This is a genomic window from Rhizobium sp. P1_B8 (assembly GCF_056406515.1).
On record NZ_JBFTZZ010000012.1, the window covers coordinates 55880 to 110051 of the forward strand.

Sequence of the window (54172 nt, forward strand, 5' to 3'; positions counted from 1 at the left end):
TTCACGATCGTGCGGTAGATGCCAAACCGTCCACTTGCATAAAATGCATGGCAGGTCTGCCCCAAACGGTTTCGTCTTCCCCCATCTTTTCGCCATAGTGGCGCCGAAATTCCGTAAGCGGGGAGGAAGAGGCTTATGACTGTGCTGTTCGACGAACAAGGCGAGATCATCCGCGAACTGGGTGTCGCCGCCGATATCGACCCAGAGCGGGAGATCGAACGGCGAACCGGTTTCCTCAAGGATTATCTCATCGCTTCGGGCATGCGCGGCTACGTCCTCGGCATCAGCGGTGGCGTTGATTCGCTGACGGCAGCGTTGCTGGCCCAGAAGGCGGTGCGCGAGCTGCGGGACAGCGGCCACGCGGCCGAATTCATCGCCCTGCGCCTTCCCTATGGTGTCCAGGCGGATGAGGCGGATGCGGTGAGGGCGCTGGAAACGATCGGCGCCGACCGCTCGATGGTGGTCAACATCAAGGCGCCGGCGGATGCGATGCTTGCCGCCGCGCTCAACGGCGGCCTTGCCTTTGCCGATGCGGGCCGGCAGGATTTCATCCTCGGCAATATCAAGGCCCGCCAACGGATGATCGCCCAGTTTGCGCTCGCCGGCGCGGTGAGCGGCCTTGTCATCGGCACCGATCATGCGGCCGAGGCGGTCATGGGCTTCTTCACCAAGTTCGGCGATGGTGCGGCCGATATCCTGCCGCTCGCCGGCCTCAACAAGCGCCGGGTCCGCCTGCTGGCAAAGCGGCTCGGCGCCCCGGACGAGCTGGTCTTCAAGGTGCCGACCGCCGATCTCGAGGACCAGCGCCCGTTGCGCCCCGACGAGGAGGCCTATGGCGTCAGCTATGACGAGATCGACGATTTTCTCGAAGGCAAGCCGGTCGGCGAGATCGCCCGCCGCCGCATCCTCGCCGCCTATCGGGCGACCGGCCACAAGCGTGCTTTGCCGGTCGCCGTGAGCTCGCTCTGACGGTCGTCCGAGCCCGGAATGCGGGCGACCTGGCGTTTACGGCCTGAGCGGCGAGCCGGTCCGTCCTGATGAGGCGAGATAGGCGTGCGGCGCGAAATAGACGCCGTCTGCATCGAAGGCCTCGAGGTCTTCGGCCCGCAGCGCCTCGCGTACCTTCGGTCGTGCCGCCACCCGGGCCATGAAGCCGTGCAGATCAGGCCATTGCTTGAGATCGATGTCGGTCCAGGGCGACCAGTTCAGGCAGACGAAGAGATAGGCATCCGCCACCGTAAACGCATCGCCGGTAAGATAGGGTCCGGCAAGACGGCCGTTCAGCCAGGTGAGCCGCTTCGAGATCAGCGCGCGGACCTCCCCATGAACGCTGGAATAAATCGGGTTGAAGAGCAACGCCATCGGCTTGTGCAGCTCGGCGGTGATGAAGTTGAGATAGGATTGCACCTCGTTGCGGCGGATGTCGCCGACTTCAGGCAACATAGCTGCCCCTTCCGGCACGCTGTCGGCGAGGAACTGCACGATCGCCGGCCCCTCGGTCAGCACCTTGCCATCGTCGAGCATCAGCGCCGGCACATAGCCGTTGCCGTTGATGGCGAGGTAATCCTCGCCGTCGCTCGTCCTGTGGGTCTGCCGGTCGACCTGGATAAGCTCGATATCGAGCCCCAGCTCCCGGCAGATGATGTGCGGTGAAAGCGAACAGGCGGCTGCGTGCATATAGAGTTTCATTGCGGTTTCCTCTCCTTGGGGAGGCGGTCGATGCCGCCCGCCGATAGCGTTTGAACATTTGTACTGTTTCGCATAAAATAATCTTCGTCAAGAATTTACTGCGAAACGGTACAAAATATGAAGGACGAAAAGAAGCGCGGCCGCCCAAGGGCCTTCGACGCCAAGGCGGCGCTCGGCAAGGCGCGGGATGTCTTCTGGGACAGGGGGTTTGCCGCCGCCTCGCTCGACAATCTGAGCGCTGCGACCAACCTCAACCGCCCGAGCCTCTACGGCGCCTTCGGCGACAAGGAGGATCTCTATCTCGATACGTTGGAGGGGTATCGGCAGGACGGCATGGACGTGCTGACTGAGGCGCTCGACCCGTCACTGCCGTTGCGCGACAATATCGCCCGCGTCTATGCCGGTGCGCTGGCGATCTATCTGCACGGTGAAACCGCTGCCCGCGGCTGTCTGCTGATCGGCACGGCGTCGGCCGAGGCGATCCAGCATGAGCGGGTCCGCGAGGTGCTCGGCCGCAGCCTCAATGATTTCGACGACGAGATCGAAAAGCGCATGCGCCTTGCCGTGGAAAGGGGCGAGCTTCCCCAAAGCGCCGATCCGCAGATGCTTGCAAGGCTCGCCTCCGCCGTCATGCATTCGCTCGCCGTCCGCGCCCGCGCCGGCGACAGCCGCGAGACGCTGGAAGCGATCGCCCGGTCGGGCGTCGAGCTGATCTGCGGGAGCGCCCCCTAGAACAGGATGATTTTAGGCCCGGTCGGCCTAAAATCTGAATCCTGTTCTAAATTATATAGTTAGAGCATGATGTCGTCCGAAAACCGCTCACACTTTTCGGCATCATGCTCTAGCTCGATGTCTGCCGATCCCTCGGCCGTACCATCCAGGAATAGGCAGCGCCGGCAAGAAGCAGTACTGACGTGCCGAGGAACACCGCCCGCATGCCGATATGCCCGCCGACAAAGCCGCCAAGGATGGGGCCGGCCACCTGGCCGACATATTGCGACGAGATGGAAAGCCCGAGAATGCTGCCGGCCGCACTGTCCGGCACGCTGTGGCGGATAACAGCGGCGATGCAGGGCAGCAGCCCGCCGAGTGCTGCGCCCATCAGGAAACGCAGGATGATCAGCTGCCAGGAGCTGGTGACGAAGGCCTGCGGGATCAGCAACAGCCCGGCGACGGCGAGCGCGCCTGAAATCACCGGCCAATGGCCGATCCTGTCGGCGAGCTTGCCGAGCCATGAGGCCGAGAGAATGCTGCCGAGGGCGGCGGCCGACATGACGACGCCCGATATCATCGTCACCTGGGCCTCGACGGGCACGAGCTGCGCGACATAGACGGTGATGATCGGCTCGATCGACATATTGGCGAACATCAAGAGCATGCCGGTCGCCAGCATGGCGATGACGGGCCGCTTGTCGGCAATGGATTTCCAGCCGCCGTTGGCCTTGGCCGCCTGCTTGCGAGCCGGCGATTTCTCTTCCTTGATCAGCAAGGCCGTGGCGAGAAAGGCGAGGAAGATCATGCCGCCGGCGGCGAGAAACGTGCCGCGGATGCCGATGATCGGCGGCAGCGCCCCGCCGACCAGCGGCCCGACGAGATTGCCGGCCATGATGCCGGAGGAGAGCACGCCGAGCGCCCAGGCCGAACGGTCCTTCGGCGTCTGCGTCGCCACCAGCACCATCGAGCCGGAGGCGTAACCGCCGGCAAGCCCGACGAAGAGGCGCAGCGCCACCAACTGCCAGACATTGCCGGCCATGCCCATCAGCGAGATCGCCAGCGTCATGCCGAGGCTGGCGCGCACCAGCATCAGCTTGCGCCCGTAAATATCGCCGAGCCGGCCCCAGAGCGGCGCGACGAGAGCCGCGGCGAAGAAGGTGGCGCCATAGGCGATACCCGACCACTGCACGATGTCAGCATGATCGCTGACGCCGAGTTCCTCGACATAGAGCGGCAGGAAGGGAAGCAGCAGCGTCATCGCCACGATCGTGGTGAAGGAGCCGATCAGCGAGATGGTGAGATTGCGCTTCCAGTGGATCGAGCCGGGCCTGGCGCTGGCGGCGTCCAATTGCGTATCGGTCATTCTCTCGGTCCCGGCATTGATCGCGCGGCGAGTTCCGCACGCATGGTGAAACAATGTGCCCTTTGCCGCGGCGAGGAGATCGGCGCGGGTGAAACTGTCCTGAGATCGAGTTTTTCGAGGTCGAACGCATAGGCCGTAGCGGTGCATGCGCTCGCCGTTCCAGGGCGGGCACGCGCTGATATAACCGCGCTATGGGCCATCCTTCAAGATGGCGCTTCCGCATTGGTGGCCTGTCTTTGGAAATGAGAGCCGCAATCTGGACCCTCTCTGACAAAACTGCTACAACATAACCGATTGCATGATGCAATCAGGCAATTCAAGGACATTGCCATGAGCGACATGCGCACATCCCGAGAGCAGACTGTCCGTCATCTCTACGCCGCCTATCTCGACGACCGCAAGGATATCGTCGGCGCGATGTTGACGGAGGATTTCACCTTCTCCAGTCCGCGTGACGACCACATCGACCGGGCGACCTATTTCGAGCGCTGCTGGCCGAAGGAGCCGGTCTTCCGCGGCTTTGACATCGAATTCCTGGCGATCGACGGCGACGAGGCGGTCATCCGCTACCGTGCCGAAAAACGGGATGGCGGCAGCTTCCGCAATATTGAGAGCCTTCGCTTCCGCGGCGACAAGATCGCCTCCGTGGATGTCTATTTCGGCCGCAGTTTGTAAGCTCGGCCGAGACGGGGACGCGCCACTGCTTTACAGGAGCCGCATTGCCGACGTGCCGATGATGATCATCGAGACCGCCACCATCAGCGGCCGCACCGGCAGCCGTTTGACGAGGATCGCGCCGAAGGGGGCAGCGATGACGCCGCCGATGATCAGGCCGATCGCCGAATTGAGCTCCGACCAGCCGAGCGTCAGCATGAAGGTCAGGGAAATCGTCAGCGTCACCGCGAATTCGGTGAAATTGGTCGAGCCGATCACCCGTTTCAGATCATGGCCGCGGCTGACCAGCGAACTGGTGACGATCGGCCCCCATCCGCCGCCGCCGATCGCATCGAGCACGCCGCCGCAAAGCCCGACCGGTGGCACCATCCAGTCGCGGACATCCCGTTTCGGCGGCGGCCGAAAGGCTTTGTAGAGGATCACCAGCCCGATCGCGATCAGATAGGCCGACACGAAGGGCGCGATCACCTTGCCGTCGATATTGGCCAGCAGATAGGCGCCGATCGCGCCGCCGATCATGCCGGCCGGTGCGAGCCGCGCCACGAGGCGCCAATCGACGTTGCGATGATAGGCGTGCGAGATGCCCGAGGCGGCGGTGGTGAACATTTCCGCCACATGCGTCATGGCGCTGGCATTGGCCGCCGGCACCCCGAAGGCGAGAAGGCTGGTCGTCGACAGCACGCCGAAGGCCATGCCGAGTGCGCCGTCGACGATCTGCGCGCAGAAACCCACGACGATGAAGAAAAAGAAATCCGATGTCATGCAGTCCCCTCAGACAAACGGTAGCATCAGAATAAGCGACGCGGGGAAAAAGTTTCCGGTCTCAGGCGGCAAGTCCGTGCTGCTTCAGCCTGACGATCTTGAAGAAGCCGTTCGGAAAGACCGGCAGAATATCGGCAGGCGCGAAATCACCGCGGCGCTCGGCCCAGGCGACGATGCGGTGAACGCGGAAGGCGGAGGACCAGCCGATGTGACGCACCAGCGGCGCCACCGCCGTCTCGATCGCGCCCTGCAGACCGGCGCCGTCGCCAAGCTTGCTGGCAAGGATGATCTCGCCGCCCGGCCTGAGCACTCTCGCGCATTCGTCAAGCGCCCGTTCGGGCTCGGGGATGAGCGTGATGACGAAGGGCAGGCAGACCGCATCGAAAGACCGGTCGGCAAAGGTAAGCGCATGGGCATCCATCACATCAAGCGCCCGCACATGCTGCAGCTTCTCGCGTTTCGCCTTTTCACGCGCCCGCGCGATCATGTGTTCGGAAATGTCGATGCCGGTTACCCGGCAGTGGCGCGGGTAATGCCCGAGCGTCAGGCCGGTGCCGACGCCGATTTCCAGAATATCGGTGCCGGCTGCGGCCGCGAGTGCAGCAAGCTTGCGGTGGCCATCGCGCAGGATGCCGCGATAGACGCGGTCATAGACCGGCGCCCAACGCTGATAGATTTTTTGCTGATCTTCCGCCCTGCTGCGAAGCTCTGACATGCCGGCACCTCCCTACAGCGCCGCACGTCTTTCCGGACGCGCAAAGGGCGCTGTAACACTTTGAATTGCTGCATAATTTTGCCCCTAAATCAATTCTGCTTTAGGGAATTATGCAGTCGCAAGCCCAGGAAAAGTGGAAAGCGGTTCCCCAGGAATTGCATCAAATAAAAAGATTTGAGCGGTTCTGTGCTTCTCTCAAAAGCTGAACCGCTCTAAAGCCCAGCCTCTCAACTCCTAAGGGTAGGTTCCGGTTCCCGGCGAAATGTGACGCAAGGCACAGATCCACACCGGGGGGCACTTTGGGGTAGCCTCGCTACAGTCTATTTTGCCGGCATCAGCCCAAGCTGTTTGGCGTCCAGTTCGCTGCCGATCTCGACGGTTTTCTTTTGCTTGTCGTAGACGCAGATCTGGGCGATCAGCCCCTTGGCGCCCTTCGGCTTGCCTGTCACCAGGGCAAGCCCGTAATGCGAGCTGCCGAACGGATCGACCGTGGTGCTGGGCTTCTCGATCGTGACCGCTGCCTTCTTGCATTTGGCCTCGACGTCGGCGGCGAGCTGCTTCCAGGCCTCATCGGAGGAGGCATGCGCCGTACCTGCCAGGCAAAGCAGTACGGCGGCAGTGAGAGGCTGGATTATATTCCTGTTCATATCGGGTCTCCGTTGATCGCCATAACAGGCAAAGCGGTTTTCGGGGCGGGCATTCCCATTGATTTGCCCAAGCGATTTCTAGGCGCGACTCCAACCCTGTAACTGAGGCAAATTTTCCTCCGGCTGGTCGTTTTTTGATAATTCGCCGGTTGCCTCTCCCCCTTTCCGCTCCTATGTTCCGCCTCACCTGCCGAGACGCAATCAATTGCCAAGAGGAGATCTGACATGGCTTTCGAATTGCCTGAACTTCCCTATGATTACGAAGCGCTTGCTCCCTTCATGTCGAAGGAAACGCTGGAGTTCCACCACGACAAGCATCATAAGGCCTATGTCGACAACGGCAACAAGCTCGCCGCCGAAGCCGGTCTTTCGGACCTCTCGCTCGAAGACGTCGTCAAGAAGTCCTTCGGCACCAATGCCGGCCTCTTCAACAACGCGGCCCAGCACTACAACCACATCCATTTCTGGAAGTGGATGAAGAAGGGCGGCGGCGGCAACAAGCTGCCGGGCAAACTCGAAGCGGCCTTTACCTCCGATCTCGGCGGCTATGACAAGTTCAAGGCCGATTTCGCCAATGCCGGCGCCACCCAGTTCGGCTCCGGCTGGGCCTGGGTTTCCGTCAAGAACGGCAAGCTCGAAATCTCCAAGACCCCGAACGGCGAAAACCCGCTGGTTCACGGCGCCACCCCGATCCTCGGCGTCGACGTCTGGGAACACTCCTATTACATCGACTATCGCAACGCCCGCCCGAAATATCTCGAAGCCTTCGTCGATAGCCTGATCAACTGGGACTACGTCCTGGAACGCTACGAAGAAGCCACGAAGTAAGCGGTACCAGACCAGCCGCCATGGCGGCGATGTCGTCCGCCTCTTCGAATTTGACACCCGGCGCCTCAAACGCCGGGTGTTTCGTTTTCACACGAAGCCGTCACATCCCTGTCACCAGCCGCTCCTAATCACGCCCCATGTCTTCCTCTGCGTCTCCCTTGTTCCGCTTCGGCATCATCGCCGACCCGCAATATGCGGCGATCGCGCCGCATGTGGTGATGGATCGCTATTACGCCAACAGTCTCGCCAAGGTCGCCGCGGCGATCGAGGTGTTCAACGACTGGGAATTGAGCTTCGTCATGACGCTCGGCGATGTCATCGACCGCAGCTTTTCAAGCTTCGACGATATCCTGCCGGTCTATGAGAAGCTCAGGCACGAGGCGCTCTTCCTGCTCGGCAACCACGATTTCTCGGTCTCTGCAGGACACTTGTCCGAAGTCGCCGCGCGCCTCGGCATGCCATCGCCCTATTATAGCTTCTTGCGCCACGGCTGGCACTTTATCGTGCTTGACGGCAATGAGGTCAGCATCTTCGCGCCGCCCGAAGGCCATCATCATCGTGCGCTGGCAGCTCGGATGCTGGCAGAGCTGCAGGCCAAGGGTGCCAGGAATGCCCATCGCTGGAATGCCGCGCTGAGCGACGAACAATTCGCCTGGCTTGGCGATGAAATCGCAAAAGCGGCCGAGGCCGGCGAAAAGGTGATCGTCATGAATCACTATCCCATTCATCTGCCCAGTGAGCACGGCATGTGGGACAGCGAGCGCATCGTCGAGCTGCTTGCCTCCAGCAGCAATGTCGTTGCCTATCTCAACGGCCACGACCACGTCGGCAATTACGGCATGGCCGGCGCCTGTCACTTCGTCAATTTCAAGGGCGTGGTCGACACCGAGACGGAAAACGCTTTCGCGATCGTCGAGGTTTATACAGACCGCATCGAAATCCGCGGCTTCGGCCGCGAGGTAAGCCGCACGCTGGCTTACTAGTTGCGAAACAGCGCGAACCCGAGCGTGTCGATGATCGGCCGAACGGCTGATATCAGGCAGGCACAGCCTTCTCCGTCCAGCCGCTGGTCCAAAGCTCCCGCAGCCGGTCGCCGTCGCCCTTGAAGAAATCCTCGCTCGTTGCGCAGCGCTCCACCCGGTCGCTGCGGAAATTGCGGATCGCCTGGCGCAGCTCGCACCAGGCGACGATATTGGCGGTCTGCGAATAGTAGATCAGCGCGACGGGCCGGATCGTCCGCTCGCTGGCGCGGCCGAGTTCGTCACGGTAGCCGAGCATCAGCTTGCGTTCGTCACGGATCGCGCGGCGCACGATCGCCAGGTCGAAGCCCGCCGGCTTGCGCGATCGAGCCCCAGGCATAGAGCGCCTTGTTGTCCATTGCCTGGCGCAGCGGCGGCGGCACGGCGCCTGATATCTTCCGGTTGACCCGGCGCGCGGCCTGCTTCAGCTCCTCGTCCGCCGTCCGTTCGAGCAGCGCCAGCGACAGCACGATCGCCTCCATCTCCTCGATCGAGAACATTAGCGGCGGCAGGTCGAAGCCCGGCCGCATGATGTAGCCGATGCCGCGCCCGCCTTCGATCGGCACCCGCATCGCCTGAAGGGCGGCGATGTCGCGATAGATCGAGCGCACGGTTACCTCGAGCGTCTCCGCCATCGTCGCCGCCGTCATCGGCTTTTTTGCCAGCCTGAGGATCTGAATGATCTCGAAAAGCCGCGAGGCCTTGCGCATTTTTGCCTCTCCCATCCGCCACGCTCCTGACAATACACTGTCAGTTGGGTTCCCGTATAGAGCCGCCTATCAGATTGAAATCAATCAGGGTCTTTCAAAACGGCCCGCAGAACTCAAGGCGGTAACTGACATGAACTACCACGAAAACCTCTGGCTCTTCTTCACCCTTCTCTTCGGTATCATCATCGTGCCGGGTATGGACATGCTCTTCGTGCTCGCCAATTCGCTAACCGGCGGCGTCAAACGCGGGCTGGCGGCGACCGGCGGCATCATGGCCGGCGGCGCCGTGCATTCGGCCTATGGCGCAGCCGGCGTCGGCGTGCTCGTCACCATGCTGCCGCAGCTTTTCAACGTGCTGCTCTTTGCCGGCGTCGCCTACATGATCTGGATCGGCATTTCGCTGATCCGCAGTTCGATCACCGTCGAGGCGGTTGGCCCGGGAACGGCGCACTCCGGCTGGCGCGCCTTCCGCCAGGGCGCCGTCACCTGTCTCGTCAACCCGAAGGCCTATATCTTCATGTTTGCCGTCTACCCGCAGTTCCTCAGACCGGAATATGGCCCGATCTGGATGCAGGGGCTGATCATGGGCGTCATGACTGTCGTCACCCAGTTTGCCATCTACGGCACGCTGGCGATGACGGCCGGCCGCAGCCGCGACCTGCTCGTCGCCAACCCTGACGTCACGGCCTTTGTCGGCCGCTTCGCCGGACTGCTGCTGGTTGTCGTCTCCGCCTTCAGCCTTTGGCAGGGGTGGAAAAGCGCCTGAGCGCCACTGCATGTCGCCCGGAAGTGTGCAGCGGTTCCGGGATAACGACATGCATAAAAGCAGAGAACTGCCTATCACATTGTTTTTATGTTGATCCGGCAAAACGTGACTGTCCGGACGCATGGATTTTGTCATGCTCCCGGTGCAGATTGGCCTCCGGCCACTTGGCCGAGGAGAAATGGAGAGGAATATGAATTGGAAAGCAGTAGCTGCCGCCGCAGCGATGGCCGGCATAGCCTTAGGTTCGGTGACCGCCGCCGACGGTACTCATGATTCGCGCATTGCGCTGATGAAGCAGATCGGCGGTTCGGCCGGCGCCCTGGCAGCCATCGCCAAGGGCACCAAGCCCTATGACGCCGAGGCGGTGAAGGCGGCGCTGACGACCATCGCCGCAACGGCCAAGGTCTTCCCCGACCAGTTCAAGCCGGGCACCGAGACGGGCGACGAAGAGGCGAGCCCGAAGATCTGGGAAAACATGGATGACTTCAAGGCGCGCGCCGCCAAGCTCTCCACCGACGCCGAAACCGCGCTGGCTCAGCTTCCGGCCGATGCCGCCGCCGTCGGCGCCACGGTCAACACGCTCGGCGCCAATTGCGGCGGCTGTCACAAGGCCTATCGCATCAAGGATTGATAGGCCGTTTGATCTGGAACTTGATACGCGACCCGCGCCGGCCTTGCCGCCGGCGCGGATCACCTTATTCTCCGCCCGTGCGGGCTGGTCGCAGAACCGCTCCGCGCAGGAAATTCTCGGTAAAGGGGAGGCGGAGCATGGTCCGCAGGTTCATCCGGTTACTGCTCTGTCTGATCGGCGTCGCCGTGCTTGGCGGCGGCGCCTTCTATCTCGTCACCGCACCCGATCCGCTGCCGGAGAGCCATTGGGCCGGTCTCGGCGCGCCGGACCCGGCGAACGGTCAGATGGTTTTCTGGGCGGGCGGCTGTGTCAGCTGTCATGCAGCACCGGGTTCCGAAGGCGATGCAAAGCTGACGCTTGCAGGCGGCCTGGCGCTGAAGAGCCCTTTCGGCACCTTCCACGTGCCGAACATCTCACCCGATGAAAAGGCCGGCATCGGCGCCTGGACGCTCGCCCAGTTCGGCAACGCGATGAAGCGCGGCGTCGGCCCGGGTGGCGAGCACCTCTACCCGTCCTTTCCCTACAGCTCCTATTCCCGCATGAGCGATAAGGACGTCAACGATCTCTTCGCCTTCCTGAAGACCCTGCCGAAGAGCGCAAATGTCGCGCCACAGCATGAGCTGCCGTTCCCCTTCAACATCCGGCTGGCGCTCGGCGGCTGGAAATTCCTCTATTTCAGCGACCGACCGCGCGTCGCGCTCGCCAAGAGCGACGACAAGATCAAGCGCGGGCAATATCTCGTCGAAGGCCCCGGTCATTGCGGCGAATGCCATACGCCGCGCGATGCGCTGGGCGGCTTCCAGGCGGATCAGTGGCTCGCCGGCGCCCCCAATCCGGAAGGCAAGGGCCGCATACCGGATATCACCCCGGCCTCCAAGAGCATCGGCGGCTGGAGCGAGGCCGATATTGCCAGCTACCTCGAAACCGGCTTCACCCCCGATTTCGATTCGGTCGGCGGTTCGATGGTCGATGTGCAGCAGAACATCGCCCATCTGCCGACCGCCGACCGCGAGGCGATCGCCGCCTATCTGAAGGCCGTGCCGGGACGCTAAAGCATGTTGCGCAAAACTGCGCAGCGGTTTTGCGGCAACGACATGCGTAAAAACAAAGATCCAAAGCGCGTCGCATGAATCAAGTTTGATGCGACGCGCTTTAAAGTGCGGTTGATGCCAGGTCCCACCTCCCTATAAACAGGCGTGGGACGATCTTTCCAGGCTGTGATAGCCGGGAAGGCGCTGTGATCTATCCCGGTTTCCTCCGGCATGAAGACGTAGCCCGCCAGAGAGAGGTCTGCGATCGTCAGCCGGTCGCCGACCATGAAGGCCTGGTGCGCCAGATGTTCGTCAACAATGGCATAGGCAGCTTTGGCCCTCAGCCTCAAAAACTCGACGACGGGCGTCTCGCCGCTCTTCTGAAGGCCATACATGAACCTCAGCGTCGCGTAGTAGCTCGTGAATTTATGGTTGTCGAAAAGAACCCAACGCATGATGTCACGCCGTTCTTCCGCCGTCTGCGCCCCAAAGTGGCCTGTCACCTCTGACAAGTAGTCCAGGATGATCCCCGATTGGCTGATTTTCGTTTGCCCATGTTCGAGCACAGGCGCCTCGCCCTGTTCGTTTATGGTTTTTCGCCATTGTTCGGTTCGCGTTTCGCCGCCCAGATAATCAACGAAAATGCTTTCCCACTCGATGCCGGCAAGCGCAAAGAACAGCGCGACCTTGTAAGAATTCCCCGAGAGAGCGAAACAATGGAGTTTGAAATCAGGCATGAAAGCTCCTTATGCAATTCGACAAAGCATGTTGTCGCGCAATACTGTGCAGCCGTTTTGATGCGTCGAGCTTCGGCTCTTGCGAAAGCCGAACCTAAGAGTCGGTCACCCTAAGCGATCGACTGCATGTAGCGCATGCCGGTCACCGGACGCGGGGTGAAATCCAGCTGTTCGTAGAAGCGGTGCGCCAGCACGTTTCCGGTTGCGGCGCTGACGGAGAGGTAGCCGCAGCCGGCATTGCGGGCGGTTTCGCGCGCCCGGTCGACGAGCAACTGGCCGGTGCCGTGACCGCGATGGCCGTCACGCACGAAGAGGTGGTGCAGGTCCATGCCGCGCTTGCCTTCCTGCGCCCTGTAGAGCGGCACGAGAATGGCGTAGCCGATCAGCCCTCCGCCGGTCTCGGCGACGAGCGCATTAATCCAGGGCAGCGGGCCGAAGAGGTCGCGCTCCAGCTGCTCCGCCGTCGTGCCTGCCGCATCGCCGTGATGGGCGGCAAGCAGGGCGATCATCTCGTTGAGTTCGGGCAGGTCGCGCGGCTTGGCGGCGCGGATCGTCACCACCGATGGGCGCATCAGTGAAATTTCGCTGTCTTCGATTTCGGTCATGGTCTTCGCGTCCTTTGATATTCTGCCGTCAGGACGCTGCCGATACAACAAAGCCGCCTGACGGCGGCTTGTTGACAATATGATCTTGTCCGGCCGCCCTTTACAGGTACAGCCAAAAATACGAGCGGCTCTGGTGCGCGTTTTTGATCATGGGTCATAGATCGTCGGAAACGCAGGCTTTGTCAATGGCGGATCGGAGCCCATCACAGGCATTGAGCCCTGGCCTCACTCTTGATAGTATACCCCCCTATGCTATATTAGAACCTATCATGTCCCACACCACCCTGCAGAAAAAGAAGCTTGTCGCCCGCATCAGCCGCTTGAAGGGGCAGATGGAGGCGGTCGAGCGCGCCCTCGAGGCCGAGCGCCCCTGCGGCGAGATCCTGCAACTGCTCGCCTCCGTCCGCGGCGCGCTGACCGGGCTGACCGGCGAGGTGCTCGACGATCATCTGCGTGAGCATGTGCTGAATGCCGCCGACGATGCGGCAAGGGCGGAGGCGGTCGAGGAAATATCGGAAGTCTTGAGAACCTATATGCGCTAGAGCAATTCCAGGAAAAGTGCGAAGCGGTTTTCCCGGGAAAACTGCGAAGCATTTTCCCAGGAATTCTGTAAAAACACAAGCTTATAGCGGCGACGAAGGAGCCTGTCATGAGTGCCGGAATCGAGAAGGCTGGAATTGATGCCTTGGAACATGATCACGTCTTCCTCGGCGCCGATCATACGCGCAACGAGCGGCGCATCTGGCTGGTGATCGCGCTGACGGCGGTGATGATGGTGGCGGAAATCGCTGCCGGCACCGTCTACGGATCCATGGCCCTGGTCGCCGATGGCTGGCACATGTCGACCCATGCCAGTGCGCTGCTGATTTCGGCGCTCGCCTATCTCTTCGCCCGCCGGCAGGCGCGCAATCCGCGTTTCACCTTCGGCACCGGCAAGCTCGGCGATCTCGCCGGCTTCGCCAGCGCTATCATCCTTGCCCTGATCGCCCTGCTGATGGCCTGGGAAAGCCTGCTGCGCCTTTCCAATCCCGTGCCGATCGGTTTTGCCCAGGCGATCGCCGTGGCGGTGATCGGCCTTGCCGTCAATCTGGCCAGCGCCTGGCTGCTGGCCGGCGGCGGCCATGTCGCGCATGGCGATCATGCCCACCATCATCATGGGCATGGCCATCACGCGCATCACAGTCATGGCAACCACGCCCATCCCGCGCATGGACATCGTCCGCACGGTCATGGCGACCATGCCCATCACGCAAAGACCGGCGACAACAATATCCGCGCCGCCTATCTGCATGTCATCGCCGATGCTTTGACCTCCGTGCTCGCCATCGTGGCGCTGACGCTCGGCAGCCTTTATGGCTGGCTCTGGCTCGATCCCCTGATGGGCATCGTCGGCGGTTTGGTGATCGCCAATTGGTCGTGGAGCCTGATGAAATCCTCCGGCGTCGTCCTGCTCGACGTCATTTCCGAAGGCGAGACGCTGCCGGCGGAGATCCGCGGCGCCATCGAGACGGAGGACGACCGGATCACCGATCTGCATGTCTGGCAGGTCGGCCCCGGCCATCATGCCGCAATTGTTGCCGTCCTTACCTCGAAGCCGCGCGATCCGGCCTTCTACAAGGGCAGGCTTTCGGCGTTGGAGGAATTGTCGCATGTAACGGTCGAGGTTACACGCGCGGCGTGATCGGCGCGAGCGGACGATAAGATCGCTCGACGGACGACAAAGGTCGGTCGACGGACGATTAACATCGCCTTGGGGACGAGATGCCGCCGCAATCTCGCCTTAGCTCTCTCCTCCTGATTTGCCGGAGGATTTCATGGATCTCAGTCTGACCCGCCGCATGCTGATAGGCTCGGCATTGTGCCTGCCTGCGATGGGCTTGCCCGCGCTGGCGATTCCCGCCAATGCCCAGGAGGGGGCCGAGGAGAGGGCCAAGGAGAGTGCCGAGGAGGGCGACGACAACATCGAGCGCCGCCTTGCTGCGCTGGAAAAACGCACCGGCGGCCGCCTCGGCGTCTCGGTGCTCGACACTGAGACGAGCATCTCTTTCGGCTATCGCGGCAGCGAGGCCTTTCCGATGTGCAGTACCTTCAAGGCGCTGGCCGCCGCTTTCGTGCTTGCCCGTGCTGACAAGGGCGAGGAGAACCTCGATCGGCGGGTGACCTACGGCAAGGACAAGCTCGTCGATTATTCGCCGCTCAGCGAAAAACACGCCGGCACCGATGGCATGACCGTTGCCGAACTCTGCGAGGCGGCGGTGACCGTCAGCGACAACACGGCCGGCAATCTGCTGCTCGAAAGTTTTGGCGGGCCGGCGGGTCTGACCGACTGGCTGCGCTCGATCGGTGACGGCACGACCCGTCTCGACCGCACCGAACCGACGCTGAACGAGGGCCGGAAGGGCGATCCGCGCGACACGACGACCCCGGATGCGATGCTCGACACGCTCGGCAATCTGACGCTCGGCTCGGTTCTCACTGAGGCCTCCTGCGACAGGCTGATCGCCTGGCTGGTGGCAAGCACGACGGGCAAGGAACGGCTGCGGGCCGGCCTGCCGGCGGATTGGAAGGTCGGAGACAAGACCGGCACCGGGCCGAATGGTTCTCTCGGCGATATCGCCGTGATCTGGCCGCCGGATCGCGGGCCGATCGTCGCAGCCGTCTATATCAGCGAGACGACCGTGCCGGTGAAGGAACTCAACCCGGTCTTTGCCGAAGTCGGCCGCATGATCGTCGAGATGGTGTGAATTATGAAAAATGCGGCGGAGAAGGCTCTCCGCCGCACCTCGGGTCAGGTTTTCCTGTGGCTCAGGCGGCGGTGATATCGTCCGCCGTCTTGGTGCCATCATCCTCGATACCGGCCATCTCGCGCTTGATCTGCTCGGTGATTTCCTTCTCGATTGCGGCGCGTTGGTCGGCCGGCATGGCGGCCAGATCGGCCTCGGTCAGATCGTGCTGCTCGAGATAGCGGGCCCGGATATATTCCGCCGGCGTCATGTTGCCCCATTTGGAGAATTCGTCGACCAGGGCGGCATGCGCCGCACTCGCCGCCGCTTCATCGTCGGAAGGCTGATTGATGTAGGGGCCCTCGCTTCTTTGCAGGGCCCACATCGTATTGGCGATCGACGGCGGCGTGCTGCTGGGCTCGAGACCGGGCGCGGTATTGCGCGCAGTGCTGTCGAAGTTCGTCGTTTGCTGATTCTTGGATTTGGCCGACTGATCGAAAAGACCGCCGACCCCGTAATAATTGTGAATATTGCTAGAGATTTCCATAAAAACTCTCCCCGAAAACCGGGGAGAGAATGATGCTGCAACCATGCCTAGAGCTTGCGCCGGCTCCTTCTCGTGAGGAGAAGGCGCTCCCATCAAGGCAGTGTATAGGCGATCACATAATCGCCGGGCGTGGTGCCGACAGAGCCATGGCCGCCGGCGACCGTGACGACATATTGCTTGTTATCATCAGTCTCATAGGTCATCGGCGTCGCCTGGCCGCCGGCGGGAAGCCGCGCCTGCCAGAGCTCTCGGCCATTCGTCACGTCATAGGCGCGCAGGTAGTTGTCGACCGCAGCCCCCAGGAAGGCGACGCCGCCCTTGGTCAGCATCGGTCCACCGATGCCGGGTACGCCCACCTTGAAGGGCAGGGGCAATGGCGTCATGTCGCGCACGGTGCCGTTCTTGTGCATATAGGCAATCTTGCCGGTGCGCAGGTCAACGCCCGCGACATAGCCCCATGGCGGCGCCTGGCAGGGGATTTTGAGCAGCCCGAGGAAGGGACCCATGAACACGCCGTAAGGCGCGCCGTCATTGCGGTTGAGCCCCTGTTCGCTGCCCTTCTCGTCCTGGCCTCTCGGCGGAATATCGGCGGCCGGCACCAGGCGCGAGGTGAAGGCGAGATAGGTCGGCATGCCGAACATGATCTGCCGCTCCGGATCCACCGCCACGCTGCCCCAGTTGAAGGTGCCGAAATTGCCGGGATAGACGATCGTCCCTTTGAGCGAAGGCGGCGTATAGCGGCCCTCATAGTAGTAGCGGTGGAAGTCGATGCGGCAGGCGAGCTGGTCGAACAGCGACACGCCCCACATGTCCTTTTCCTGAAGCGGCTCCGGCGAGAAGGTGAGGTCCGAGATCGGCTGCGTCGGCGAAGTATGATCGCCGGAGACCGCACCACCCGGCGCCGGGATTTCCTTGACCGGGATGATCGGCTCGCCGCTGCGCCGGTCGAGCACATAGAGATCGCCCTGCTTGGTCGGGCCGACCAGGGCCGGAACCACGGTGCCGTCCTGCTTCGTCAGGTCGATCAGCGCCGGCTGGGCCGGGACGTCCATGTCCCAGAGATCGTGATGCACCGTCTGGCGCACCCAGCGCAGCTGGCCGGTGGCGATATCGAGCGCGACGATCGAGGAGGAGAATTTCTCGACATTGTCGCTGCGGTTGATGCCGAGCTGGTCGGGCACCTGGTTGCCGAGCGGGATATAGACCATGCCGAGTGTCTCGTCGACGCTGAAGACCGACCAGCTGTTCGGCGAGTTGGTCGTATAGGTCTGGCCCTCGGTGATCGGCGTCGTCACGTCGGGATTGCCGGAATCCCAGTTCCAGACCAATGCGCCGGTATTGATGTCGAAGGCGCGGATGACGCCGGATTGTTCCTCAGTCGAATAATTGTCGTTCACCGCCCCACCGACGATGATCTTGCCCGCCACGGCGACCGGCGGCGAAGTGGAATAGTAATAGCCGGCCGGATTGTAGCGCATACCGGTTTCCAAATGCAGCACGCCCTGGTCGGCAAAGCTGGTGCAGACCTTCCCGTCCGCCGCATCGAGCGCGATCAGCCGGGCGTCGGATGTCGGCAGGTAGACGCGTTCGGCGCAGGGCTGGCCGGCGGCAACGGTCGGATCGGCATAATAGGTGACGCCGCGGCAGGTCTGATGCTGCCGGTCGGGGTTCATGCCGGAGTTGGCGTCGTATTTCCATTTCTCCTTGCCGGTCTTGGCGTCGAGCGCGATCGCCCAGTTGTGCGGCGTGCAGAGATAGAGCGTGTCCTTCACCTTGAGCGGCGTCACCTGATAGGTCGTCTCGCTGATATCCTCCGGCCGTTTGACGTCGCCGGTCTGGTATCGCCACGCTTCCTTGAGAGTGGAGACATTCTGGGCTGTGATCTGGTCGAGCGGCGAATAGCGCTGGCCGAAAGGCGTGCGGCCATATTGATGCCATTCGCCATCCGGCACGCTGCCCCCGAAGGCGGGATTGGCGGCGACCATGTCCTTGGGCAGTTCGCCGGCAAGATCATGCGGGTCAGTCGTCATCGAATAAAGGGCGACGAGGATGGCGAGGATGACAGGCACGGCGAGCGGCCAGGGGTTGGCGGCGTAGGTGATGCCCGTCGGGCTGCGCAGGCCGAGCGGCCGGCGGATCCATGGTGTCAGCAGCCAGAGCCCTAGCAGGATGATCATGCCGCCGCGCGGGCCGAGCTGCCACCAGTCGAAGCCAACCTCCCAGATCGCCCAGGCGAGTGCTGCGACGACGAGCACCGCATAGACCCAGAGCGCCACCGCCTTGCGCATCAGAAGCAGACCGGCGGTAATCACGAACATCAGCCCGGCAAACAGATAGAAGACGCTGCCGCCGAGTGTGACGAGCCAGAGCCCGCCACCGCCGAGTGCCAGACCGATGATGATGAAGAAGATGGAGGTGACGATGATCGCCATAAGGCTGTCTCCCGCTGAGGTTAGCCGGGGTGAAGGATCGGCGGAAAAGCCCCGCCGATCAGGCAGATAGCGCGAGGGAGATGCCTTTCAACGGCCACAATTGCCGCAGGGCGCGGATGCACCGAACGGCGCGTCAGGCGGGATGGAAGCGGATCGCTGTGGCGCAACTGTCCCACCAAAACGGGCGAGAGCGCTCGTTACGTTCCGCAGAACGTCGCAAGCACCCGTTCGTCCGGCTTCGGCGGCTCCCGATAGGCGGCAAAGCCTGGCTGATCCTCATAGGGTTTCGAAAGCACGCTCAGCAGCGCCTCGAACAGCGAGAAATCCCCGTCCTCGACGGCAGCCTTGATCGCTTGTTCGACCCGGTGATTGCGCGGAATGAAGGCCGGATTGACGCCGCGCATGGCGATGGTGCGCTCAGTGGCCGTCTGCGGATCGCGGGACAATCTCTCGCGCCACTGCGTGAGCCAGGGGCCGCAGGCGTCCGCTTCGCGGAAACTTGCCGCAAATGCGGGCGCTGCGACGTCATCGCCGGCAAGATCCGATAGCCGCCGGAAGGTCAGGGTGAAATCGGCGCCCTGCGTCTGCATCAGTGACAGCAGTACCTGCACCAGTTCGAGATCGCCGTCCTCTTCACCGGCAAGGCCGATCTTTTCGCGCATGCCGGCCAGCCAATGCGCTTGGAACCGTTCGCCGTAACTCTTGATCACCACATTGGCCTTGTCGACCGCGCTGTCGGGCTCGGCGTCGATCAGCGGCAGCAGCGTTTCGCCGAGCCTTGCGAGGTTCCATTGGCCGATGCCGGGCTGGTTGGCATAGGCGTAACGGCCATGCTGGTCGATCGACGAGAAGACGGTCGCGGGATCATAGGTATCCATGAAGGCGCAGGGGCCGAAATCGATCGTCTCGCCGGAGACGGTCATATTGTCCGTGTTCATCACGCCATGGATGAAGCCGACATGCAGCCAACGGGCAATCAGCGCCGCCTGGCGTTCGGAGACCGCTTCGAAGAGCGAGAGATACGGGTTCTCGGCCTCTTTCAATGCGGGATAGTGCCGGTCGATCACATAGTCGGCCAGAGCCCGTACACCGTCGGTGTCGCCCCTGGCCGCGAAGTATTGGAACGTGCCGACTCTGACATGGCTGGCCGCGACGCGGGTGAAGACCGCGCCCGGCAGCACCTCTTCGCGATAGACCGGCTCGCCTGTCGTCACCGCCGCCAGCGCCCGTGTGGCGGGAATGCCGAGCGCAAACATCGCCTCGCTGATGATATATTCGCGCAAGACCGGCCCGATTGCCGCCCGCCCGTCGCCGCGGCGCGAAAACGGTGTTGGTCCGGCGCCCTTCAGCTGGATGTCATAGCGCTTGCCGCTGCGGTCGACGACCTCGCCGAGAAGGATCGCCCGCCCGTCACCGAGCTGCGGCGAGAAGCCGCCGAACTGATGCCCGGCATAGGCCATCGCCAGCGGTTCGGCCCCTTCGGGAACGAGATTGCCGGAAAAGATCGCCGCACCGTCGCGGCGCAAGGCCTCGACGTCGAGCCCGAGCTCGGTGGCAAGCGGCTCGTTGAGCTTGATCAGCCACGGTTCCGCCACCGCAGTCGGCGCTTGCGGCGCAAAGAAGTGCTGGGGCAAGCCGACATAGCTGTTGTCGAACGGAAAGGCCGCACCGGGCCGATTTTGCTGCAGGGCGGAGGTCATGGTTCATAGGTAGGGCTAGGATGCATGCCGCGCAAGCCGGGGGATGAAGACCTTCACGAAGAACAGACCCATGCAAGGAATCGTGATCTGCCTTTACCTCTCGTCAAAGCAGCTTTGCCATAAACGACATAGCGCCGCCATGATCGCGGGCGTATAGCAAATCGTCTCCCCTTGGCTTTGCGCCATGTCATCCCCCGCGGCCTTGCTGCCTTGTGTGCTCCGCCGCGCCACCGCGAGTGATCCCGGACGATGTCGGATCAGATTTACCAGGCGCCGATGGTTCGGCGCGCCACGCCCAATTTTCGGGTGATCGCGATGATTGTCGCGAGTGCGATGCTGATGGAAAACATCGATGCGACCGTGCTTGCGACCGCGCTGCCGACCATGGCGCGCGATTTCGGCGTCAGCGCCCCGGCCATGTCGATCGCCCTGACCTCCTATCTCTTGAGCCTTGCGATCTTCATTCCGGCAAGCGGCCGGATGGCCGATAGTTTCGGCTCCCGCACCGTTTTCCGCTCGGCCATCGCGGTCTTCGTCGTCGGCTCCATCCTCTGTGCCCTGGCGCCGACGCTGTCCTTCCTGGTGCTGGCGCGGCTGCTGCAGGGCATCGGCGGCGCAATGATGATGCCGGTCGGGCGCCTGGTGCTGATGCGCAGCGTCGACCGCAAGGATATGGTCAGCGCCATGTCCTGGCTGCTCGTGCCGGCGCTGATCGGCCCGATCGTCGGCCCGCCGCTCGGCGGCTTCATCGTCACTTATCTCGACTGGCGCTGGATCTTTTATATCAATGTGCCGATCGGCATCATTGGCATGATCTTCGTCTCGATCTACATCGACGAGGTCAAGGGCAAGGCAAGCGGTCCGTTCGATACGATCGGCTTCATTCTTTCCGGCGTCTCGCTCGGCTCGCTGCTCTTCGGCTTCGAAATGTCGAGCCATGAGGGCGAGGGTGCGTTTTCGATCTTCCTGATCGCGCTTGGCCTGCTCTTCGGCATCGCCTATCTCAGACATGCCCGCAAGCACCCGTCGCCGATCATGGATTTCTCGCTGATGAAGGTGCCGAGCTTCGGCACGTCGGTCATTGCCGGTTCGCTGACGCGCATCACCCAGGGGGCGCAGCCCTTCCTGCTGCCGCTGCTCTTCCAGATCGGCTTCGGCCTGTCTGCCGCCGCCGCCGGCCAGATCATCATCGCGACCGCGCTTGGCGCTCTCGCCATGAAGCCGATGGCGAAGTTTGTCTTCCGCCGGCTGGGCTTCCGCAGGAGCCTCATCCTCAACGGCATCCTCGGGACGATCGGCTATGGCCTTTGTGCCGCCTTCCGGCCGGACTGGCCGATGCCGCTGGTCTTCGTCGTCCTGGTGCTCAGCGCCTTCTTCCTGTCGTTCCAGTTCACCGCCTATAACACCATTGCCTATGACGAGATCAGCAAGGAGCGGATGAGCTCGGCCACGAGCTTCTACACCACCTTCCAGCAGCTGATGCTGTCGCTCGGCATCTGCATCGGCGCCTTGGCGCTGCACGGCTCCATGGCGTTCAATGGCGCCGAGACGCCGGCCCTTGGCGATTTCTCGGCAGCCTTCATCGTCGTCACGATCATCTCGATCACCGCGACCTTCTGGAACCTGCGCTTCTCGCCGACTGCCGGCGAGGAGATCACCGGCTACAAGGCCAAGCAGACGAAAGGCGCCGTCGCCAAAGGCTGACACCGCCTTTCCCTTCGTCAGAAGCCGACCGGCTCCCGCGGCTGCCTGCGTCGAAAGGGCCGGCCCTCGCGCCGGTCTGCCTCGAGCCCGTAGGTTATCGGGCCGGGCAAGCCCCCGAAGGCGAGATCACTATCCCGCAGCGCCACCTCCACGGTCGCCTCAGGCTCGGTGCGCCTCTGCCGTCCCGTGATCACAAGCCACAGATCGTGCCAGCGGCGCTCACGCATCATCGTGCCCCCAATCGTCATTCTCTCCTCCCTCTCAGGTCGTTACGCCGCCTGCGGCAGGCATGCCTCGCAGATCGCCGCGACATGGCGGTGGTCGGTGCCGCAGCAGCCGCCAAGCACGCGTACCGCAGGCATGCGGTCGATGAGCTTGCGGTAGCGGCGGCCGAGATCTTCGGGATCGCCCGCATCCAGCGTTTCGCTATTGTCCAACTGCTCATGGCTCATGGTCGAGGCATTAGCGCGGATGCCGGAAATGCGCTTCACCCAGGCGCTTCCAGGATCGAGTGCTGTTTCGAAATGCGTCGGATGGGCACAGTTGATCATGTAATAGGCCGGCGCTCCGCCGGTCGCCGCATCCGTCGTCTCGATGGCGTCCTGAATGCTGCGGCCCGTCACCAGCCGGCCATCCGTCTCCAGCGTGAAGGAGATGGCCGAGGGCATGCCGAGCGACTGTGCCGCCCGCGCCACGCCGATCGCCTCGTCGATGTTGGTCAGCGTGAAGGCGCTCACCATGTCGGCTTCGGTGCCGGCAAAAGTGCCGATCTGGAAGGCGTGGTAGTCTTCCGCTTCGGCCGCATCCATGCTGCCTGCCTTGTAGCCGTCGCCGCGCGGACCGATCGCCCCGCTGATGACGATCGGCTGCTCCGGCCGCTCATAGGCGCTGCGTAAACCGACGAGCAGGTCGACGGCCTCCTCGTTGACCGCCTTCAGGGCTTCGCTGGTATAGCCGAGCTTCTGTCCCCAGTCCGGATTGGCTCGCCATGTGGCGGTGTCGAGCACGAAGCCCGTGCCGTGCCGCCGGGCGATATCGAGATAGCGGCGATAGTAATTCCGCATGCGCTGCCGCCCGTCATCGGAAGACAGCAATATGAAGGCGGCGAAATGCGGAAGATCGATCCCTTCCTGGAAGATCATCGTCGTTTCCATGCCGCCATCGGTAATGAAGGTGCCGCCTTTGAGCTGCGGCAAACCATTTCTGTACTTTGCCATTGTTGAAGCCTCTCCCTCGCGGCGCTCGAAACGGCTGCCGTCGATGAATGATGTTCTGGCGCTTAATCGGCTGCCAAACTAGACGACTTGCGGTATACTCCAGGTGGTTTTGGTTTTTGCCGATTGATATCAATTGCTTGCTTCAACCGATGCTGCCGGGGGCGCAAGCAAGCCTGAAGGTGCGGCGCTGAAAACTGTACCGTCGGTACAGGAGGGGACATGCGAAAGGGCGAGGAAACGCGGACCCGCATCCTCGATGTGGCCGAAGCGGCAGTCTTGCAGAAGGGTTTCGGCGGCACATCCATCGAGGAGCTGATCGCCGAGACCGGCATCACCAAGAGCGGCTTCTTCTATCATTTCAGAGACAAGAACGAGCTCGCCAAGGCGCTGCTCAACCGTTACATCGAAAATGACGAGCGCATCTACGACGAGATCTTCAGCCGCGCGCGCGATCTGGTCGACGATCCGCTGCAGTCCTTCCTGCTCGGCCTGAAGCTGCTGTCCGAATTGCTCTCCGACCTGCCGAACGGCCATCCGGGCTGCCTTGTGGCGGGCATCTGCTATTACGAGCGGCTGTTCGACCGCGAGATACAGGAGATCAACCGGAATGCGGTGCTTGCCTGGCGGCGCCGCTTCGGCCGCATGATCCGGGAAATCGTGGCCGTCTATCCGCTGCGCGAACCCGTCGACGTCGACCAGCTTGCCGACATGGTGTCCTCAGTCCTGGAAGGCGGCATCGTTTTGTCGAAGACGCTGAAGGAGCCGAACACGCTGGCCGAACAGGTGCTGATGCTCCGCACCTTCGTGAAGATGCTCTTCCTGCCGGTGGCGGAGACGCCGAGGGCGTCGAGCGGTTCAGCCTTTCATGGAGGCGCAGAGCCGCACTAGCTTTTTGGGCGTCAGTCCTTGCCTTCCATCGCCGCGGCCATTTCTGCGAGCTTGCGCACGGTGTTGAGGTTGCGCGAGGTCCCAGGCTTCAGCGCCGGCAGTTTCAGCTTCGAGCGGCCGGAACCATTGGGATAATGCACATAGATTCGAGCGCCTCGTCGAGCCGCTCCTCCACCGTCTTTTCCGCCTCATGCGAGCGGAAAAGCACGTTGCCGCTCTGGATGTAGGTCTTCACGTCGGAAAAGCCGAGGCCTTCGCAGATCGCCTTCAGTTCGGCCATCGGCAAAGAGCCGGTGCCGCCGACATTGACGGCGCGCAGCAATGCAACAAAGACCGTCATCGGCTCCTCCGAATCCTTTACATCTTGCCGGCAACCTTGATTGCAAACGCATACTCAAAGGCAATCTCTTCCAGCCGTTGGAAGCGGCCCGAGGCGCCGCCATGGCCGGCGTCCATGTTGGTCTTGAGCAGGATCGGCGCGTCGCCCGTCGTCTTGTCGCGCAGCTTCGCCACCCACTTGGCCGGCTCCCAATAGGTGACGCGCGGGTCCGTCAGGCCGCCGAGCGCCAGGACCGGCGGATAGGCCTTTGCGCCGACATTGTCATAGGGCGAGTAGGATGCGATCTGCTCGTATTCTTCCTTGCTGTCGATCGGATTGCCCCATTCCGGCCATTCCGGCGGGGTGAGCGGCAAAGTGTCGTCGAGCATGGTGTTGAGCACGTCGACGAAGGGAACGGCGGCGATGAGGCCGGCAAACTTCTCCGGCGCCATGTTGGCAACCGCACCCATCAGCATGCCGCCGGCCGATCCGCCCTCGGCGATGATCTTCGCGTAAGAAGTGAACTTCTGTTGATTCAGATAGTCGGCCGCTGCGACGAAGTCATTGAAGGTGTTCGTCTTCTTGTCCATTTTGCCGTCTTCGTACCAGGAAAATCCCTTGTCCTTGCCGCCGCGGATATGGGCGATGGCATAGACGAAGCCGCGGTCGGCGAGCGACAGGCAGTTGGTGTTGAAGCCGGCCGGAATGGTGATGCCGTAGGCGCCATAGCCGTAGAGCAGGCAGGGCGCGCTGCCGTCGAGTGGGGTATCCCTGCGATAGAGCAGGGTGACCGGCACCTTCTCGCCATCCCACGCCGGGGCAAAGACGCGGCGGGTGACGTAGTCGTCGGGATTGTGACCGGACGGCACTTCCTGCGTCTTCAACAGCGTGCGCTCGCGCGTCACCATGTTGTAGTCATAGAGCTGCGACGGTGTCGTCATCGAGGAATAGGAGAAGCGGATGATATCGGTGTCGTATTCCGCCGCGCCCTGCAGTCCCAGCGAATAGGCTTCCTCGGCAAAGGCGATCGCATGTTCCTCGCCGGTCTTGCGGTCGCGGATCATGATCTGTGGCAGCCCGTCCTTGCGCTCCAGCCACAGGAGATGGCGGGCATAGGCCATGTGGCTGATAACAAGCGTGCCGGGCTTGTGGGCGACCACTTCGCGCCAGTTTTCCTTCACCGGATTGTCGACCGGCGCTTCCATGATCTTGAAATCCTTGGCGCCGCCGTCATTGGTGAGGATGTAGAAGACGTCGCCGCCCTCGGTCAGCGAATATTCGATGCCTTCCTCGCGCGCCGCCACCAGCTTCGGCTCGGCGGTCAAGTCCTTGGTCGACAGCAGCCGGTATTCGCTGGTCTCGTGGTCGTGGATGTCGATATAGATGAAATCGTCGAGCAGCGAGCCGCCGACCCCCATGAAGAAGCCGGCATCGGCTTCCTCATAGACCAGCCGATCTTCTGACTGCGGCTGGCCGAGAATGTGGTGGAACACCTTCGACGGCCGGTGGTTCTCGTCGAGTGCCGAATAGAAGAAGCTCTTGCCGTCGGGCGCCCAGACGCCGCCGCCGCCGGTATTCTCGATCCGGTCCTCGAGGTCTTGTCCGGTCTGGAGGTCGCGCACCTTCAGCGTGAAGAACTCCGAGCCCTTGTCGTCGTAGCCCCAGATGCCGCGGTTGTGGTCGCTCGTATGGTCGAGGCCGGCGAGGCGGAAATAGGCCTTGCCGGCCGCCTCCTTGTCACCGTCGAGCAGCACGGTGCGGATCGCCTCGTCGGCGACATTGCCGTCGCGGGCGATGCGGAAATAACGCGGCTGTTCGCCGCCGGTGACATAGAAGGTGCCGTAGGCATAGGCGCCGTCCTTCATCGGCACCGAGCTGTCGTCTTCCTTGATGCGGCCGCGCATCTCGGAAAACAGCACCTTCTGCAGCGGCTTGGTGTCCTCCATCGCCGCGTTCATATAGGTGTTTTCAGCGTCGAGATGGCGGCGGATCTCGGGATCGAGGATCGACGGATCCTTGAACATCGCCTGCCAGTTATCGGCGCGCAGCCAGGCATAGTCGTCCGTGCGGGTGATGCCGTGGCGCGTATCGGAGGTGGGCTTCTTCGGTGCGGTAGGCGGGGTCGGCAGGCTCTTGAAAGCGGACAAGGAATGGCTCCGGTGGGAATGTCGGGTTGGCAAGAGATAGAGGCGCACTGGTCCGGGATCAAGCGGCAAGGGTGTGGCAAGGGCGCGGATGACCTTCCACAAACAAGGAGGACGCTTTGCCCGCCTTGCCTTGATGTCACCACAATATTTAAGAAAGTCCGCTCTCGTCGCGCGAAATTTGCACGTGCCAAGCCTCCGGCAAGCCGCCTGTGGCAGGGTGAAGAATGGACAACAGTAAGGGATTTTCTCCGCAATGCCGAAACGTCTGCTCCTGTTTGTATCCCTCGCAAGCCTCGCTGCCCCCGCCTTTGCCGTCGATCCCGCCATCAAGAAGCAACTGGAAAAACTCGATCCCTCGACCCGCCTGGAACAGAGTTGCGACACAGAGGCGATGAGCCGCATCAACAAGGACAGCACCGGCTTCAAGCCCGACAAGGTGATCGCCTACACCTTCAAGGACCCGATCCCCGGCGACAATTCGCTGGACGCGCCGGGTGCCGTCTTCCGCAGCAAGGGCGACTGGTATCATCTCTCCTACAATTGCATCACCGGTCCGCAGCATATCAACGTGCGCGAGCTCAATTATGAGATCGGCGAGAAGGTGCCGCGCGAGAAGTGGGACAAGTATTATCTCTATGATTGATGCTGCCCTGTCCGTCCAGGCGGCTGCGGTGACATCCGGCCGCATGGCGCCGGGGGAGAGCCGCCGCTAAAATCGGCAGCTCGAATCATAGAAATCGATCGTATGAACCGCATCCTGCTCGCTTCGGCGTTCCTTTTCTCCACCATATTAACTGCATTGGCGGACGAAATTCCGTCAGCCGTGCCGGCCGCGCTCGGTCAGGTCCCGGCTGCAGTCAGTCCGGCCCCGAAGGCGCCGGCGCCAAAACTCGTCGAGCCGCATCTGCATATCGCCCGTTCCAACGTCGCCGGCCATGCCCGCGTTGCGCTGACCTTCGATGCCTGCATGGGGCAGGCGGACGAGCGCATCCTTTCGACCTTGGTGCGTGAACGCATCCCGGCAACGATCTTCGTCACCGCCCGCTGGCTGAAGCGCAATCCCGCCGCGGTCGCCGTGTTCCTGCAGAATCCCGATCTCTTCGAACTCGAAAATCATGGCCAGAACCATATTCCGGCCGTCGACACGCCGACGCTGATCTATGGCATCGCATCTGCCGGCTCGCCGCAGGCGGTGCGGCAGGAAGTCGAAGGCGGCGCTGCCGCGATGGTCGCTGCCGGCATCCCGTCGCCGCACTGGTTCCGCGGCTCGACCGCCAAATATGATCTTTCCGCCATCGGCGAGATCCGCGCCATGGGCTATCGCATTGCCGGTTATTCGGTGAATGGCGACGGCGGCTCGCTGCTCGGGGCTGTGATCACCGAAAAGCGTATCGCCTCGGCCAGGGACGGCGACGTCGTCATCTCCCACGTCAACCAGCCGACCCACGCGGCCGGCGAGGGGGTGGCCAAGGCACTGGTCGATCTCAAGGCCAAGGGTACGCAATTCGTCCGACTCCAGGATGTCGAGGACACCGGCGACGACAAGACGACCGAATAGCGGCCGAAGCTTCCTCCGTCTCGAACCAGATTTAACGCAACATGATTTCCGGTCGGAAGCGCTCGTGCAGCGTTCGTAAGCCCGGTCCGTCGCGGTCGACCGCAAAATCCTCGAACCAATCCCTTTGCATGCCAGCCAGCATGGCGCCGATCATTTGCGCGGCGAGATAGGAGAAGGTGATGCCGTTGCCGCCATAGCCATAGGCTGCGAACACACGTGGTATCTCCGGCACCGGACCGATCAGCGGCAGGCCGTCGGCCGTCTCGCCGAAGGTGCCGCACCAGGCATGGGCGACGCGTGTATCCGCCTTCGGCCACAGCCGCTTCATCTTCTCTTGGATTGCGACGATCTTTGCCGGCAGCTTGCGGTCGCGCGCCTCCGCGTCGCTCGTCTCGTCGTCCTCGCCGCCGGCGACGATGCGATTATCCGGTGTCGTGCGCATGTAGAGATAGGGGTGGCTATCCTCCCAGATCAGCGCCCTGTCGCGCCAGAAATTTGCCGGGTCTTGCGGCACGGTGGCGAGCGCCCAGCTCGAACTCGACCGGTGCAGTTTCGGCATGTCGAGGCCCGGCATCGAATAGCCGGTCGCAAGCACGACATGCCGCGCCTCGATGATGTGGCCTCCATCCGTCTCCGCCATGACGCGGTCACCTTCGCTGTGAAGCGCAGCCACGGAAGCGTTGACCAGCCGCGCGCCGCGCTGGACGGCCATCTCCAGCAGAGCCCAGGTCAGAAGCAGCGGATCGCATTCCGCCGAACCCGGCGAATAGATCGCACCATCCCGGTCGAGTTCGAATTGTGTGAAGAGATCGGGATGTTCGAGATAGACGCCGGGCAGGCCCGCCCGGCGACGAAGCTGGCGCTCCTCCAGCAGGTTGCGCGCGCCTTCGCGGCCATCAGCCAGATAGAGCGTATTGCGAGACCGGAAGCCGCAGGCGATCTCGTTTGCGGCGATCAGCTTGGAAAGGCCGGCAACCGCGGCACCACTGCGGCGGTAGATGCCGGCCGCACGCTCGAAACCGTAATAATCCTCGAGCTCGGTGAGGGTGCTGTCGATTTCCCATTGCAGCATCGCCGTGCTCGCCGCGGTGCTGCCGAAACCGGGCTCTTCCCGATCAATGATAACAACGGAGAAACCCCGGGCCGTCAAATGTTCGGCAACCAATGCGCCGGTAATGCCGCCGCCGATCACGGCGATGTCGGTGGAAAAGCTCTGCTCGATCGGCCGCCATTCGGGCCGAATGCCGCTTTTTCCCCAGAGAGAACGGCCGCTGACCATCTGGTCATGATCGGATTCGGTAAGGTCGAGATCAGCTGCCACGAAGGTTTCCCCGGTTGATTATTTCGGCAATTGCGGCTGCGGTTTTTCCTCGATCAGCAACTCGTCGATAATAGTCATGACGATCAGCGAAAGCGGCAGCGCCAGCATGGCGCCGACGGCACCCCACATCCATGTCCAGAACAGGATGGCGAGGAAGACGACGAAGGGATTGATTTCCAGCCGCCGTCCCATCACCGCCGGGAAGATCAGGTTCTCCATGAGGAGATGCACGGTGAAGAAGGCTGCCGCCGGCATCAGTCCGATGAGGATGCCATCATGGGTCAGGATGCCGGCGACCGCGACGGCAAGTGTCATCAGCGTGATGCCGAGATAGGGGATGAAGCTCGACAGGAAGGCGAAGAAGCCCCAGAGCACCGGGGCCGACAGCCCGCCGGCATAGGCGATGACAGTCATGACGACGCCGAGCCCGACATAGATCAGCGAGGCCGTGGCGAAATAGAAGCCGAGCACCTGCTCTACGGCATTGATGACACGGATTGCCGCCAGGCGTTGCGTGCGGGTGCGGAAGGTCATGATGATCGTCTTGCGCAAGTTGACCCGACCAGCGAGGAAGAACAGCAGCGCCGCAAAGAAGATCATCCCCTGCACTAGCGCCGGCGTCAGGCTACTGGTCACCACGTGCAGCACGTTGCCGGTGTTTTCGAGCAGCGCACCGATCGACATCGACCCGCTTTCGAATGTCGCCGGCGTGATATGCAGCCATCTGATGCGTTCCAGATATGGCATGACGCGGTTTATGGTTCGCTCGGCGAAGGCCGGGCCCTCATTGGCAAGCGTCATCAGCGGGTCGGCAAGCGAGTTGATCAGCAGGAAGATCACCAGCGCCACGGCGCTCGACAGCATGAAGGCGTTGGCAAGCCGCGGCACTCCCATCTTGCCGAGCTTTTCTGCCGCCATGCCGAGGATCATGCCGACGACGACGGCAAGTGTGATCGGGATGAGGATCAGCGACATCAGGTAGACCGCGGCAAGAAAAAGAATGCCGAAGATGCCGATGATCGCCCAGGCCATGCTGACGTCGAGCCCATCCTTTTCCAGACGGTGCAGCGGAGGCGGCGGCAGTTCTTCCGCAGCTTCCTTCAGCGACTGTGCCCAGGCGCTGGTGTGGCGTTCGCCGATCGCGATTTTCTTTGCTTGTTTGCGGATGCCATTGGCGATGCCCATGCGGTGAGGTCCCCGAAGCCCCATTGCTTCCTCACGGAAACGCACCGATAGGGTTCCGGTTCCCTGAAGGAACGACCGCCTGTGAAGGTGCATCCGGCATGTCTTTGCGCCGATGGCATTGCCCGCATGGCGTGAGCGTCTTCAACCGCTATGGCTGATCTGCGGTAAACTGGAAATTACGCCGACAGCGTCAGGCCGATGCCCCAGGGATCCCTGAGGAATACGCCGCCGTCGCGCTTCTCGCTTTTGATCTCCAGCGCATCGAGCTTGGAGACCGCCGCATCCAGCGTCGCCTTGTCGTTGAAGCGGATCTTGTAGTCCGAAAGCCCGGTCATATTGCTGGCGCGAGCCGTCGCGCCGCGGCTGTTCCAGATATTGGCGCCGAGATGGTGATGATAGCCGCCGCTCGCAAAGAAGCTCGCGCCGGGATAGCGCGCCATCAGCTTGAGACCGAGGACGTCGCGGTAAAAGGCGTCGGCCTGCGGGATGTCGCCGACCTGCAGATGCAGGTGACCGATCGCCGTCCCCACAGCCATGCCGTTCCAGCGCTCATCAGGCGCGCTGTTATAGAGCGCCTGCAGGTCGAGGCGAAGCGTCGCCATCTCCACCATGCCGTCCTGGTGGAATTTCCATTGTTCGTGCGGCCGGTCGGCATAGATCTCGATGCCGTTGCCTTCGGGATCGGAAAGATAGATCGCCTCGCTGACGAGATGGTCCGAGGCGCCGTCGAGCGCGACATTGTTCTGTGCCGCATGGCGCAGCCAGCGTGCGAGCTCGGTCCGGTTCGGCATCAGGAAGGCGGTGTGGAAAAGGCCGGCGGCATTGCGCGGCGCGATGGTCGCATCTTTTGCGGTCGTCAGCGTCAGCAAAGGGAGATCGCCGACACCCAGCACTTCGCCGCTCGCCGTCTTCTCGATGACCTTCAGGCCGAGCATCGATTGATAGAAACCGGAAACGAGGCCGAGGTCGGTGACGACGAGATGCGACTGGTCGATATAGGCGGGCCGCGTCAGTGCATAGGAAGTTTCGGTCGTCATGGATTGTTCTCCTGCCTCTGAATTGGCCTGTAAGAGAGAAGGCGTACCGGCGGTGGCGGCAAACATGCCGCCTGTGGCAAGCCCGAGGAAGTTTCGCCGGTTCATTCGCCTCTGATCCCTCGGTTGCCGTACTTGATCCCTATATGGCGCATTCCGATTGTTCACAGAAGGCCCGTTTTTGAGGATGAAGCGTTGAACAGATGTTGACGATGACTTGCGCCCACTTGATCGCCGTCAAGGCGCCCATATCTTATTTAGAGGAAGCTTATAAATACCAGTCATGGAGGGAAGCCATGTACAGAAAGATCATCGTAGCGATCGCGCTCGGCGGCATCGAAAAGGGAGAAAAGATCCTCCGCAAGGCCGCGTCCTTGCTCGATGACGGCGGTGAGATCATCGCGCTCAACGTTATCGAAGATGTGCCGAGCTATGTCGCGATCGAGTTGCCTGCCAATATGGTCGAGGACGCCATGCAGGACAGCCGCGACAAGCTGCAGGCGCTGCTCACAACCACCGGCGTCAAGGCAACCGTCGAGATCGCCAACGGCCCGCCTGCCAAAGCCATCATCTCAACCGCCGAAAGCCACGGCGCCGATCTGATTATCGTCGCCTCACACGTTCCGGACTTTTCCAACTACTTCATCGGCGCCACCGCCGACCGGGTCGTGCGTCATGCCAAATGCTCGGTGCTGGTCGACCGGCAGAAGATTTGATTTTTGGGCCACTGCGGCCTGTCACGAAGATTTACCGCCCGTGCGCTTTGCCGCGGTTGCGCGCCCGCCGGTTCGATGCGACGATTGCAATCGGGGTATGAAACGGATTGGCGTGCATGGCCGAGTTCAACGGCATTCGCTGGGCTTATGATAGATACGAACTGATCGCCGACGGTATCGTCCATGGCGTCGGCCTCGTGCTGGCGCTGATCGGCGCCACCGTGCTGATTTTCTACGCCACGGTCTGGAGTTCCTACGGCGCGCTCGCCGCCGCCTGGATCTATGGCGTCGGGCTGGTGCTGACGCTTGCCATTTCCTTTTCCTACAACGCCTGGCCGGTCTCGCGCACGAAATGGTTTCTGCGCCGCTTCGATCATTCGGCGATCTTCCTGCTGATCGCCGCCACCTACACGCCCTTCCTCGAACGTGGCGCCGACGACCCGCTGCTCTTGTTCATGCTGGTCGCGATCTGGCTGTTCGCCGCCGTCGGCATTGTCCTGAAATGCGTCTTCCCCGGGCGTTACGACCGATTTGCCATCCTGCTTTATCTCGCTATGGGCTGGAGCGGCGTGCTGGTGGCCGGGCCTGTCGCTTCGCGCATTCCCTCCGCCTCGATGCTGCTGATCGTCATCGGCGGCGTCATTTATTCGCTCGGCGTCATTTTCCATGTCTGGGAGAAGCTGCGCTTTCAAAACGCCATCTGGCATGGTTTCGTCGTCACCGCCGCAGCCGTGCATTATTCGGCCGTCTTCACTTGCTTCAGCCTGTCGGCGCCGGGCCTCTGAACGACGGTCGTTTACATCTGTCGGGGTCGGGCGTATGCCGCCTTTCACAGACAATACGAACCGGGCAATCATGACTGACGCTGTCCTCCTCCGCGACGCCACCGAAGCCGATCTTTCCGCCATCCGCGATATCTACAATCACGCTGTTGAGCACACGACGGCGATCTGGAACGACACGCTGGTCGATCTCGAAAATCGGCTGGAATGGTTCAGGGCGCGCAAGGCGCGGGGCTTTCCGGTGATCGTCGCCGAAATGTCGGGCAAGGTCGCAGGCTACGCCTCCTATGGCGACTGGCGGGCCTTCGACGGCTACCGCCATACGGTCGAGCATTCCGTCTATGTCGACAAGGATTGCCGCGGTGCCGGCATCGGCGAGCGGCTGATGCGGGAATTGATCGCGCGTGCTGCGGCCGGCAACATCCATGTGATGATCGCCGGTATCGAGGCTGACAATACCGCCTCGGTCAGGCTGCACGAAAAGCTCGGTTTCCGCATCGCCGGCAGATTTTCCGAGGTCGGCACCAAATTCGGCCGCTGGCTGGACCTGACCTGCATGGAGCTTCGCCTGCCCGGCAAGGCGGGTTGATCCGCCTGCCTGGCAAGATGGATTGATCCACCTGCCCGGCAAAGCCCCAAACTCATTAGGCAAAGCCCCAGACCCATCAGGCAAAGCCATTGTGAACGGCGCGCGCCATCTTTTTATTGTAGTCTGAGCTGTGTAAGAATGTGGACGCAGTCTGCTTCGCGGAAGGCGGCCTGAAAGCGTCATGTAAGCGTCATGGGGGTGAATAGTTCAATGGCAATGCAAAGATCGTCGCTCGGTCTCCTTGCCCTCGTCCTTCTGGCATTTCCGCCGGTTGTCGCCCGGGCCGCCGATTGCGGCAGCATGGCCTCGCCGAAGCTCGACTGGCAGGAATGCACCAAGAAGAACCTGATGCTGCAGGGCAGTGATCTCGAAGGCGCCAATCTCGTCGGCACCGACTTCTCGCTGACCGATCTCGCTGGCGCCAACTTCAAATCCGCCAATCTGGAGAAAGCGACGCTGGTGCGCGCCTCACTCGAGGGCGCACACGCTGAAGGCGCCAACTTCGCCAAGATCGAGGCCTATCGCTCCAGCTTCGCCAATATCGCCGCCGATGGTGCTTCCTTTGCCGGCGCCGAGCTGCAGCGCGCCAATTTCGCCGGCGCCCGGCTCGCCGGCACGAGCTTCGAAAAGGCCGAGCTCGGCCGCGCCGACTTCGACAAAGCGGTACTGACGGGGGCGAAATTCTCGTTCGCCAATCTCTCCCGTGCCGATCTCTCCGGCGCGACCTTCGAAACCACGCCGATGTTCGATCGCGCCTTCATGTTCCTCACGCGCATCGAAGGCCTTGACCTCTCGGCCGCAGCAGGGCTCGAACAGGCCCAGATCGACCTTGCCTGCGGCGATGCCTCGACCAAGCTGCCGGCCGGTCTCTCCGCACCGACAACCTGGCCCTGTCCAGCCGAGCGCGAGTAACCAGGCGGGTCTGAACCCCTCTATGTCCGGTCCGTGATGTAGAGGTAGAATTCCATTATGCCGCCATCGGGGCTGCCTGTTTTGGCGAATGTTTCCCGCCGCCGGTGCACCCGCTCCGCAACACGTTGCGAGGGAATGTTGTCGGGCCTGACGATGGAGACGATGCGCGCAAGGCCAAGGGCATGAAGCGCGTGGTCGCGGCAGGCGGCGGCCGCCTCGATCGCATAGCCCTTGCCCCAATGGTCGCGCCACAGATGATAGCCGATCTCGGGTTCCGGGCCCGCGGAGGTTTCCTGCAGCGTGATGCCGCAATCGCCGAGCAATGTGCCGCTCTGCCGGTCCGTCACCGCCCAGAGGCCGAAACCATGACTGGTATAACTGTCGAAGGCGAGCCTCTGGAACCAGCGCGCGGTTTGGTCGAAACTCTTGATGCCGGGGTAATACCGCATGCATTCGGCATCGCCGAAAATACGGTGAAGAAACGGCAGGTCGGCAGGCGTGATCTCCCGCAGCGTCAGCCGCTCGGTCTTCAGGATATCGCGCGCCATCGGCCTTCTCCTGGTATCGCCGATCCGTCGATAGCGTCTACGACGGAGGAAGTCAGCGGCCCATCACATCGGAATGGGCCGCTTGCCGATTGCGGGGCTGCGCGCCTACTTCCCGGGCTCGAACACCATGGAATGGCCGTTGATGCAGTAGCGCAGGCCGGTCGGTGGTGGCCCGTCGGGAAAGACGTGGCCGAGATGGGCTTCGCAGCTGCCGCAACGGATTTCGGTGCGCACCATGCCAAAGGCCGTGTCGCGATGCTCCGTCACCGCTTCGGGCGACACTGCTTCGAAATAGCTCGGCCAGCCGCAGCCGGCATCGAATTTCGTGTCGGAGCGGAAAAGCGGCGCATTACAGCCGACGCAGCGGTAAAGCCCTGTCTCGAAGGAGTCCCAGTAGGGGCCGGTAAAGGCGCGTTCGGTACCGTGCTGGCGCGTGATGCGGTATTGCTCGGGGGTGAGCTGCTCTTTCCATTCGTCATCGGTTTTGTGGATCTTGGCGGTGGTCGCAGTTTCGGACATGAGGTGCTCCTTTCGCCGAGGGGCGGTTCCGTTTGCGCAAAATGTGGTGCGCCGCGTTCACTTCATCAAGTCTCCAGCGCCGCGCCATCAGATTGGCGGCATACCGCAATTGGAGGAAGACGCTTGCTTTTACATCCGTTAGGGGTTTTCTGTTAGGGTTAATGTTACGTGCATTGGAGAATCACTGGTGTTTGAGGCAGCAATCGTCCTGCTCTACGGCCTGGTGGCCGTGGCCGCCATGGCGGTCACGCTGTTGGAAGGCTGGGCCAACCATGACGGCTTTACGCTCCATCGTCTCGCCGGACTCTTCGCCTGCCTGCTCTGGCCGCTGACGCTTGTGGTCTTCATCCTGCACGGTTGCATCGCCCGGCTGCTGTCGCGTCTTTCCCGATCGATGGCCTGATCGACTTCGAACATCGCCATGCAGTGGGGCCTGCGGCCGAAATCACTTGAGACGCTCCCCCGTTTCGCCTAAGCCAGAAGACAGGCTGGGTTTCTCTGGCTTTTCGTCTGTTGCCTTTACAGCGCCGCGCGCCTTGTCGGACGTGCGAAGGACTGTAACATTTTGAATTATGCAGTAGAGAATTATGCAGTAGAGGAGGGGACATGGCCGATGTCACGGCTCTGACATTTCTGGCCCTGTGTCTGCCGCTCGTCGGCGCTCTTGCTGCCCCCTTCGTCATCCGCATCTTCGGCGCAAACGGTGCCTGGCTCCTGGCGATCGCTCCCTTGCTCGCCTTCCTGCATTTCCTGCGTTTCGTTCCCAAGATCGCGCGCGGCGAGGTCGTCACCGGCGGCTATTCCTGGGTGCCGAGCTTTCATCTCTCCTTCTCCTGGTTCCTCGACGGCCTGTCGCTGGCTTTCGCGCTGCTGATCACCGGCATCGGCACCCTGATCGTGCTTTATGCCGGCGGCTACCTCAAAGGACACAAGGATCAGGGCCGCTTCTTCTCCTTCATCTTCCTCTTCATGGGCGCGATGCTTGGCGTCGTCGTTTCCGACAGTTTCCTGATGCTCTTCGTCTTCTGGGAGCTGACGTCGATCACTTCCTTCCTGCTGATCGGCTTCGATCACGAGCGTGCGGCGGCTCGCCGCGCTGCCCTGCAGGCGCTTGTTGTGACCGGCGGGGGAGGGCTCTGCCTGTTGGCCGGCCTGCTGTTGCTCTGGAATATCTCAGGCGTCACTGAGATGTCGCGGCTCATGGGAACGGGCGATGTCGTGCGCGAAAGCTCGTTCTATCTCGCAGCCCTCCTTCTGGTCCTGGGCGGCGCCTTCACCAAGTCGGCGCAATTTCCCTTCCATTTCTGGCTGCCGAACGCCATGGAGGCGCCGACGCCGGTTTCCGCCTACCTGCATTCGGCGACGATGGTGAAGGCGGGCGTCTATCTGCTGATGCGGCTCAATCCCGTCATGGGGGCGACGCCCCCCTGGGAGATCCTACTGCCCTTCTTCGGCGGGCTGACGCTGGTGGTCGGCACCGCGCTCGCCATCCGCCAGACCGACCTGAAGCTCAAGCTCGCCTATACCACCGTTTCCTCGCTCGGCCTGCTCGTCATGCTGATCGGCTTCGGCTCGGACCATGCGGTCGAGGCGGCGGCGCTCTATCTGGTGGCGCATTCCCTCTTCAAGGGCGCGCTCTTCATGGTCGCCGGCATCATCGATCACGAGACCGGCACGCGCGATATTACCAGGCTGCGTGGCCTGATGCGGGCGATGCCGCTCACTTGGATGATCGCACTCGCGGCGGCCTTCTCCATGGCCGGCCTGCCGCCCTTCTTCGGCTTTCTCGCCAAGGAGGAGATCTATACGGCACTCGTCGGCGGCGATGTCCGCGCACTCACCTTTACCGCCATAACCGTCTTCGGCAATGCGCTGATGTTTGCCGTCGCCTTTGCCGTGGCGCTGAAACCCTTCCTCGGCCAGCCGGTGGAGACGCCGAAACCTCCGCACGAAGCGCCCGTCCTGCTTTGGCTCGGCCCGGCCGTTCTCGCCGTCCTCGGCCTGCTCGCGGCGATCTTTTCGACCTTCACCCACACCGTCCTGTCCTCGCCGATCGCCTCCGCCATCCGCCAGACACCCGTCGAGATCGATATTTCGCTGACGCCGCATGTCGGCCTGCCCTTGGCGCTCTCCGCCCTGACCGTGCTGCTCGGTATCGGCGTCTACTGGCAGCTCGCGCGCGCCCGTTTCCTGATGGCCGTCTTCTTGCATGCGGCCGGGCGCGGGCCGGATCACGGTTTCGACCTTGCCATATCGGGCCTTGTCCGCTTCGCTGGCCGCCTCATGCGTGTGCTCCAGCCGGGGCGGCTGGAGATCTATGTGACCTGCACCTTCCTCTGCGTCGCCGCCATCCTCATCGTCCCGCTCGTCGTCTACGGCGAACTGCCGCGCCCTCCGGCCTGGCCGGCGGATGTCAGGCTCCATGAATGGGCGGTCTTCCTGATCGCCGCCTTCGGCCTTGCCGCCGTGCTCGTCGCCCGCGACCGGCTGACGGCGATCGTCTCGCTCGGTATCCAGGGCTTCGCCGTCGCCATCATCTTCCTGTTGTTCGGCGCGCCGGATCTCTCCTTCACCCAGTTCATGGTCGAAACCCTTTCGGTGGTGATCCTTGCCTTGGTCATGACCAGGCTCCGTCTTTCGCCCGCCGATCGGCGCCCGCTCGGCCGCAAGCTCTTCGACGGCGCGCTGGCGCTCGCCTGCGGCCTCGGCTTCACGCTTTTGCTGATGCGGGCGACGCAGGCGCCGTTCAACGACGCGCTGACGGCTTTCTTCAACGCCTATTCCAAATCGATCGCCCATGGCGCCAATGTCGTCAACGTCATCATCGTCGATTTCCGCGGCACCGACACGCTCGGCGAAATCGCCGTCGTGGCGGTCACCGGCCTTGCCATTCTGGCGCTGATCCGCATCCGCGCCGGCAGCGAGCGCAAGCTTGCCGCCAATGATCCCGCGGCGGAGGGCTGATCGCGTGAACACCCTCATCTTCCGCACCGTCGCCCCGTTTCTCACCGCGCTGATGCTGCTTTTTTCCGTCTTCGTGCTGCTGCGCGGCCATAACGAGCCGGGCGGCGGCTTCATCGGTGGGCTGATCGCTGCCTCGGGACTGGCGATCTACGGCATTGCCCGCGGCGTTGGTGCCGTTCGCCGCGCGCTGTTTTTCCATCCGCTGTCGATTGCCGGCTTTGGCTTGCTCCTGTCGACCGCGGCCGGTCTTCTCTCCATCCTGTTTGCCGTTCCCTTCATGACCGGCCTCTGGATCTATCCGACGCTTTTCGGCGCCGAGGTGCCGCTCTCCAGCGTCATGCTCTTCGATGTCGGCGTCTATCTGGTCGTGCTCGGCGCCATCACCTCGATCGCACTGGCGCTCGAGGAAAAGGAGGTGGAATGATGGAGCCGCTTCTCGCGATCCTCGTCGGCCTGTTCTTTGCCGCCGCCATCTATCTGATGCTGTCGAAATTCTCGATCCGCATCATGCTCGGCATCGCCATCCTCGGCAACGCCGTCAACCTCCTGCTCTTTACCGGCGGCCGGCTGACGCGCGGGGTGCCGCCGATCATCCCGGCGGGTCTCGACAGCTTGCCCGCAGGCACGGCCAACCCGCTGCCGCAGGCCCTCATCCTCACGGCGATCGTCATCTCCTTTTCCTTCCTTGCCTTCCTGTTGGTGCTGACCTACCGCGCCTATCAGGACCTCGGCACCGACAACACCAGCGACATGCGCGCCGCCGAGCCCGACGACCGGCCGCTGCCGCCACTGGGATATTGAGGCGGATGTTGGTGCCGATGCTCAACCCATGGCAAGCCCTCTCTCGCGATAGCGGAGGCGCCATCTGATGGCCGCCCCCACCTCTAACGTCGATCTCTCCGCCGCCCTGATCACCGCCCCGGTGCCCATCGGTCATTGGCTCGCCATCCTGCCGGTCGCCCATTGCATCACGCTCGGTGCCGTCCTGCTGATGCTGCGCGGCTATCCCCGCCTGCAGGCCTGGCTTGCCATCCCCGGCCTTGCGGCGCTGGCGCTGATCGATGCGGCCCTGCTCGCCAAGGTCGCGGCTGAGGGGCCGCTGACCATGGTCATGGGCCGCTGGCTTCCGCCCTTCGGCATCGCCTTCACCGTCGATCTCTTCGGTGCGCTGATGGCCTTCACCGCAGCCCTTGCCGCGCTCGCCGCCAGCATCTATGCGCTGGCCGATATTGGCGAAAGCGGCCGGCGATACGGCTTCTTCCCGCTGCTCGTGCTGCTGATGGCCGGCGTCACCGGCGCCTTTCTCACCGGCGATATCTTCAATCTCTATGTCTGGTTCGAGGTGCTGCTGATCTCCTCCTTCGGGTTGATCATCCTTGGTTCCGAACGTGAGCAGATCGACGGCGCGCTGAAATATGCCGTGCTCAATCTCATCGCCACGACCCTGTTCCTGGTCGGCGTCGGCATCCTCTATGCCGCCTTCGGCACGCTCAACATGGCCGATATCGCGGCCCGGGCGAGGGAATTGCGCGGCACGGCGCCGCTGATGACGCTGGCAAGCCTCTTCCTGCTCGCTTTCGGCATGAAGGCGGCAGCCTTCCCGGTCAATTTCTGGCTGCCCGCCGCCTACCATACGCCGCGCATCACCGTCTCCGCTCTGTTTGCCGGCCTGCTCACCAAGGTCGGAATCTACGCGCTGATCCGGGTGATGGTCATGCTGCTGCCGGCGGAACGCCAGGAGTTGAGCCCGGTGATCGCGCTCGCCGCCGCCGCGACCATTCTCGTCGGCGCTCTCGGCGCGCTTGCCGAAAACGATATTCGCAGGCTGTTCGGCTATATCGTCATATCCGGCATCGGCAACATGCTTGCCGGCGTCGCCCTCGGCGGGCTCGGCGGCATCAGCGGTGCGGTCTTCTATGCGCTCCATTCCATGGTGCTGATGACGGCGCTTTATCTTGCCGCCGGCGAGATCGCCCGGCGCGGCGGCGGCTTTTCGCTGTCGGCCCTCGGCGGGCTCTATCGGCAAAGCGGCGGCTTCACCGCTCTCTCTCTCGTGCTCTTCCTTGCCGCCTGTGGTCTGCCGCCCTTTTCCGGCTTCTGGCCGAAAGTCATTCTCGTCAAGGCCTCGCTCGATCTCGGCGCTTGGTGGCTGGCGGCCTCGATCCTCGTCGGCGGTTTTCTGACGACGATCGCCTTCGGCCGTCTCTTCCTGCTCGCCTATTGGCGCCCGGCACCGATAGGCCTGACGCCGATAGTCCTGGTGTCGTCTGGGGCCAGGTGGCGCACGGGCCTGCCGCTCGCCGCGTTGACAGCGCTGGTCGTCGGCTTCGGGATATTGCCGGAACAGCTGCTGGCGCTGTCGCAATCGGCCGCCGCCGGCCTTGCCGATCCAGAGGCCTATCTTCATTCGGTCTTCCCGGGAGGAGGCGCGCCGTGATCTTCTTCCTCTTCAACCTGCTGCTTGCCATTGCCTGGCTCACTGTTACCGGCAGCGCCTCGCTGCACAATCTCGTCCTCGGCGTCCTGCTCGGGGCCTTGGCGCTGGTCATCATCCGCGAATCCTTCCGCGGCAAGGGGTATCATATCCCTCGCGTCCGCCCGGTGCTCTCGCTCGCCGCGCTGTTCTTGAAGGAATTGTCGCTGTCGGCCTGGAAGGTCACGGTCACCGTCCTCTCGCCCGATATGAAGCTGAAACCCGGCATCTTCGCCTTCCCTTTGACGGTGACGAGCGATTTCGAGATCACTTTGCTGGCAAACCTCATCACGCTGACACCCGGCACGCTTTCGGTCGACGTCTCCTCAGATCGCCGCACGCTCTATGTCCACGCGCTCGATTGTTCCGATCCCGAGGCGACCAAGCGCGATATCGCCAACGGTTTCGAACGCAAGATCATGGAGGCCTTCCGGTGATCACACCTGCCGCCATCGTCGCGGTCGCATCCTCGGCCGCACTCGTCATCCTCGGCCTGGCGCTGATCCTCGCCGTCTGGCGCGTCGTTGCCGGCCCGACATTGCCGGACCGAATCCTCGCCCTCGACATGCTGACCGGCATCGCCATCGGTTTCATCGCCGTTATCGCGGTCAAGACCGGCTTTTCGCTCTATATCGATATCGCCATCTCGCTCGGCCTCGTCGGTTTCCTGGCGACTGTCGCCTTCGCCCGATTCGTGCTGTCGCGCGGCAACATCACATCGAAGCCGTCCGCAACTGCGGCAAACGGCAACACGCAAAAGCGGGCAGGGGGCAAGAAGCGATGATCGACTATATCGTGGCTTCCATCACCGCCTTGCTGCTCCTCGTCGGCGCGCTCTTTGCGCTTGCGGCGGCGATCGGCCTGGTCAGGCTGCCCGATCTCTACACCCGCATGCACTCGGCCTCGAAGGCGGGGACTGTCGGCTCCGGCCTGTTGCTTCTCGCCGCCGGCCTCTATTCGCAAGATCCGGCGATTCTCGCCCGTGCCGTCGCCGGCTTTATCTTTTTCCTGCTGACGGCGCCGGTGTCTGCCCATCTGCTTGCCAAAGCTGCCCATCGCTCGGGATATGATCTCGATGGGCTCTCGGTTCGTGACGATATCAGGGATCGTTGAGCCTATGCTGTTCGGCAACTTTACCAGATTTATGCAAAACTTATGCACAGGAAGCTGTGAGTAAAGCTTGCTGGAGAGCCCCTCAATTCTTCATCTGTCATTTTTTCTCAAGAAAAACGACAAATAATAATTGGCGTTTCGACCAAACGATGGTATTTGAAAATGCAAGTAGAGTTCTGATTGTGAATTACAATCGTACTGCTTCCAAGTCCCTCAGTTTTGATTTTTAATGTCTAAACTGAGGCCATCGCCTGGAGCATGACGTAGTGGTTTCCGGTCAGGCAGTATAAGAACAGGTTACGCTCTTCGGAATCTAGGGGTGGATTTCGCGTTTTTCGAAACAGAAGGTCGATTCCTGCGCTTTTGCTGTTCGCTTCTACGAGGCGGGTCTTTGGCGTGTCAGTCAAAGGCCGTTTGAGCATGCTAACAGGAGAAAAAATATGACGGATATAGCGACCGGCAATGCGCCGGAGCTGCTTGTGGAACTGACAGCCGACATTGTCGCGGCCTATGTCAGCAACCACGTTGTACCGGTCAGCGACCTGGCCAATCTGATTTCCGACGTGCATTCGGCACTGAGCAACACGTCCGTACCGCAGCCTGCTGCGGCGATCGTCGAAAAGCAGAAGCCTGCAGTTTCTGTCCGCAAGTCCGTACAGGACGAGCAGATCACATGTTTGGAATGCGGCGGCAACTTCAAGTCCCTCAAGCGTCACTTGATGACGCATCACAGCCTCTCGCCGGAAGAATACCGCGAGAAGTGGGACCTGCCGACCGATTACCCGATGGTAGCGCCCGCTTATGCCGAAGCGCGTTCGCGCCTGGCAAAGGAGATGGGCCTCGGGCAGCGCCGCAAGCGCGGCCGCGGCTGAGCTTTTTCGAAAGCATCGACGACAAAAAGCCGGGTCTTGTGCCCGGCTTTTTTGTGCGCCTTTTCAAGGCGAGGAAAATAATCTCGATGGAGCCAGTCAGGAACGTGCGAAACGGTTTTCCCAGGCAAAGCGCGAAGCGGTTTTGCCGGGAATCGGCTAAAGCTAAAGGTTGAAGCGATCCTGTTGTTCAATCAAAAGCTGAGCGGCGTTGGTATTCAGGCCTTCGCAGATGATTCGGGCGGGCGCCAAGATAGTGTGAGCGACCCTGTCTTATGCTTTGCCGACAGGCTTAGAATGTATTCCTATACTATCAGCAAGTGTTAATGTATTCGATGTGCCAAGGCAGGCGCTGCCGGAATCGATCGGCTGTGGCTCTGAAAGCCGATCAGCCATCATCACCGTCAAGCCGCGGCGCGAACTCTTGCCTCTTCGCGGATCCTGTTCACCATCGAGCGCAGTCCGTTCGAGCGCTGCGACGAGAGGTTCTCCACCAGGCCGATTTTCGAGAATATCTCGAAGGCATCGAGCCCGGCGATCTCGGATGCCATCTTGCCGGAATAGGTGGCAAGCACGATGGCGACGAGGCCGCGCACGATATGGGCGTCGGAATCACCTTCGAAGCTCATGACCGGGTCGTCGGGATCGCCTGTGGTATGCGTCACCAGCCAGACCTGGCTGGCACAGCCCATCACCTTGTTCTCGGAGGTGCGCTTCTCCTCGGCCAAGTCGGGCAATGCCTTGCCGAGTTCGATGACATAGCGGTAACGGTCTTCCCAATCGTCCAGGAAAGCGAAGTCGTCGATGATCTGGTCGAGGGATGCCATGGAGAAGCCTTTCACTGTTAAAGCAGTTCCAGCAAAAGTGCGCAGCGGTTTTGCGTCCGGAATGCGTCAGGAAATGCTCTACAAGTGCATATAGGTGAAAGACCGGCGGATTTGAACCGCTAAAGCAATTCCAGGAAAAGTGTGAAGCGATTTTCCCGGGCAAAGCGCGAAGCGGTTTTGCCGGGAATTGTGTAAACCAAGATAGAAAAACGCCGTGAGGGATGGGCATCCTCACGGCGCAGCAACATGCTGAATTAAACAGGGCAGGCACGTCAGGCATGGGGTTCTCCGCGTCATGCGGACCACCGATGCAAGCTATAAAACCGAAAGGTATTGCGGACGAATGCCCGCGAAAAATTTCGTCAGATCGCCGGCTTTGGCGTCGGCAGCGGAATTGCGCCTGTTACCACCGTTTCGGCTGCGGCATCATCTTCGACCGGCGGGCGGTAAGGCATCGGCTGGTTGAGCGCAGCCTTTGCCTCGCGCACCTTTTCCTGGATGGCAGGCGGGGTGAGGGAAGGCATGTTGAGCGCCACCGGCATCTGCGGTTCGGCAAGCCTTGCGGTCGCCGGCGCCTCGTCCTTGAACTGGCTGTCGAGAAGTTCGTAAGCAACACGGGCACCTTCACGGGCCCGGTAGCCGAGCGCGGTGAGGGTCTCGCTGCCCTTGGCGCAGACTTCGGGCTTCTCCGAGCACATGCCGGTCAAATAGTCATAAGCGCCGCTTGCCGCCGTGAACGCGTCGGAAAGCTGCAATTGCGGGCCGTTGGCGAGCTTGTCGGAACTCTCCGTGCTGAAGACGGAAAGAAGCACGAGCACGAGGCCAAACCAGAAGGATCCTTTGATCAGAAACCACATTGTCGTCGCCCATCCTGTTTCCCCGTCCGGTTCTTTTCGCCGAATCAGGCCGGTTGTCCGGTGTGTTTTCACCCTACCGCCAAGTTGCGAATGCCGCTTTTCGAAACTCACGCGCATTTGCGGCAAATTTAGTTCAAATTTTAGCGAACGGTATTTGAGGGACATTTTAGTCGAATGCGAGCGGTCGCCGTTAAGCATCAGGGCAGCACCTGCTTGCAATTGCAGGACTTTTGCCGGCTCGCCTTGCCACAGGAGTTAACGCAATGCTGAAATATGAGGAAAATCCGTCGCTTACCCCCTATTAACCACAAAAGGCAAAGAGCCTTCCAGATGCTTCAAAACGGGAATTTCAGCCGTTTCAGGCTGTGAACAGCGCTTTTGCCTTATCCTTTCTTTAAGTCGCCAAGGCCTATTGTCCGGATCGATCGACAGCCTTTCGGGCGGGTATTGCGTGCGTGTATTGAGTAACATTGGCGGCTGGATGACGGCCCTCGTAGACCGGGCAGCGACAAGCTGGCTCTCCCGGACGGGCGGCGGTGAAGCCGTGCGCCAACGCGAGCTCGCGATCCTGCGCCGCCTCGTACTGTTCTCGTCGGCCGCTCTCGTTGCCGCGCCCATCGGCCTTTCGGCGGTCACCAGTCCTGCCGTCGCCTTGCCGGCGGGTGTCGCCATGGTCTGCGCCGCCTTTCTCTTTTCCGCCGTTGGCAGCATCGCGCTCGCCCGTCAGGGTTCGTCGGCCGGTATCGCCACACAGTCGGCTGAGGATTTCTTCCTTGCCGCCACCCCGGGCCTCGTCTTCTTCCTCGACCCGCACGGCAGTGTGGCGACGGTCGGCGGTCGCGACCGCCGCGATTTCCTCGCCTGGATGCGCGATCCCAAGGGCAGGGGCTTCCTCGAGCAGGTGCATGTCTCCGACCGCATCCTTTTCCTGCAGGCGCTTGATGACCTGCGCCGAGGCGAGGACGCTCAGAGCGTCGATCTGCGCATCGACCGGCCCTCGGTCTCGCGCGATCAACGCCAGTTCGCCTATCTCAGAATGGACATGACGGCCCGGCGCGATGCCGATGGCGAACTTGCCGCCATCATTGCGCAGCTGCGCGACGTCTCCGTCGAGCAGCAGCTGCGTGACGAAGCCCAGAACCGCGCGGCGGATGCCGAATCGGCAAACGACGCCAAGTCACGCTTCCTCGCCGCCGTCAGCCATGAGCTGCGCACGCCGCTGAACGCCATTCTCGGTTTTTCCGATATCCTGATCGGCGAATATTTCGGCAAGTTTGAAAACGACCGCCAGCGCGAATATGTCGGCCTGGTCCGCGAATCCGGCGCGCATCTGCTGTCCGTCGTCAACACCATGCTCGATATGAGCAAGATCGAAGCCGGTCGCTACGAGCTGATCCTCGAAGCCTTCGATATATCAAGCTCCGTCAAATCCTGCGAATCGATGCTGGCCTTGCAGGCCAAGACCAAGGGCCTCACCCTGACGAGCCGTATCCAGCGCGGCCTCGGCGAGGTTGTTGCCGATCAGCGCGCCATCCAGCAGATCCTCATCAACCTCGTCGGCAATGCCATAAAGTTCACCGAGGCTGGCGGCGTCGTCTCGGTCGATGCGGCAGCGCGCGACGGCATCCTCAAGCTGACGGTCAGCGATACCGGCATCGGCATCCCGGCCGACAAGCTGGCATTGCTTGGCCAGCCCTTCGTCCAGATCCAGAATGATTATACCCGCCAGTTCGAAGGCTCCGGCCTCGGTCTCTCCCTGGTCAAGGGGCTGGTGGCGCTGCATGGCGGGTATTTCGCCATCGCCAGCCAGCCGGGCGAAGGCACGATCATCACCATCGAGATCGCGATGGACGGCTCGGGTGCTCAGCACGCCGAAGACGCCGGTCATGGCGCGACCATCGAGTTTCCGCCGCGGCTGAAGGGCGCGGTCAACACAGGCGCAGAATTGGAAGAGGGGCGTTTCGATGGCCGCGCGCAAGCGAAAATCGCCTAAGGGAAAAAGGGGACGGCAGCAGCCGGGCCTTCTGATGTCAGGCGCTGCCGCCCTCGGCGGACTCGGCCTGCAGGGCGCCTCCGTGCTGGGCGGGCTCAGTCTGCAGGGCGCCTCCGTGCTCGGCGGCGTCATCGGCCGCAATCCGTCGGTCGCCGGCGGCACGATCACCTTCGCCGTCATTTTCTCCTTCGTCGCCGCCAATGCGCTCTGGTATCAGCCGGGCCTGCATCCGCATCCGATCTTCCGCACCCGCGATCCGCAGTCTCCGACCGTGCTCGGCGCCCGTCGCCTAGCCGAGGAGCAGCAGGGCGACGTCACCACCTTCCGGATTGAGCGGCCGCAGGATACCGCCACCACCAACGCGACACCGGCGCCGGCCGCACCCGGCCAGCAACCGAGCCAGCTCGTCATGGACATCCAGCAGCAGCTGGTGCGCCGCGGCCTCTATAACGGCATACCCGACGGCATCATCGGTCCGCGCACCAGTGCGGCCATTCTCTTCTTCGAGGAGACCGTCGGCATGACCCAGACCGGCGATCCGACGCCGGAGGTACTGGCGGCGCTGAAGACCGATGCCGCCGGTCCCTCGACCGTGCCCGCCGAAAAGCCGCCCGAAGATGTAAGCTCGAAGGCAGCGGCTGAAGACCCGGTGGCGGCGGCGATCCGTAGCGCTGAAAAGACGGTCAAAACGGCCCCATCAGCGGCAAAGCAGGTTCCATCAAGCGAAATCACCAATGTCGATCTGGTGCTGAAGATCCAGAAGGGTCTTTCCAACATGGCCTATGCCAATGTCGGTGTCGACGGCGTCGCCGGCGAGCAGACCCGCGCGGCCATCCGCCATTTTCAGAAGCACTACAACCTGCCCGAAGACGGTGAGCCGAACCAGGCGGTGCTGAAGAAACTCAAGGAAATCGGCGCGATCTAGCCGCTATGATGCCGCCTTCAACAGCCGGTAATGCGTCGTCATCGCCTGGCCCTCGACATCCACCACCTCTTCGATCGGCCCGGCCTCGCGGGCCATCGCCACGCGATAGCGCCTGGGCGCCATACCCGTCATCCGCTTGAAGGCGTTGCTGAAGGCGCTTTCGGATGTGTAGCCGAGCGAAAGCGCCAGCGCCGAAACCGGCATGCTGCCCTCCCGCAGCTCGCGTTCGGCAAGGCGCATGCGCCAGCCGATCAGATAGGTAAGCGGCGCAACCCCCGCCACGGTCTTGAACCGCAGCGCAAAGCTCGTGCGCGACATGCCGGCCGCCTTCGCCAGTTCGCCAAGCTGCCAGGACCGGCCGGGATCGCCGTGCATCAGCCGCAGCGCCGGCGCAATCCGATCGTCGCCGAAGGCGCGGAGCCACCCGACCGTCAATGGCGCCGAGCTCATGATGTGCGCCCTCAGCACCTGCACGAACATCAATTGTGCAAGCTGGGTCGAGGCGAGCAGGGCGCCTGGCCGCTTTGCCGCCATCTCCCGCACCAGCTGGTCGAGCAGCCAGCGCAGCACGCCGGCTTCGGCAAGGGCGGCGCGCACATGAATGATCGGCGGCAGCACGTCGGACAGCAGCTCCATGCCCTGCGGCCCGAGCGCGATGTGGCCGCCGAGATAATGGAAATCCTCGCCAACGCCGTGGCGTGCCATGCCGTCGACCTTCTCCTTGAAGGCGCCGACCGCGTCGGCGGGCGCAACGGCAAGGTCGCTCGCCAGGATGAAGGAGTGCCGGCCGTTCAGAAGCGCAACGTCGCCCGCCTCGAGCAGAATGGGTTCACTGCCATTGTCGAGGCAAAGCCAGCAGCGCCCTTTGGCGACCGCGCTGATCTTGATCCGGTTCGGCCGGGGGAAGCGCAGCGCCCAGGCGCCGCCGGCGATCAGCCCGCCCGACACAAGGCAGCGCGCATCGAGCAGATTGAGCATTTCGGAGAGCGGGTCACTGATCATTTTTGAACGATGAAGCAGGAAATCGGGATTTGCAAGAATTCAGAATCCCGTTTCCCGGGCGTACATAAGGCCATCATGCAACAACGGAGGGCATGCCATGTCCACCCCACAAGCTCCCATCGGTTCCGGCTTCGGTGCGGCCTCAACCGCCGCCGACGTCATTGCCGGGCACGATCTTTCGGGCAAGGTCGCGATCGTCACCGGCGGTTACTCCGGTCTTGGCCTCGAGACAGCGCGCGTGCTCGCCGAAGCCGGCGCCAGGGTTGTCGTTCCCGCCCGCAATCTCGGAAAGGCCAAGGCGGCCGTGGAAAGCATTCCCGGCCTTGCGGTGGAAAAGCTCGACCTGATGGACCCCGGGTCGATCGACGACTTCGCCGACCGCTTCCTCGAAAGCGGCGAGCCCCTGCATCTGCTCATCAACAATGCTGCCGTCATGGCGAACCCGCTGACGCGTGACGCCCGTGGTTACGAATCGCAGTTCTCCACCAATCATCTCGGCCATTTTCAGCTCACTGCCCGCCTCTGGCCGGCGCTGGTGAAGGCCGAGGGTGCGCGCGTCGTCGCCGTCTCCTCGCGCGGTCACGTCTTCTCCGGCGTCGATTTCGACGATCCGAATTTCGAGAACCGCGAATACGCGCCCTATCTCGCCTATGGCCAGTCGAAGACGGCAAATGCTCTCTTTGCGGTCTCACTGGACGCTTTGGGTGCGAAGCACGGTGTCAGAGCCTTCTCGCTGCATCCCGGCGGTATCGTCACCACCAATCTGGTCCGCCACCAGTCGAGCGACTTCCTCAGGGCGAGCGGCTATGTCGATGAGGATGGCAAGCCGGTCATCGATCCGGAAAACAACAAGAAGACGATTGAGCAGGGGGCGTCGACCACCGTCTGGTGCGCCGTCAGCGAGAAGCTCGAGGGTCTCGGCGGCGTCTATTGCGAGAACTGCGATATCGCCACCGCCGTCCCCGGCGATTCGACCGAGATGCTCGGTGTCCGCCCTTGGGCAACCGATCCGGAATTTGCCGAACGCCTTTGGCAGCTGAGCGAGCGGCTGACGGGCTTCATCGCCAGCTGATGGCGCCACACGGCCACCCACAGTCACGGAGTCTGATTTCTCTACAACCTAAGTCTAAGGTGTCGCCGCTGTTTGCAACTTGTTAACCATGTTGCCTGAAGCTTTTCTGATTGGGGCGGGGGAGCGTCGGTCATGCATGCGCTGAAGGCGATAGACGATCTGGCCGGAGAACCGGCGGTCGAAGCGGGGGGGCCAGACCCCGAGGCGCTGCGCCACATCCTGCTGCGCCTTGCCGAAGAAGCCTCCACCCTTGGCATTGATCTCGTCGATATCGCCGGCGCTATCCAGGATATGGCGGGAATGTCGGCCCGGCATGCCTCCGCCTTCGATCATGTCACCCGCACAGCGCTGTCGATTGCCGAGACCAACCGCTCGGTCGCCGTGTCGCTGCGCGAGACCGACCGCACGGCGGCCGAGGCCCGCCACATGCTGAAAGAATCGGCCGACCGCCTGACCGGCTCCGTCGCCGAGATCGGCCACATGGTCCAGTCCTCCAACGAGATCGGCACTGAGATCGCCGGCTTCTCCAAGTCGCTTGCCGATGTCGACAATATCGCCGAGGAGATCAGCACCATTGCCCGCCAGACCAACCTGCTGGCGCTGAATGCCGCGATCGAGGCGGCGCGCGCCGGCGATGCGGGCAAGGGTTTTGCGGTCGTCGCCGCCGAGGTCCGCGCGCTTTCGCTGCAGACCTCGAAGGCGACCGGCTCCATCCAACAGACGCTGGACGAACTGCGCGTGAAATCGACCGGCTGTCGGCCGTCGGCAGCGATGCGCGCGACAGTGCGGCCGGCGTGCGTGACAAGTCGGAGGCGATGCGCGGTGCCTTCGAAAGCATGGAACATGTCATCACCCGCATCCTCGACAGTTCGACTGTCATGGCCAACACCACCGAGGCGGTCGACCAGCAATGCGCCGGCTTCGTCGAGAAACTCGGCGAGATGTCAGCCGAAGTCGCTGGCTCGAATGTCAGGCTGCAGCAGGCGGCGAAACGCGTCGACAGCGTCGTCGGCCTGTCGGAAACCCTGATCCAGCTGACGGCGAGCGCCGGCGTCAAGACCGCCGACAGCCGTTGGATCGAGGAAGCGCAATCGGTGGCAAGACAGATTTCCGGCGCCTTCGAACGCGCCGTCGCTGAAGGCCAGATCGGGCTCGATGCTCTCTTCGATCGACGCTATCGGCCGATAGCCGGCTCCGATCCGGCACAGGTGATGGCAGCCTTTACCGAGCTCACCGACCGCCTGCTGCCGCCGATCCAGGATCCCGTCACAGCCTTGGACGAGCGCATCGCCTTTTGCGCGGCGATCGACGAGAACGGCTATCTGCCGACTCACAACCGAAAATTCTCGCAAGCCCAGCGGCCCGGCGACACCGTCTGGAACACCGCCAATTGCCGCAATCGCCGCATCTTCGCCGATCGCGTCGGTCTTGCCGCAGGCCGCAGCACCGCGCCTTTCCTCGTCCAGACCTACAGGCGCGACATGGGCGGTGGCAATTTCGTGATGATGAAGGATATCTCCGCTCCGATCACCGTGCGCGGACGGCACTGGGGCGGATTGCGGCTGGCAATCAAGGTCTGACCCCGGGATCAAACTCTGATCCCGCATTGCCGCCGCCCACAGGCCGGTCTATACCGCACCAATGAGACTACGCGCCGACATCTTCGTTTCAGCCCTCCTGCGCCGCTTCTTTGCCAGCGGCGATTTCGCCGCCGTCGAGAAGAAGGGCGCGGAGGAGGCGGGTGCGATCTTTATCCGCCAGCATTTCCGCAGCGGCCTGGAAACGCTCTATGCGCCGGCGCCGCAGACCGCCTTCGACGAAGGTCAGGCCGGTGACCGCCTGTTCGAGATCCGCCTGTCGCGCAGCGAACCGGAAGCGGTGCGTGCGATGCTGGAGCGCGAACGCAAATTCGACCCCGATCTCTGGATCGTCGAGTTGGAGGCGGAGGAATTGGGGGACATGATCCCGCTTGCCAAGGGCGGCTGACGGCCAGGCGCGTCAGCTCCTCGCCATTTCGAATAGCTCACCATGCGTTGAGGTTAGTCATTCCAGCTCAGCGATACCGCCGCCCCATGACGCGCATGTCGCGCTGCGGCGCCGCCTGGCGGATGAAACGATGGTCGGGTGCTGCCGGCGCCGGCGTATCAGGCGCTTCCGGCCTATAGGTGTAGCGATCCGCACGCCGCCAGGCTTCGACGCGTTCGTGGCATTCTTCCGGGTCGAGCGCATCGAGCACCATCCAGCCGCGCGTGACGTTGTGCTGCTGGTCGGCAAGGTGCGGATAGAGCCTTTCGAGCACGAAGACGGCGTCGAGAAAGCTCATGCCGAGGCTGGTCAGCGTCGTGGCGAGCTGCTGGCCGGAAAGATCGAGCATGATGCGCTCGGCAAGCCAGCGGCTGGCGGAAAGCGCGTCGGCAAGTGCGGTTGCGAAATGCGTCGCCTCGCGCGAGCGGGCGAAGCGCACCAGCAGCGCCTCCTGAATGTCCGTGAGCGTGCGCAGACCGAGCCTGTCCTCGTCGGCACGGCCGAGATGACTGGCAAGCCCGAGGATGCGCTCGCGCAATGCCTCTTCATTGGCAACCCGCTGTTCCTCCAGCGCATCTGCCTCGTTGGTCTCGGCAGGCGCTGGTGAAAGCGGGACCGCCGGCGATTCCATGATCGGCGCCGATGCGCCCGCGGACCGCGGCTGGCTCTGGCGCAGCGCCACCAAAGCATCGATGACCTTCGGCGAGAGTGAATCGCGGCTGACGATCGCCTTGACATGCGCTGCACCCTGCATGCGCGCGATGGTGATCAGCGTATCGTCGGCGACGGCCTTTGAGGCGGCAAGAAAAGGCGCCGCGATCTCGATCGGCTGGTTGCCGATGAACAGCGCCACGGCTGCCGGCATGTTCTCGCATTGGGACAGCGCCGCGACCGCCTGGCGCTTGGCCTCGTCGGAGGAGGCCTGGAACAGCGGCATGAAAAGTTCGGCAAATTGGCGCAGTTCGGAGCGTGTCGGATGAGACAGGTTCTCGAAACTGCTGACAGTCGCCATTAACACCACGTCCTTTTTCCTGACGGCCAAGGGGCCTTCTAGGTCTCGAAACCGGTCACGCACAAAAACACCCCGAAAACGCAGAACAAGGGGACCAAGGGCCGATATGCGCTGGCGGAACGCATGTCAGGCCATACGGTTATGAACAAATCCTACACCGGTACGGTTAATGCATGCTGAAGATTTTATTAAAAAGCAACAGAAAGATACACGCAAAGCGGGTGGCGGCATGGCTAGCCGGCACTATAAAAATGATCGGTTTGGAAGCGCCGTTGCGCGATGCTCATCGCCGCTGTGTTGGTGGAAAAGCTCAGGCGATCCTATAATCTCGCAGCGCGTGCAGCAGCTTTTCGCGGCTGTCGTAACCGGCCTGATAAAGGTCGAGGGCTGCGGATGCCGCGAACTGCGCCTCGACGCTTTTGATGTCGATGCGTTGTTCCGAGCACCAGGCATCGAGCGCACTGCGCAGCACGTCGAGATCGTCAGGCGAGAAGGATGAATTCACCAGCAAAGACACCGCTTACCCTCCGCATTCCGGCAAGAGCGGGGAACATCTCCGACCGATCGGTGCCCGGAAACATGTGATCGACATGCGCGAACATACGCCCATCTGAGCGCCTCGCAATTAAATATTTTCATGACGCATTTTTGCAACACCGCCCCTTTCCCGCCGGGGAGACTGCCGAGCCAATGCCAACTATATGAATTATCTCTAATTTTATGCGCCGATGCCAAGCCGGGCCTTTGCGTGGGCGCGGTGAAACCAAATCAAGTCTTCGGGCGTTAAAGGAGAAGTCAGGTGAGCTGTGTTTGGCATCCGCCGAATATTAGTAAACTGTTAACTGTCATGTGGCTCAATTCGGATAGGAACGACGCGATTTGAGTAGTTGGATCGTTGAAACTCCGCATCACGGTATTTCAATCAAGTGCCGTGGGAAAGGCGCGAATGCCCTCGGTCCGGTCATCCCGGCACTGCAGGACGCGCCGGCTCGCACATTGGCGAGCAGGGTGAAATCCATCGCAAGTTCATCCGTCTCGGGCAGTGCATGGAGACGAGAATGGCAATAGTAGTCGCATTGGCGGATCGGCGGCCGCGGGCGCCGCGTCGCCCGGACAAAGAGCCCCGCGAAGCCAAGATCCTTTGGTTCACCGGCGTCCGCTACGAGCGGTTGGCCGAGAGCCCGAAACATCGTCCGGCGCCCGCGCCGCGCGTCAACAAGAAGTAACCGCTCTTCAACCTCAGCGAGCGGCGAATTGCTCGCAGCCGGCTTCCGTCAGGAAGTTGCGCGCGGCCTCATCGAAGCTCG

General features: G+C 62.3%; 57 protein-coding genes and 4 pseudogenes (2 of these 61 cut by a window edge). 35 read left to right on the plus strand and 26 right to left on the minus strand.

Annotation, left to right across the window (positions count from 1 at the left end):
* Both AC1D2N_RS15600 and nadE read left to right on the plus strand, forming a co-directional pair.
* Nucleotides 1-18, plus strand: partial view of an adenylate/guanylate cyclase domain-containing protein gene (locus AC1D2N_RS15600; protein ID WP_130652037.1) — the 3' end only. 1188 nt of this gene lie to the left of the window's left edge; the window shows 18 of its 1206 coding nt (coding positions 1189-1206); the start codon falls outside the window, past its left edge; its stop codon occupies nt 16-18.
* Nucleotides 19-135: 117 nt separating this feature from the next.
* Entirely contained in the window at nt 136-969 is an 834-nt protein-coding gene (nadE, locus tag AC1D2N_RS15605) for an ammonia-dependent NAD(+) synthetase (protein ID WP_130652038.1), read from the plus strand.
* Nucleotides 970-1005: 36 nt separating this feature from the next.
* On the opposite strand, the gene gstA is transcribed toward nadE, so the two are convergent.
* On the minus strand, nt 1006-1689 hold the full coding sequence (gene gstA / locus AC1D2N_RS15610) for a glutathione transferase GstA (protein WP_130652039.1): 684 nt from the start codon (nt 1687-1689) through the stop codon (nt 1006-1008).
* A gap of 117 nt (nt 1690-1806) precedes the next feature.
* On the opposite strand from gstA, the gene AC1D2N_RS15615 reads away from it, so the two are divergent.
* Complete coding sequence (locus tag AC1D2N_RS15615) at nt 1807-2421, plus strand: TetR/AcrR family transcriptional regulator (RefSeq protein WP_130652040.1); 615 nt, start codon at nt 1807-1809, stop codon at nt 2419-2421.
* Nucleotides 2422-2530: 109 nt separating this feature from the next.
* On the opposite strand, the gene AC1D2N_RS15620 is transcribed toward AC1D2N_RS15615, so the two are convergent.
* A complete protein-coding gene (locus tag AC1D2N_RS15620) occupies nt 2531-3766 on the minus strand; it encodes a multidrug efflux MFS transporter (RefSeq protein WP_130652041.1) in 1236 nt (411 codons plus the stop codon).
* Nucleotides 3767-4096: 330 nt separating this feature from the next.
* Here AC1D2N_RS15620 and AC1D2N_RS15625 point away from each other — a divergent pair, with 330 nt between their 5' ends.
* On the plus strand, nt 4097-4441 hold the full coding sequence (locus tag AC1D2N_RS15625) for a nuclear transport factor 2 family protein (protein WP_130652042.1): 345 nt from the start codon (nt 4097-4099) through the stop codon (nt 4439-4441).
* Between the two features lie 30 nt (nt 4442-4471).
* Here AC1D2N_RS15625 and AC1D2N_RS15630 read toward each other — a convergent pair whose 3' ends face one another.
* The 3 genes from AC1D2N_RS15630 to AC1D2N_RS15640 all read right to left on the minus strand — a co-directional run bounded on the left by AC1D2N_RS15630 (nt 4472) and on the right by AC1D2N_RS15640 (nt 6565).
* On the minus strand, nt 4472-5203 hold the full coding sequence (locus AC1D2N_RS15630) for a sulfite exporter TauE/SafE family protein (protein ID WP_018241221.1): 732 nt from the start codon (nt 5201-5203) through the stop codon (nt 4472-4474).
* Nucleotides 5204-5264: 61 nt separating this feature from the next.
* Nucleotides 5265-5918, minus strand: coding sequence for a class I SAM-dependent methyltransferase (locus AC1D2N_RS15635; protein ID WP_018241222.1), 654 nt, complete (start codon nt 5916-5918; stop codon nt 5265-5267).
* A gap of 320 nt (nt 5919-6238) precedes the next feature.
* Nucleotides 6239-6565, minus strand: coding sequence for a hypothetical protein (locus tag AC1D2N_RS15640; RefSeq protein WP_130652043.1), 327 nt, complete (start codon nt 6563-6565; stop codon nt 6239-6241).
* Between the two features lie 225 nt (nt 6566-6790).
* Between AC1D2N_RS15640 and AC1D2N_RS15645 the strand changes: the two genes are divergently transcribed.
* Both AC1D2N_RS15645 and AC1D2N_RS15650 read left to right on the plus strand, forming a co-directional pair.
* Nucleotides 6791-7393: a superoxide dismutase gene (locus AC1D2N_RS15645; protein ID WP_008528928.1), complete on the plus strand. Its 603-nt coding sequence runs from the start codon at nt 6791-6793 to the stop codon at nt 7391-7393.
* Between the two features lie 137 nt (nt 7394-7530).
* Entirely contained in the window at nt 7531-8376 is an 846-nt protein-coding gene (locus tag AC1D2N_RS15650) for a metallophosphoesterase (RefSeq protein WP_130652044.1), read from the plus strand.
* Between the two features lie 52 nt (nt 8377-8428).
* On the opposite strand, the pseudogene AC1D2N_RS15655 reads toward AC1D2N_RS15650, so the two are convergent.
* Nucleotides 8429-9122, minus strand: a pseudogene (locus tag AC1D2N_RS15655) (helix-turn-helix transcriptional regulator).
* A 130-nt stretch (nt 9123-9252) separates the two neighbouring features.
* Here AC1D2N_RS15655 and AC1D2N_RS15660 point away from each other — a divergent pair.
* From AC1D2N_RS15660 to AC1D2N_RS15670, 3 genes are all read left to right on the plus strand, one after another.
* Nucleotides 9253-9888, plus strand: coding sequence for a LysE family translocator (locus tag AC1D2N_RS15660; RefSeq protein WP_018241226.1), 636 nt, complete (start codon nt 9253-9255; stop codon nt 9886-9888).
* A 190-nt stretch (nt 9889-10078) separates the two neighbouring features.
* Nucleotides 10079-10519, plus strand: coding sequence for a c-type cytochrome (locus tag AC1D2N_RS15665; RefSeq protein WP_018241227.1), 441 nt, complete (start codon nt 10079-10081; stop codon nt 10517-10519).
* A gap of 137 nt (nt 10520-10656) precedes the next feature.
* Entirely contained in the window at nt 10657-11571 is a 915-nt protein-coding gene (locus tag AC1D2N_RS15670) for a cytochrome c (protein WP_130652045.1), read from the plus strand.
* Nucleotides 11572-11720: 149 nt separating this feature from the next.
* Here AC1D2N_RS15670 and AC1D2N_RS15675 read toward each other — a convergent pair.
* Both AC1D2N_RS15675 and AC1D2N_RS15680 read right to left on the minus strand, forming a co-directional pair.
* A pseudogene (locus AC1D2N_RS15675) lies at nt 11721-12287 on the minus strand (glutathione S-transferase family protein); the annotation flags it as partial.
* A 110-nt stretch (nt 12288-12397) separates the two neighbouring features.
* A complete protein-coding gene (locus AC1D2N_RS15680; protein WP_032998517.1) occupies nt 12398-12892 on the minus strand; it encodes a GNAT family N-acetyltransferase in 495 nt (164 codons plus the stop codon).
* Nucleotides 12893-13161: 269 nt separating this feature from the next.
* Between AC1D2N_RS15680 and dmeR the strand changes: the two genes are divergently transcribed.
* The 3 genes from dmeR to bla all read left to right on the plus strand — a co-directional run bounded on the left by dmeR (nt 13162) and on the right by bla (nt 15636).
* Nucleotides 13162-13434, plus strand: coding sequence for a Ni(II)/Co(II)-sensing transcriptional repressor DmeR (gene dmeR / locus AC1D2N_RS15685; RefSeq protein WP_018446272.1), 273 nt, complete (start codon nt 13162-13164; stop codon nt 13432-13434).
* Between the two features lie 107 nt (nt 13435-13541).
* Nucleotides 13542-14573, plus strand: coding sequence for a CDF family Co(II)/Ni(II) efflux transporter DmeF (dmeF, locus tag AC1D2N_RS15690; RefSeq protein ID WP_130652046.1), 1032 nt, complete (start codon nt 13542-13544; stop codon nt 14571-14573).
* Between the two features lie 133 nt (nt 14574-14706).
* Complete coding sequence (gene bla / locus AC1D2N_RS15695; protein ID WP_477981553.1) at nt 14707-15636, plus strand: class A beta-lactamase; 930 nt, start codon at nt 14707-14709, stop codon at nt 15634-15636.
* Between the two features lie 61 nt (nt 15637-15697).
* Here bla and AC1D2N_RS15700 read toward each other — a convergent pair whose 3' ends face one another.
* The 3 genes from AC1D2N_RS15700 to AC1D2N_RS15710 all read right to left on the minus strand — a co-directional run bounded on the left by AC1D2N_RS15700 (nt 15698) and on the right by AC1D2N_RS15710 (nt 20294).
* Nucleotides 15698-16162 (minus strand): hypothetical protein, encoded by a 465-nt coding sequence (locus AC1D2N_RS15700; RefSeq protein ID WP_130652048.1) that lies wholly within the window; start codon nt 16160-16162, stop codon nt 15698-15700.
* 92 nt (nt 16163-16254) lie between these two features.
* A complete protein-coding gene (locus AC1D2N_RS15705; RefSeq protein ID WP_130652049.1) occupies nt 16255-18594 on the minus strand; it encodes a glucose/quinate/shikimate family membrane-bound PQQ-dependent dehydrogenase in 2340 nt (779 codons plus the stop codon).
* A 197-nt stretch (nt 18595-18791) separates the two neighbouring features.
* On the minus strand, nt 18792-20294 hold the full coding sequence (locus AC1D2N_RS15710; protein ID WP_130652050.1) for a protein adenylyltransferase SelO: 1503 nt from the start codon (nt 20292-20294) through the stop codon (nt 18792-18794).
* A 249-nt stretch (nt 20295-20543) separates the two neighbouring features.
* On the opposite strand from AC1D2N_RS15710, the gene AC1D2N_RS15715 reads away from it, so the two are divergent.
* A complete protein-coding gene (locus AC1D2N_RS15715) occupies nt 20544-21998 on the plus strand; it encodes a DHA2 family efflux MFS transporter permease subunit (RefSeq protein ID WP_130652051.1) in 1455 nt (484 codons plus the stop codon).
* A 17-nt stretch (nt 21999-22015) separates the two neighbouring features.
* Here the strand turns inward: AC1D2N_RS15715 and AC1D2N_RS15720 are convergent, their stop codons facing one another.
* Nucleotides 22016-22246, minus strand: coding sequence for a hypothetical protein (locus AC1D2N_RS15720; RefSeq protein WP_028733857.1), 231 nt, complete (start codon nt 22244-22246; stop codon nt 22016-22018).
* 21 nt (nt 22247-22267) lie between these two features.
* Complete coding sequence (locus AC1D2N_RS15725) at nt 22268-23215, minus strand: homocysteine S-methyltransferase family protein (RefSeq protein ID WP_130652052.1); 948 nt, start codon at nt 23213-23215, stop codon at nt 22268-22270.
* Nucleotides 23216-23434: 219 nt separating this feature from the next.
* Here AC1D2N_RS15725 and AC1D2N_RS15730 point away from each other — a divergent pair, with 219 nt between their 5' ends.
* The gene (locus tag AC1D2N_RS15730; RefSeq protein WP_130652053.1) at nt 23435-24103 is read left to right on the plus strand and encodes a TetR/AcrR family transcriptional regulator; all 669 of its coding nucleotides are present in this window, start codon (nt 23435-23437) and stop codon (nt 24101-24103) included.
* A gap of 11 nt (nt 24104-24114) precedes the next feature.
* On the opposite strand, the pseudogene AC1D2N_RS15735 reads toward AC1D2N_RS15730, so the two are convergent.
* Both AC1D2N_RS15735 and AC1D2N_RS15740 read right to left on the minus strand, forming a co-directional pair.
* A pseudogene (locus tag AC1D2N_RS15735) lies at nt 24115-24443 on the minus strand (DUF1697 domain-containing protein).
* A 17-nt stretch (nt 24444-24460) separates the two neighbouring features.
* Nucleotides 24461-26569 carry a S9 family peptidase gene (locus AC1D2N_RS15740; RefSeq protein ID WP_130652055.1) on the minus strand — a complete coding sequence of 703 codons (2109 nt, stop codon included), beginning with the start codon at nt 26567-26569 and terminating at the stop codon, nt 24461-24463.
* A 253-nt stretch (nt 26570-26822) separates the two neighbouring features.
* Here AC1D2N_RS15740 and AC1D2N_RS15745 point away from each other — a divergent pair, with 253 nt between their 5' ends.
* Nucleotides 26823-27212: a DUF930 domain-containing protein gene (locus AC1D2N_RS15745; protein WP_003557772.1), complete on the plus strand. Its 390-nt coding sequence runs from the start codon at nt 26823-26825 to the stop codon at nt 27210-27212.
* 102 nt (nt 27213-27314) lie between these two features.
* Nucleotides 27315-28127: a polysaccharide deacetylase family protein gene (locus AC1D2N_RS15750; RefSeq protein ID WP_130652056.1), complete on the plus strand. Its 813-nt coding sequence runs from the start codon at nt 27315-27317 to the stop codon at nt 28125-28127.
* A 31-nt stretch (nt 28128-28158) separates the two neighbouring features.
* On the opposite strand, the gene AC1D2N_RS15755 is transcribed toward AC1D2N_RS15750, so the two are convergent.
* The 3 genes from AC1D2N_RS15755 to AC1D2N_RS15765 form a co-directional block, all read right to left on the minus strand.
* Nucleotides 28159-29448, minus strand: a complete 1290-nt coding sequence (locus AC1D2N_RS15755; RefSeq protein ID WP_130652057.1) for an NAD(P)/FAD-dependent oxidoreductase — start codon at nt 29446-29448, stop codon at nt 28159-28161.
* A gap of 18 nt (nt 29449-29466) precedes the next feature.
* A complete protein-coding gene (locus AC1D2N_RS15760; RefSeq protein ID WP_018241245.1) occupies nt 29467-30633 on the minus strand; it encodes an AI-2E family transporter in 1167 nt (388 codons plus the stop codon).
* Between the two features lie 176 nt (nt 30634-30809).
* A complete protein-coding gene (locus AC1D2N_RS15765; RefSeq protein ID WP_018446259.1) occupies nt 30810-31670 on the minus strand; it encodes a VOC family protein in 861 nt (286 codons plus the stop codon).
* A 293-nt stretch (nt 31671-31963) separates the two neighbouring features.
* Between AC1D2N_RS15765 and AC1D2N_RS15770 the strand changes: the two genes are divergently transcribed.
* The 4 genes from AC1D2N_RS15770 to AC1D2N_RS15785 all read left to right on the plus strand — a co-directional run bounded on the left by AC1D2N_RS15770 (nt 31964) and on the right by AC1D2N_RS15785 (nt 34666).
* Nucleotides 31964-32383: a universal stress protein gene (locus AC1D2N_RS15770; protein ID WP_018446258.1), complete on the plus strand. Its 420-nt coding sequence runs from the start codon at nt 31964-31966 to the stop codon at nt 32381-32383.
* 116 nt (nt 32384-32499) lie between these two features.
* Complete coding sequence (trhA, locus tag AC1D2N_RS15775) at nt 32500-33168, plus strand: PAQR family membrane homeostasis protein TrhA (RefSeq protein ID WP_018446257.1); 669 nt, start codon at nt 32500-32502, stop codon at nt 33166-33168.
* Between the two features lie 34 nt (nt 33169-33202).
* Complete coding sequence (locus AC1D2N_RS15780; protein ID WP_018446256.1) at nt 33203-33754, plus strand: GNAT family N-acetyltransferase; 552 nt, start codon at nt 33203-33205, stop codon at nt 33752-33754.
* A 210-nt stretch (nt 33755-33964) separates the two neighbouring features.
* A complete protein-coding gene (locus AC1D2N_RS15785; protein ID WP_018241250.1) occupies nt 33965-34666 on the plus strand; it encodes a pentapeptide repeat-containing protein in 702 nt (233 codons plus the stop codon).
* Between the two features lie 20 nt (nt 34667-34686).
* Here the strand turns inward: AC1D2N_RS15785 and AC1D2N_RS15790 are convergent, their stop codons facing one another.
* Complete coding sequence (locus AC1D2N_RS15790) at nt 34687-35214, minus strand: GNAT family N-acetyltransferase (RefSeq protein ID WP_130652058.1); 528 nt, start codon at nt 35212-35214, stop codon at nt 34687-34689.
* A gap of 105 nt (nt 35215-35319) precedes the next feature.
* A complete protein-coding gene (gene msrB / locus AC1D2N_RS15795; protein WP_018241252.1) occupies nt 35320-35733 on the minus strand; it encodes a peptide-methionine (R)-S-oxide reductase MsrB in 414 nt (137 codons plus the stop codon).
* Between the two features lie 187 nt (nt 35734-35920).
* On the opposite strand from msrB, the gene AC1D2N_RS15800 reads away from it, so the two are divergent.
* The 9 genes from AC1D2N_RS15800 to AC1D2N_RS15840 all read left to right on the plus strand — a co-directional run bounded on the left by AC1D2N_RS15800 (nt 35921) and on the right by AC1D2N_RS15840 (nt 43155).
* Nucleotides 35921-36136, plus strand: a complete 216-nt coding sequence (locus AC1D2N_RS15800) for a hypothetical protein (protein ID WP_018241253.1) — start codon at nt 35921-35923, stop codon at nt 36134-36136.
* 203 nt (nt 36137-36339) lie between these two features.
* Nucleotides 36340-38697: a putative monovalent cation/H+ antiporter subunit A gene (locus AC1D2N_RS15805; RefSeq protein WP_130652059.1), complete on the plus strand. Its 2358-nt coding sequence runs from the start codon at nt 36340-36342 to the stop codon at nt 38695-38697.
* A 4-nt stretch (nt 38698-38701) separates the two neighbouring features.
* Complete coding sequence (locus AC1D2N_RS15810; RefSeq protein WP_018446250.1) at nt 38702-39121, plus strand: Na(+)/H(+) antiporter subunit B; 420 nt, start codon at nt 38702-38704, stop codon at nt 39119-39121.
* Nucleotides 39118-39498 carry a Na+/H+ antiporter subunit C gene (locus AC1D2N_RS15815; protein ID WP_412104586.1) on the plus strand — a complete coding sequence of 127 codons (381 nt, stop codon included), beginning with the start codon at nt 39118-39120 and terminating at the stop codon, nt 39496-39498. Before AC1D2N_RS15810 ends, AC1D2N_RS15815 begins: the two co-directional genes overlap by 4 nt.
* 67 nt (nt 39499-39565) lie before the next feature.
* A complete protein-coding gene (locus tag AC1D2N_RS15820) occupies nt 39566-41134 on the plus strand; it encodes a Na+/H+ antiporter subunit D (RefSeq protein WP_130652060.1) in 1569 nt (522 codons plus the stop codon).
* The gene (locus AC1D2N_RS15825) at nt 41131-41607 is read left to right on the plus strand and encodes a Na+/H+ antiporter subunit E (RefSeq protein WP_113543383.1); all 477 of its coding nucleotides are present in this window, start codon (nt 41131-41133) and stop codon (nt 41605-41607) included. Before AC1D2N_RS15820 ends, AC1D2N_RS15825 begins: the two co-directional genes overlap by 4 nt.
* On the plus strand, nt 41604-41954 hold the full coding sequence (locus AC1D2N_RS15830; RefSeq protein WP_028733869.1) for a cation:proton antiporter: 351 nt from the start codon (nt 41604-41606) through the stop codon (nt 41952-41954). The genes AC1D2N_RS15825 and AC1D2N_RS15830 overlap by 4 nt, the downstream gene beginning before the upstream one ends.
* Entirely contained in the window at nt 41951-42283 is a 333-nt protein-coding gene (mnhG, locus tag AC1D2N_RS15835; RefSeq protein ID WP_130652062.1) for a monovalent cation/H(+) antiporter subunit G, read from the plus strand. Before AC1D2N_RS15830 ends, mnhG begins: the two co-directional genes overlap by 4 nt.
* 440 nt (nt 42284-42723) lie before the next feature.
* Nucleotides 42724-43155, plus strand: coding sequence for a Ros/MucR family transcriptional regulator (locus tag AC1D2N_RS15840; RefSeq protein ID WP_003557810.1), 432 nt, complete (start codon nt 42724-42726; stop codon nt 43153-43155).
* A gap of 401 nt (nt 43156-43556) precedes the next feature.
* On the opposite strand, the gene AC1D2N_RS15845 is transcribed toward AC1D2N_RS15840, so the two are convergent.
* Both AC1D2N_RS15845 and AC1D2N_RS15850 read right to left on the minus strand, forming a co-directional pair.
* The gene (locus AC1D2N_RS15845; protein ID WP_018446245.1) at nt 43557-43979 is read right to left on the minus strand and encodes a SufE family protein; all 423 of its coding nucleotides are present in this window, start codon (nt 43977-43979) and stop codon (nt 43557-43559) included.
* Nucleotides 43980-44341: 362 nt separating this feature from the next.
* Nucleotides 44342-44836 carry a DUF5330 domain-containing protein gene (locus AC1D2N_RS15850; protein ID WP_028733871.1) on the minus strand — a complete coding sequence of 165 codons (495 nt, stop codon included), beginning with the start codon at nt 44834-44836 and terminating at the stop codon, nt 44342-44344.
* Nucleotides 44837-45248: 412 nt separating this feature from the next.
* Between AC1D2N_RS15850 and AC1D2N_RS15855 the strand changes: the two genes are divergently transcribed.
* Nucleotides 45249-46829, plus strand: coding sequence for a sensor histidine kinase (locus AC1D2N_RS15855; protein WP_205936571.1), 1581 nt, complete (start codon nt 45249-45251; stop codon nt 46827-46829).
* Nucleotides 46801-47754, plus strand: coding sequence for a peptidoglycan-binding domain-containing protein (locus AC1D2N_RS15860; protein ID WP_028733873.1), 954 nt, complete (start codon nt 46801-46803; stop codon nt 47752-47754). Before AC1D2N_RS15855 ends, AC1D2N_RS15860 begins: the two co-directional genes overlap by 29 nt.
* 3 nt (nt 47755-47757) lie before the next feature.
* Here the strand turns inward: AC1D2N_RS15860 and AC1D2N_RS15865 are convergent, their stop codons facing one another.
* Complete coding sequence (locus tag AC1D2N_RS15865) at nt 47758-48795, minus strand: AraC family transcriptional regulator (RefSeq protein WP_018241265.1); 1038 nt, start codon at nt 48793-48795, stop codon at nt 47758-47760.
* Between the two features lie 58 nt (nt 48796-48853).
* On the opposite strand from AC1D2N_RS15865, the gene AC1D2N_RS15870 reads away from it, so the two are divergent.
* From AC1D2N_RS15870 to AC1D2N_RS15880, 3 genes and pseudogenes are all read left to right on the plus strand, one after another.
* Nucleotides 48854-49828, plus strand: a complete 975-nt coding sequence (locus tag AC1D2N_RS15870) for an oxidoreductase (protein ID WP_028733874.1) — start codon at nt 48854-48856, stop codon at nt 49826-49828.
* 132 nt (nt 49829-49960) lie between these two features.
* Nucleotides 49961-51408: pseudogene (locus tag AC1D2N_RS15875) on the plus strand (methyl-accepting chemotaxis protein).
* A 61-nt stretch (nt 51409-51469) separates the two neighbouring features.
* On the plus strand, nt 51470-51814 hold the full coding sequence (locus tag AC1D2N_RS15880; RefSeq protein ID WP_477981561.1) for a DUF1491 family protein: 345 nt from the start codon (nt 51470-51472) through the stop codon (nt 51812-51814).
* A 67-nt stretch (nt 51815-51881) separates the two neighbouring features.
* On the opposite strand, the gene AC1D2N_RS15885 is transcribed toward AC1D2N_RS15880, so the two are convergent.
* Both AC1D2N_RS15885 and AC1D2N_RS15890 read right to left on the minus strand, forming a co-directional pair.
* Nucleotides 51882-52928 (minus strand): DUF2336 domain-containing protein, encoded by a 1047-nt coding sequence (locus AC1D2N_RS15885; protein WP_130652063.1) that lies wholly within the window; start codon nt 52926-52928, stop codon nt 51882-51884.
* 247 nt (nt 52929-53175) lie between these two features.
* On the minus strand, nt 53176-53382 hold the full coding sequence (locus AC1D2N_RS15890) for a hypothetical protein (RefSeq protein WP_130652064.1): 207 nt from the start codon (nt 53380-53382) through the stop codon (nt 53176-53178).
* A 541-nt stretch (nt 53383-53923) separates the two neighbouring features.
* Here AC1D2N_RS15890 and AC1D2N_RS15895 point away from each other — a divergent pair.
* On the plus strand, nt 53924-54091 hold the full coding sequence (locus AC1D2N_RS15895; RefSeq protein ID WP_003546657.1) for a hypothetical protein: 168 nt from the start codon (nt 53924-53926) through the stop codon (nt 54089-54091).
* Nucleotides 54092-54104: 13 nt separating this feature from the next.
* Here the strand turns inward: AC1D2N_RS15895 and AC1D2N_RS15900 are convergent, their stop codons facing one another.
* Nucleotides 54105-54172 carry the final stretch of a DUF1254 domain-containing protein gene (locus AC1D2N_RS15900; RefSeq protein ID WP_018241270.1) on the minus strand. Its footprint extends 481 nt past the window's final position, so only the last 68 of its 549 coding nucleotides appear in the window; its start codon lies off the right edge, out of view; it ends in the stop codon at nt 54105-54107.

Coding starts and splice junctions, on each gene's coding strand:
- bla (WP_477981553.1), top strand. CDS start 14,707: ATGGATCTCAGTCTGACCCGCCGCATGCTGATAGGCTCGGCATTGTGC.
- AC1D2N_RS15870 (WP_028733874.1), top strand. CDS start 48,854: ATGTCCACCCCACAAGCTCCCATCGGTTCCGGCTTCGGTGCGGCCTCA.
- AC1D2N_RS15860 (WP_028733873.1), top strand. CDS start 46,801: ATGGCCGCGCGCAAGCGAAAATCGCCTAAGGGAAAAAGGGGACGGCAG.
- AC1D2N_RS15815 (WP_412104586.1), top strand. CDS start 39,118: ATGATGGAGCCGCTTCTCGCGATCCTCGTCGGCCTGTTCTTTGCCGCC.
- AC1D2N_RS15845 (WP_018446245.1), bottom strand. CDS start 43,979: ATGGCATCCCTCGACCAGATCATCGACGACTTCGCTTTCCTGGACGAT.
- AC1D2N_RS15640 (WP_130652043.1), bottom strand. CDS start 6,565: ATGAACAGGAATATAATCCAGCCTCTCACTGCCGCCGTACTGCTTTGC.
- AC1D2N_RS15805 (WP_130652059.1), top strand. CDS start 36,340: ATGGCCGATGTCACGGCTCTGACATTTCTGGCCCTGTGTCTGCCGCTC.
- AC1D2N_RS15700 (WP_130652048.1), bottom strand. CDS start 16,162: ATGGAAATCTCTAGCAATATTCACAATTATTACGGGGTCGGCGGTCTT.
- AC1D2N_RS15895 (WP_003546657.1), top strand. CDS start 53,924: ATGGCAATAGTAGTCGCATTGGCGGATCGGCGGCCGCGGGCGCCGCGT.
- gstA (WP_130652039.1), bottom strand. CDS start 1,689: ATGAAACTCTATATGCACGCAGCCGCCTGTTCGCTTTCACCGCACATC.
- AC1D2N_RS15665 (WP_018241227.1), top strand. CDS start 10,079: ATGAATTGGAAAGCAGTAGCTGCCGCCGCAGCGATGGCCGGCATAGCC.
- AC1D2N_RS15730 (WP_130652053.1), top strand. CDS start 23,435: ATGCGAAAGGGCGAGGAAACGCGGACCCGCATCCTCGATGTGGCCGAA.
- AC1D2N_RS15790 (WP_130652058.1), bottom strand. CDS start 35,214: ATGGCGCGCGATATCCTGAAGACCGAGCGGCTGACGCTGCGGGAGATC.
- AC1D2N_RS15660 (WP_018241226.1), top strand. CDS start 9,253: ATGAACTACCACGAAAACCTCTGGCTCTTCTTCACCCTTCTCTTCGGT.
- AC1D2N_RS15760 (WP_018241245.1), bottom strand. CDS start 30,633: ATGGGCATCGCCAATGGCATCCGCAAACAAGCAAAGAAAATCGCGATC.
- AC1D2N_RS15750 (WP_130652056.1), top strand. CDS start 27,315: ATGAACCGCATCCTGCTCGCTTCGGCGTTCCTTTTCTCCACCATATTA.
- AC1D2N_RS15715 (WP_130652051.1), top strand. CDS start 20,544: ATGTCGGATCAGATTTACCAGGCGCCGATGGTTCGGCGCGCCACGCCC.
- AC1D2N_RS15780 (WP_018446256.1), top strand. CDS start 33,203: ATGCCGCCTTTCACAGACAATACGAACCGGGCAATCATGACTGACGCT.
- AC1D2N_RS15725 (WP_130652052.1), bottom strand. CDS start 23,215: ATGGCAAAGTACAGAAATGGTTTGCCGCAGCTCAAAGGCGGCACCTTC.
- AC1D2N_RS15670 (WP_130652045.1), top strand. CDS start 10,657: ATGGTCCGCAGGTTCATCCGGTTACTGCTCTGTCTGATCGGCGTCGCC.
- AC1D2N_RS15710 (WP_130652050.1), bottom strand. CDS start 20,294: ATGACCTCCGCCCTGCAGCAAAATCGGCCCGGTGCGGCCTTTCCGTTC.
- trhA (WP_018446257.1), top strand. CDS start 32,500: ATGGCCGAGTTCAACGGCATTCGCTGGGCTTATGATAGATACGAACTG.
- AC1D2N_RS15625 (WP_130652042.1), top strand. CDS start 4,097: ATGAGCGACATGCGCACATCCCGAGAGCAGACTGTCCGTCATCTCTAC.
- dmeF (WP_130652046.1), top strand. CDS start 13,542: ATGAGTGCCGGAATCGAGAAGGCTGGAATTGATGCCTTGGAACATGAT.
- AC1D2N_RS15650 (WP_130652044.1), top strand. CDS start 7,531: ATGTCTTCCTCTGCGTCTCCCTTGTTCCGCTTCGGCATCATCGCCGAC.
- AC1D2N_RS15765 (WP_018446259.1), bottom strand. CDS start 31,670: ATGACGACCGAAACTTCCTATGCACTGACGCGGCCCGCCTATATCGAC.
- AC1D2N_RS15630 (WP_018241221.1), bottom strand. CDS start 5,203: ATGACATCGGATTTCTTTTTCTTCATCGTCGTGGGTTTCTGCGCGCAG.
- AC1D2N_RS15840 (WP_003557810.1), top strand. CDS start 42,724: ATGACGGATATAGCGACCGGCAATGCGCCGGAGCTGCTTGTGGAACTG.
- AC1D2N_RS15820 (WP_130652060.1), top strand. CDS start 39,566: ATGGCCGCCCCCACCTCTAACGTCGATCTCTCCGCCGCCCTGATCACC.
- AC1D2N_RS15785 (WP_018241250.1), top strand. CDS start 33,965: ATGGCAATGCAAAGATCGTCGCTCGGTCTCCTTGCCCTCGTCCTTCTG.
- nadE (WP_130652038.1), top strand. CDS start 136: ATGACTGTGCTGTTCGACGAACAAGGCGAGATCATCCGCGAACTGGGT.
- AC1D2N_RS15720 (WP_028733857.1), bottom strand. CDS start 22,246: ATGACGATTGGGGGCACGATGATGCGTGAGCGCCGCTGGCACGATCTG.
- AC1D2N_RS15850 (WP_028733871.1), bottom strand. CDS start 44,836: ATGTGGTTTCTGATCAAAGGATCCTTCTGGTTTGGCCTCGTGCTCGTG.
- AC1D2N_RS15680 (WP_032998517.1), bottom strand. CDS start 12,892: ATGACCGAAATCGAAGACAGCGAAATTTCACTGATGCGCCCATCGGTG.
- mnhG (WP_130652062.1), top strand. CDS start 41,951: ATGATCGACTATATCGTGGCTTCCATCACCGCCTTGCTGCTCCTCGTC.
- AC1D2N_RS15880 (WP_477981561.1), top strand. CDS start 51,470: ATGAGACTACGCGCCGACATCTTCGTTTCAGCCCTCCTGCGCCGCTTC.
- AC1D2N_RS15770 (WP_018446258.1), top strand. CDS start 31,964: ATGTACAGAAAGATCATCGTAGCGATCGCGCTCGGCGGCATCGAAAAG.
- msrB (WP_018241252.1), bottom strand. CDS start 35,733: ATGTCCGAAACTGCGACCACCGCCAAGATCCACAAAACCGATGACGAA.
- AC1D2N_RS15615 (WP_130652040.1), top strand. CDS start 1,807: ATGAAGGACGAAAAGAAGCGCGGCCGCCCAAGGGCCTTCGACGCCAAG.
- AC1D2N_RS15645 (WP_008528928.1), top strand. CDS start 6,791: ATGGCTTTCGAATTGCCTGAACTTCCCTATGATTACGAAGCGCTTGCT.
- AC1D2N_RS15620 (WP_130652041.1), bottom strand. CDS start 3,766: ATGACCGATACGCAATTGGACGCCGCCAGCGCCAGGCCCGGCTCGATC.
- AC1D2N_RS15745 (WP_003557772.1), top strand. CDS start 26,823: ATGCCGAAACGTCTGCTCCTGTTTGTATCCCTCGCAAGCCTCGCTGCC.
- dmeR (WP_018446272.1), top strand. CDS start 13,162: ATGTCCCACACCACCCTGCAGAAAAAGAAGCTTGTCGCCCGCATCAGC.
- AC1D2N_RS15635 (WP_018241222.1), bottom strand. CDS start 5,918: ATGTCAGAGCTTCGCAGCAGGGCGGAAGATCAGCAAAAAATCTATCAG.
- AC1D2N_RS15705 (WP_130652049.1), bottom strand. CDS start 18,594: ATGGCGATCATCGTCACCTCCATCTTCTTCATCATCATCGGTCTGGCA.